This is a genomic window from Croceitalea sp. W27 (genome assembly GCF_055693185.1).
Genome location: NZ_CM146327.1, coordinates 1 through 57,281, shown reverse-complemented (window position 1 = coordinate 57,281; position 57,281 = coordinate 1). Strand labels below are relative to the sequence as shown.

The following is a 57,281-nucleotide window of genomic DNA, read 5'->3' as shown; positions in this document are numbered from 1 at the left end:
GGCGCCATCGTGTTCCTCGTAGTCCGTAGTCAAAACATGCAGAAACGTTTGAACAGAAAACTTAACCATAAAACAATCTTAATTCAAAAGCGAGAAATAGAACTAAATGAAATCAACAAAACCAAGAACAAACTCTTTTCGATTATTGGTCATGATTTAAGAGGTCCTATCGGAGCTTTACAAGAATTATTACGTATGTTCTCTAATGGGGATATTAAGAAGGAAGAACTGAACTCATTCATTCCTAAATTAAAGTCAGATGTAGACAATGTATTCTTCACCTTGAACAACTTATTGTCTTGGGGGCAGTCACAAATGAACGGTTCATTGACAAAACCCAAAAACTTCTCCATTACCAATCTTGTGGATAGAAACATAAAGTTATTATCTGAAATGGCCGAGAATAAATCTATCAAAATTATTAATCATATTAAAGACGCCCCAATTGCTTGGGCGGATCAAAATCAGATAGATATTGTAATTAGAAACCTCATTAGCAATTCTTTAAAATTCACCCCAGAAAATGGGTTAATTACTATTTCTACGGTTGACGATGGAAACCACTGGAAAGTTCAAGTAAAAGATACGGGGGTAGGAATGACTTTGGATATGCAAGAAAAAATATTATCCGATTATTCAAATGTTACCACCTATGGTACCAATAACGAAAAAGGAACCGGACTTGGTTTATCACTATGCCGAGAAATGGTTGAAAAAAATAATGGTAAAATATGGGTAGACAGTAAGGTTAACAAAGGGTCAATATTCTATTTCACCCTCCCTAAAGAAAGGTCTAAATACAAACAGGCAGGCTAAATTAAATCGCTTATACTATCAACGGCCAAATAACGCTCTACTGTAAAACCTTCGGCATACTCAACACCTATCAATCGCCCTAAATCTCGGGCCCGATAATTCACGCTGTCTATAAAATTCTTACTACTAATGGGTGTTTCAGGCTCATTACTGTTTGGGTCAAAGAACTGTGAGCTATAGGCAAGAATAGCTTTTGTTTTTTTATCGATAAAACCTGTAACATCTACTACAAAATCTGGAACCAAATCTTTCCACTGTATATAATGATAAACAACATTAGGTCTCCACTGCTCCTGAAGCCCTCCATTATCATCTTGCTCGGTGCTTATTTTTTTTAGTCCGCTTAAAAAACAGGCATCACTGACCAACTTACTACCTTTTCCATGATCGATATGACGGTCATCGATAGCATTGCATAAAACAATCTCTGGTCTATACTTACGAAGTATCTTAATTATTTCTAATTGGTGTGTTCTATCATTAACAAAAAAACCATCTGCAAAGCCTAGATTTTCGCGTACGGAGATACCTAAAACTTTTGCCGCTGCACTGGCCTCTGAATCCCTAATTTCAGCAGTGCCACGAGTACCTAACTCCCCTCGGGTCAAATCTATTATTCCAACTTTTTTACCTTTGGCCACCTCTTTTGCTATAGTTGCCCCTGCCCCTAGCTCAGCATCGTCTGGGTGCGCTCCAAAAACCAAAATATCTAACTTCATTATACCAAAACTTTTTTTGACTTTAGCTGCGCCAAGGCTTGCTCAATATCTGTTATCAAATCTTCTACTTCCTCTATTCCAACAGAAAAACGGATTAGTCCATCTTTGATACCCTGCTTGGCCCTATCCTCGGTCGACATCAATGAATGCGAAGTTAATACGGGTAAAAGTACCGTACTCTCCACTCCGGCCAAGCTCATAGAAGGTTTAATTAGTTGTAAATTTTTCATGAACTCCGATGCCTTTATGCCTTCTTTTAATTCAAAAGAAAGCATTCCGCCAAATCCGTTCATTTGTTTTTTTGCGATTTCATGGTCAGGATGACTTCCCAATCCTGGATAATAAACCGCATCAACATCTTGATGGTAAGCCAAAAACTCTGCCATTTTCTGGGCATTCTCATTTTGGGCCTTTACCCGTAACCCCATGGTCTTCAAACTACGTTCTAACAACCAAACAGTTTGGTCACTTAAACTTCCTCCAAAACAAATAGAGGATTCCCAAATCGTATGAATGTGTTCTTTAGATGCCGCAACCGCGCCGGCACAAATATCTGAATGTCCGCCCATATACTTTGTGGCACTGTGAAGGACGATATCAATACCAAAATCAATCGGATTCTGATTTACAGGACTAGCAAACGTATTATCAATCATAGAAATGAGCCCATGCTGTTTGGATAAATTTGCCACCGCTTCCATATCGGTAATCGTTAAAAGCGGATTTGAAGGCGTTTCTATATAAACTACTTTAGTATTCGGTTTTATTTTCTTTTCAAAATCTTCAACTGTCCAACCTTCAGTGAAAGAGTATTCAATACCATATTTTTCAAACTGGGTCACAGCAAAGTTATACGTGCCACCATATAAGGTTTGTTGCAATAAAATATGGTCGCCGGCTTTTAAAAATGCCATTAAGGCATGACTTATTGCTGCCATTCCGCTACCAAAAATAAGAGCACTCTCGGCATGCTCTAAAGCTGCAATTTTCTTGGACAATGCTTCTTGGTTAGGTGTATTAAAATATCTTGGATATCTTTTGACGTCAACTTCTTCAAAAGCATAGGAAGAGGACATATATATTGGGGAAACAGCACCTTTAAATTGTTCATCTTTTACTTCGCCAACATGCGTGCAAATCGTATTAATTCCTTTAAAACTTTTATTCATAAGGAAATCGTTTTTTGAATTTTTAAATTTAACGAAATCATTTGTAACAAACTTGCTATGAATTTGTGGAGGCCAAACAATTACTAGACTTGTATTGTTTTCCACCTTCCTTTCTTAAACCAAATCATAGAAAGTATGGCCAAAAATACTTGGGCAGCCGTAATAGCGATAAAAACGCCCATTGCCCCAAAATCAAAAGTTAAGGCCAAAAGATATGCCATTGGTAACTGAAACATCCAGAAGGCAATTAAATTTAGTCTTGTAGGTGTTCTTGTATCGCCCGAACCATTAAAAGCTTGGGTAACGACCATACCATAAGCATAAAATATATAGCCCAAGGCGATAATCTGTAAACAGAGGGCCCCATTTTTGACAACCACTGGATTTGTATTGAACCACCCTACAATTTGCTCGGCAAAAAGAAGATATGCAAGTGAAACAATACCCATAAAGATAGCATTGTACTTGCCGGTTTTCCAGACAGAGGTCTCCGCCCTTTCGGGTTGGTTTGCACCTAAATTCTGACCTACGAGAGTCGCAGCAGCATTACTCATACCCCAAGAGGGCATTAATGTAAATAGTATTACTCTAATCGCAATAGTGTACCCGGCCAATACTTCACTGCCAAATTCTGACATGATACGCATTAAAAACACCCAGCTCGATGTACCAATTAAAAATTGTGCAATACCACCAAGGGAAACTTTAATTAGGTTTAGCATTACACCAATATTTACTGAAATATCCTTTAGCACAAGTTTAATTTTGCCCCAACCAAAAAATAGAATTCCAAGCTGAAACAAAACAGCAGATCCACGGCCAATATTGGTAGCGACAGCTGCTCCCATAACGCCCAATTCTGGAAAAGGACCCCATCCGAATATAAAAAATGGATCTAAAATGATATTCAATCCGTTTGATAGAATAAGGGTCCACATAGCAATGGAAGCGTCACCTGCGCCACGAAAAATAGCATTGATCAAGAATAATAAAAGAATGGTAATATTACCTCCAAGGAGCCATTTGGTATACCCTGCCCCTTCGGCAATCAAATCGGGTTCTGCCCCCATAAGGGCAAGTATCTCTTTATGGTATGAAAAACCGATTATACCTACTACCAAGGCAATTAAAACCCCTAAAAATATTGCTTGTACTGCGGCATTTCGAGCTCCCTGAATATCTTTCTCTCCCACTCGGCGCGCTACGACAGCTGTAGCTGCAATACTTAACCCTATTGCTACGGCATACACCAAAGTTACAACGGACTCCGTTAACCCAATGGTGGCCACTGCGTTAACGCTCACTTGAGAAACATAGGCAATATCGACAATGGCGAAAATGGACTCCATCATCATTTCTAAAATCATAGGGATGGAAAGCATGAAAATTGCCTTACGAATACTACCAGAAGTGAACTCCGTTTCTTTACCTGTTACGGCACTTATAAAATAATGGAATAGTTTTTTTATTGATAAAGGTTGTCGTTGTGATGTCATTATGACTGAAATTATGTTAGTAAAAAGAAAATGATGCCTTAGCCGAAAAAGTGTTTCAGCTAATTAAATCGCCTTGCGACCGTGACATCTATCGAATACATAATTTCTATAACTTCATAATGGTACAAAGATGGCAAAAAAAATTAAAACTCCAATTTTCAGCTCTATTTTGAATAGTTGACCTTATACCTCCAAAGGCTAATTCCTCCTAAAACAAAAACCCCAAGAACCGTGTACCATATAAAATTTGGTGTTATAACCTGATCCCCACTCGCATAGCTATGCAATCCAGAGAGATAAAAATTTACCCCAAAATAAGTCATCATAATACTTGCATAAGCTACGATACTTGCAAAATTAAAAGTCCATCTGCCCCTTAAGCCTGGTACCAATCGCATGTGTAGGACAAAAGCATAAATCATTATTGAAATTAATGCCCAAGTTTCTTTTGGATCCCAGCCCCAATAGCGACCCCAACTTTCGTTGGCCCATTGTCCTCCAAGAAAATTTCCTATGGTCAGCATAACTAAACCAACTGTTAAAGCCAGTTCATTAATTGTGGTGAGCTCTTTAAGATTAATATCTATGCGTTTTTTATTCTTTTTGTTAGTAAGTGTAATCAGTAATAAAGATACTACCCCTAATATCATACCCACGGTTAAAGGGCCGTAGCTTCCTACAATTACCGCAACATGTATCATCAACCAATAACTATCTAATACCGGTTGTAGATTGGCAATTTCTGGATCGACCCAACTTTGATGCGCGACCCACAACAACAAGGCTGTTACAAAAGCACTTGCTGCAAGTGTCAAATCACTTTTTCGAATTCCAAGCAATAGACCCATGCCCATAGTAGCCCAAGAAACATACAAAATACTTTCATAAGCATCACTCCATGGTGCGTGACCAGAAATATACCAGCGCAAAACCAAGCCCGCTGTATGCCAAACAAATAACAAAATAATTAAGCCCTTAAAGAAGTATGTTGCTGCTTTCCATATTTCACGGTCCTTAAATATTCGAAAAATTAGAATGAAGAACAGCAGCCCCCCAACCATTACATAGTATTGGTATAAACGGTTAAAAATATCGAGCTTATTATAGATTATTTCGGTTTTAATCTTTTGGTCGCTAGGCAAAACCTCAGACCCATGATTTTTCTGATTTTGATGAAAGGCTTCCAACAACTTATCGGACTCTGTATAATCACCTGATACAATGGCATTTTTAACAGTATTTAAATAATACGGAATAGCATTATTCATAAAATTGGCGTACAAAGAGTCTTGAACCTGAAACTGCCCCGAACGATATTCGACAGCAGCAATCCACTTATTGTTTTCATCGTTCAGCAAGGGAAATATCTTCATCATCTTTCCGCTTAAAGCGACATCTAACAGGCTCAACCGTTCAGAGGCTTTCTTAAAGTCTTTTTGAAATTTATTAGGATTAGTCGTAGAAGTTGCCTCTCGAATATAAGGTTGTAACTTATAATTGCCCTTAGCATCAAAAAAGTCGGTGGCCTTAACAAACTTCTGCTTTTTCGCTACACCAACAATTTTTCTAATACTATCATTTCCTTTTTCCCCTAGAGAAATAAACTCAGTGTTATACCAAAGCACTGGGTTTAGCATCATCGAGATAAAGACTTGGTTTGAGTTTAAATCCTTATATGAATTTTTACCACTAATTCTACGGAGTAATTCAGAAGAAAAAGTATGAATAGGCTTCATACGCCCACCTTCGTCTTGAATAATTAAGGTTCCGAATTTATCGGCATGTTCCTTAGAGACTGTTGTTGCCTTTAAAACGGAGTCTATCTGAAATTGTGTAGGTAGGCCATTGTGGGCGTGAACATCATTTGCATTTTGGGCAATAGTACCAAGTGAACAGAATAAAAATACAATTAGGGATAAAGCCTCTTTTTTAGCCTTCAATTTATCCAACAATTTAGTCAAATCTTTGAAGCGCGTTTTACCAAAGAACATAATACCCATCAAGCCAATGTATAGCAAAAAATAACCGGCATAGGTAACCCAAGTGCCCCACCTATCATGATTTACTGATAAAATAGTCCCTTTTTCATCGGGCATAAAACTAGCTTGAAAAAAGCGATATCCTTTATGGTCAAGTACATGATTCATAAATATGTCGTAATCAAAAGAGCGCTCATCTTCAACGGTAATTTTACTCATAAAAGATTTATAACTACTCTCAGTACCTGGATACTTTTCAGCAATAAAATCATTCAACTTAACATTAAACGGTAACTCGTAAGCTTTGGAACCATATTTCAAAGAAAAATCCAGTTCACCTAGTGAAAATTTATCTGAAAAATCGGACATACCCTTTTCACCAGTTAATTTTTGAATGCTGGTTTTTCCATTGCTCGTTATCTCAAGAATCAAAGTATCCTTAACCCCATCTCTAGCTGTCGGAACTGTTGATGGCACTGCTATGTATTTACCTTTTGTTAATGGTTCTGGTATTACGAATTGAATTCCGGCCATGGTATATAGCGACCGTAATTGAAGTTGTTGCAGACTATCTTTGAAGACTTCACCTTTAAATTGGTCTGCCATTCGCATAAAACCTCCATCAAATGCAGCCTTGATAGTATAAACACTATCGGTAGTGAATATATTGATAGCGCCTTGAGTCTCTTTATTTAAGCTAAAAAGAATATTATGGATGTTGGCAATTTTTCCATCCTCTAAATAATGTTCATGGCGTTGCCCATCACCGGCCTCCACTATTTTTAGATAATTTCTTCCCGTTTCGTCCGCAACCCATTCTTTATTAGCGCCCCATTTAAAATCAACAAAATCTATTTGAAAAGGCTGTCCGTTAAAATCAGATTTCCAAGGTAGGCTCGACCGCTTTCCTTCAGGAGTAACCAAAATATCATCCTCAAGAACTCTTCGACGCGTTTCACCGTTAATCTCGCCATCTACAAAAACAGTTAAGTAGGTTTTATCTGAGTAGAACACCTTTTCGGCATTACCTTCGCGAATGGGCATCATACCCTCAAAACCCAAATATCGTGTTATTCCTGCCCCCACTATGATAAGAATCCAAGATAAGTGCAGCATTAAAACTGGCCATTTTTTCCACTGTAGTAGATTATATCTAAAAATATTGCCGGAAAAATTAATGACAAAAAACACCATGATTACCTCGAACCAAGTGGCATTATAAATATATATTCTTGCTGTTTCAGTGCTATACCAGGTTTCAATAAAAGTGCCAATACCCATAGCAATGGCGAAAGCCAAGAAGAGAACTGCCATTAAACGAGTGGAGAAAAGCGTTTTCTTGAGCAAGTCGAACATAAATCTGTCTTTGGCATGCAAAAGTACGGCGTTTTTGCTTTTTGAAAATGAACAAACCACACTAAATAGTTCAACAAAATTGTTAATTCTTTCTCAATATGTTCCTGTAATGAAATTTGTACTTTTGCACATGCTTTCAGTAGTACTTTTAGGCACTGGTAACGTGGCCCACCATCTATTTGATGCTTTCTACCCCAAAGAAGATATTCAGGTAATACAGGTTTTTGGACGAAACATCCGCTCACTATCTTCTTTTGAGGCTAAATGTGCAGTTACTTCTGTTCCTGAAAATATTATAGATGCCGATGTTTATATCATTGCCGTAAATGACGACGCCATTTTAGAAGTTTCTAAGCTATTGGCAAATAAAGAAGGTTTGGTCGTACATACCTCTGGTAGTGTTTCTAAAGATAATGTCGTAGCAGCCAGAAAAGGTGTTTTTTATCCCCTACAAACCTTTTCGCCTAAAAAAGGAGTTGACTTTAGTAGTACTCCTATATGCATCGAAGCCGATACTTTACAAGATTTGAAAATTTTAGAAGTACTTGCTCACAAAATTTCTGGAACGGTACATCTAGTATCATCGGCGCAGCGAGAGAAATTACATCTGGCAGCTGTTTTTGTAAATAACTTTACCAATCATATGTACGTTATAGGTCAAGAAATCTGTAGTAAAGAAGAACTTCCTTTTGACTTATTAAAACCTCTTATATCTGAAACTGCCAATAAATTACGATTTTTGAGTCCCGATAAAGCACAAACAGGTCCTGCGAAACGTAATGACATTTTAACCATGCAAAAACACCTAGACGCACTAGAAAATCCGATACAGAAGAAACTATATCAGCTGATAAGCGAATCTATTAAAGAGCAAAATGAAGAAAAATTATAAAGAATACCTCAACCAGATAACTACTTTTATTTTTGATGTTGACGGTGTTTTTACCGATGGTACCTTACTTATTACCACTAAAGGAGAAATGCTTCGGAAAATGAATGTCAAAGATGGGTATGCGCTAAAGACCGCGTTGCAAAAAGGTTACAATGTTTGTATTATCTCCGGAGGCAATAATGAAGGGGTTCGTAATAGATTTAAGGCCCTTGGTGTAACCGATATTTATTTAGGTGCCCATCATAAAGAAGAACCTTTAGATGAATACCTTGATATTAATTCCATAAAACCCGAAAACGTTCTATATATGGGTGATGATGTACCTGACATACCTCCTATGAAGATGGTGCAATTGGCGACATGTCCACAAAATGCAGTAGCCGAAGTAAAATCGATTTGCGATTATGTTTCCCATAAAAATGGCGGGGAAGGCTGTGTACGAGATATTATAGAACAGGTTTTAAAAGTACGTGGGGATTGGAATTCAAACTTTAGTGCCGCGAATGACTAAAAATCCTCTGGCAGAAAAGTTGAAGGATTACAAGCTAATTTTAGCTTCTGGTTCACCTCGAAGGAAAAAATTCTTTGAGGATTTAGGAGTAGAATTTGAGGTACAATTAAAACCGGTCGAAGAAGTATATCCGAAAGAACTTAAAGGAGAAGAAATAGCCTCTTATTTGGCTAAACTAAAATCATCTGTATTCATAGATAGATTGAAGACCAACGAAATTTTGGTTACTTCAGATACCGTTGTATGGCATCAGAATGAATCTCTGGCCAAAGCAGAAAGTGAAGTTGAAGCCAAAGAAATGCTCAAAAAATTATCAGGGCAATGGCATGAAGTTATTACCTCGGTATGCTTTACTGCCAAAACCCAACAAAAAGTAGTTAGCGCTACAACCAAAGTGAAACTTGCCGAATTGACCGTTGAAGAAATAGCATACTATATCGAGACCTTTAAACCCTATGATAAAGCTGGTGCATATGGAATTCAAGAATGGATCGGACTCATTGGTATCGAAGAAATTAGAGGTCTTTACACCAATGTAGTCGGTTTACCTACCCAATTAGTTTACAAAACGTTAATGGCTATTGTTGCCTAGGTATTGTTGGTTAATTTTGGCAAAAACCATTAGTTATGAAAAAGTGGATTCGATTTGAACTTCTCATAGTACTTTTCGCATTAACGATAGTCACATTTGAGGGCTGTAAAGAAAAATCTGGCTCAACTTCTAAGGAATTGGCTCTAAATACAGAAGAAACAAAAAAGGTTGAAAAAAAATTTCCAAAAAAACCGCTGTCCGAAGCATTTAAAAAGTATTGGTATGCTGGTAATGCTGAAATAACATCATACAAGTTGCAGCAAGCGAGGTATGGCGAACTAAGAGAAGGAACCGCTGTGCTTATTTATGTAACGGAACCTTTTCTACCGGAAGTTCAGGTGAAAGCGGATGGAAGTAATGCAAGCAATATTCCTGTTCTAAAACTAAATGCTACTAAAAAATATTTAACCGGTATTTACCCCTATTCTATAATGAGCAGCACGTTTTATCCCGTTCATGACAACCAACATGCGCTAAAAACCAGCTTGTCGGTTCAAGAGTGGTGTGGCCATGTCTATTCACAACTGAACAATAGGGAAGAATTTGAATTTACATCACATTCGTATTTTGAAGGAGAGGCAGACCAAAATTTAAAATTAAATAAAGCTATTCTTGAAAATGAAATATGGAACAAAATTAGAATTAACCCAGATAACCTTCCTATTGGGGAAATTGACATTGTACCATCCTTAGAGTTTTTTAGAACAAAGCACCAAGATATGCAAGCGCTAAAGGCCAAAGCTAGCTTAACAACGGCGAACGGAATGAGTTCTTATACCATCGACTATGGTGCCGACATTCGTAAACTGACCATTAATTTTACAACAGATTTTCCATATTCAATAGAAAGCTGGAAAGAAGAGTTCAAGAGCGGTTATGGCCCTAGTGCAAAAATCCTTTCTTCAACAGGAACGAAAATAAAAAGTATCAAAACACCCTATTGGAGGCAAAATTCAAATAAATTTATCGCCTTAAGAGATAGTTTAGGTCTATGATTGCATTAAAAAGCTTTGTTGAAGAATTTCAAAGTGAGTTGGCAGGTACTTTAATTGCGTTTGCTGTTTTTCTTTTTCTTCGTTTTTTACTGGTAAAAACGATTAGACGTATTGGTCGTAAAAGCGATATCAATCAGGTAAGAACGGTTTTGGTAGGCAGGTACCTAACCTTTGCCCTAATTACTTTAATACTTATTGCGTTGCTTTTCATTTGGAAAGTAGACTTTAAGGAGTTAGGTCTTATTCTATCATCTTTCTTTGCGGTTTTAGGTGTTGCCTTGTTCGCCAGCTGGTCTATTTTAAGCAATATTACTGCCGGTATTATCTTATTCTTTTATTTTCCTTTTAAAATTGGAGATAGAATTCGAATACTCGATAAAGACTTTCCTGAAGAAGCCATTATTATAGATATTCAAGCCTTTAATATCAATCTTAAAAAAGATGATGGCGAGCTACTCACCTATCCTAACAATTTGTTGTTGCAAAAAGGTGTGGTACTCATTCAAAAACAAGTAGCTACAGGTGAAGACCTCGAACAGCATTTTTAGGCTGTTAAAGAAGTTCTAAATCTAAACTTCTAGGTAGCTAATCTTTCTATATTTGGGGATAATTAAATAACCAACTATGCAATCTACAAGGGCTTTTGTTCTAGTCTATCTATTACTCTGTATAAGTATTACGGCCCAGACTCCAAAAAAGCTATCATCTAACGATATACATCACGAACTTGAAAAGCTTAACTTCTTGGGTACAGCACTCTATTTAGCTGCGCATCCAGATGATGAAAATACCCGACTAATATCTTATTTAGCAAACCACACCAAAGCGCGTACGGCATATTTATCGCTAACAAGAGGTGATGGCGGTCAGAATTTGATCGGTGCCGAGCTACGTGAATTGCTTGGCGTATTAAGAACACAAGAATTATTGGCCGCAAGAAGAGTTGATGGCGGTGAACAACGATTTACCCGCGCAAATGACTTCGGATACTCTAAACATCCTAATGAAACTTTGCAGATTTGGAACAAAGAGCAAGTTTTAGGAGACGTTATTTGGACAATTAGAAACTTGAAGCCAGATGTAATCATAAATCGATTTGACCATAGAAGAGCGGGCAGAACCCATGGACACCACACCTCTTCTGCCATATTAAGTATGGAGGCTTTTGATTTGGCAGCGAGTAAAGATGTATATCCAGAATATTTAAAAAGTACAGATGTTTGGCAACCTAAACGTCTTTTTTACAATACCTCATGGTGGCGTTATGGCAGTCAAGAAGCATTTGATAAAGTGGACAAGTCTAATATGTTGAAAATGGATGTTGGCGTTTACTACCCTGCATTTGGTAAATCAAATAATGAAATTGCTTCTTTGGCGAGCAGTCAACATCTTTGCCAAGGTTTTGGTCGCATATCAACAAGAGGTTCGCAAGATGAATACATAGAACTATTAAAAGGTGATTTACCAGAAAATAAAAACAATATTTTTGATGGTATTAATACGACTTGGTCCAGAGTGAAAGGCGGTGAGGCAGTTGGTGAAATTTTATATGAAGTTGAAAAGAATTTTGACTTTAAAAACCCTTCATCGCATATTCCTAAGTTACTAGAAGCCTATACATTACTCCAAAAGGTTGAAGATAAGCATTGGAGAGAACTTAAATCTGAGCATTTAAAGGATATTATTCTTGCATGTTCGGGGCTTTATCTAGAGGCAAATGCATCTAGCTCTTCAGCCACCAGAGGCGAGACCTTAAAAATTGTAGTTGAGGCTTTAAACCGAAGCGATTCTAAAATTAAACTGAATGCTGTGGTAATCGAAAACACAGGTGCTTCGATTCGGCAAACGGTAAATCTGGCTGCCAATAAGAAAGAAAGCTTAGAGCTCGATCTAACCATTGCAAAGAACGCGGCATTTACGACCCCATATTGGCTTAATACAAAAGGAAGTCTGGGCATGTATGAGGTAAGCGACAAATCTTTAATCGGTAAACCAGAAACTCCACCAGCATTTATGGTAAATTATGAGTTGGACTTTAACGGTAGCATTTTAAACTTTAAAAAACCAATAGTCTATCACTATTCAAAACCGGACAAAGGTGAAATTTATGAACCTTTTGTAGTGCTCCCAGAAGTAACATCCAGTTTTAAAGATGACGTTATTTTATTTGCCGATAACAGTGCAAAAGAGATTACGCTTTCAATCAGGGCAGGTAGAGATAAGGTTTCAGGCACGGTAGCTCTAAATCATCCTAAGGGTTGGTCTGTTAGTCCGTCCTCAATCGACTTTGAAATTGCTCAAAAAAATGATGTCCAAAATTTTCTTTTTAAGGTAAGCCCTCCAAAACAAGAAAGTGAAGGAAGTATTTTTCCAGTAATAAAGGTAAATGGAAACTCGTACACTAGAAAGTTGGTCGAAATTAATTACGACCATGTTCCTAAACAATCCATACTACTGCCTTCAGAAACAAAAGTTGTTCGTTTGAACATTCTAAAAAGTGGAAATAATATTGGATACGTCGTCGGCGCTGGCGATAAAGTTCCTGAAAGTCTAGAACAGATAGGATACAACGTAGAAACTATAGCGGTTAACAATATTCAAGAAGGTTCGCTAAGCAAATATGATGGTATTGTAGTAGGAATTAGGGCGTATAACGTGGTTGAAGAACTTAAATTTAAACAAGCTTTTTTACTAGATTATGTCAAAGAGGGCGGTAACCTAATTATTCAATACAACACCGCCGGGCGCTGGAGAGAGCAATTTAAAAATATAGCTCCCTACCCTATTACCATCTCTCGTGATAGGGTGACCAATGAAAATGCAGAAGTGGAAATATTGGCCAAGAACCATCCATTGATTAATTTTCCTAATACAATCACCCAAAATGATTTTGATGGATGGGTACAAGAACGTGGTTTATACTTTCCGAATGAGTGGAGTAAAGAATTTACACCTATCTTGTCTATGAACGATGAGGGCGAAAATCCAAAAACAGGAAGTTTATTGGTAGCACCTTACGGAAAAGGGAACTATATTTATACCGGTTTGAGCTTTTTCAGAGAGCTGCCCGCAGGTGTTCCCGGGGCTTATAAATTATTTGCAAATATGCTTTCCATAGGAAAAGAAAACCATCAAACAGAAAATGGAATCAAAGGAAAGTAGCGACAATACCGAATCATTTATTTGGAAAAAGGAATATACCATCGTGTTAGTCCTCAACATGCTTTATATTCTGGTTTTCTACTTTTTAATGAAAGGAAATTTATAGTTTATGGAGTTACTGGACTGGATCGTGCTTGTAGGAACTCTTTTGACGATAGTTGGATACGGAGTATGGAAAACTAAGGGAAGCAAAAGCGTTGAAGATTATGTAAAAGGAGGAAGCGATACCAAATGGTGGACTATAGGGCTGTCGGTAATGGCTACCCAGGCCAGTGCTATAACTTTTTTATCTACTCCCGGGCAAGCTTTTCACGATGGAATGGGCTTTGTTCAGTTCTATTTTGGTCTTCCTATCGCAATGATTGTTATTTGCGGCGTATTTATACCTATTTATCACAAGCTTAAGGTATATACGGCCTACGAACTTTTAGAAAAACGTTTTGATTTAAAAACCAGGACCCTAACAGCTATTCTCTTTCTCATACAACGTGGATTGGCAGCTGGGATAACCATATTTGCACCCTCCATAATTTTATCGGCAGTTTTAGGTTGGAACCTACTGACCTTAAATATTATAATTGGAGTTCTTGTAATCTTATATACCGTTTCTGGTGGCACAAAAGCGGTGAGCGTGACGCACAAGCAACAAATGTTCGTAATTATGACAGGGATGTTTTTTGTTTTCTTTTTTATTTTAGGTAGTCTTCCGTCCGACATTTCCTTTAGCGAAACTTTAAAACTTGCTGGTGCAAATGGCAAGCTGAATATTTTAAACTTCGATTTTGATCCAAAAAATAGATATACCTTTTGGAGCGGTATTACCGGTGGTTTCTTTTTAATGCTGGCCTATTTTGGCACCGATCAGAGCCAGGTACAGCGCTATCTATCCGGAAAATCGGTTAGGGAAAGTCAACTTGGCCTAATTTTCAACGGCATTCTTAAAATTCCCATGCAATTCTTTATTCTTTTGGTGGGTGTTATGGTATTTATCTTTTACCAGTATAATCCTTCTCCCCTAAATTTTAATCCAGCGGCTACCGAAGCGGTTTTAAACTCAGCGTATTCAGAAGACTATAAAGCATTACAAGAAGGTCATATCGAATTACAATTAGAAAAGAAAATGGCACAAAGCGAGTTTTCTTCGGCGCTCAAGCTTAAAGATTTAAATGCGATAGAACAGGCCAAAATAGATGTTATTGCGGTTAACAAATCAGAAATGGCTGGGCGAAACACGGCAAAAGATTTAATTAGTAAGGCAGATGAAAACGTGCAGACCAATGATAAAGATTATGTATTTATTCATTTCATTTTAAACAACTTGCCAATAGGCCTCGTAGGCCTGCTATTGGCGGTTATTTTATCTGCAGCAATGTCTTCAACTGCTTCTGAATTAAATGCACTTGGTACTATAACGGCCTTGGACTTGTATAAAAGAAATAAAAAGGGTGATTTTACCCAAAAGCATTACTTGAACGCTAGTAAATTTTTCACTTTAATTTGGGGTATTATCGCTATTCTTATTGCCTGTGTTGCTGACCTTTTTGATAACTTGATTCAGCTAGTGAATATTATTGGCTCAATATTTTATGGTAACGTTTTGGGCATATTTCTATTGGCGTTTTTCTTCAAATTTGTAAAAGGTAACGCGGTATTTGTCGCAGCAATTATCACCCAGATTATCATCTTTATCCTATACTTTGTTTTGATTGCGCCTTACGAAAGTGGACAAGAAAAACTAGGCTATCTATGGCTTAATGCCATTGGTTGCGGACTCGTTATCGCTGTTGCCGCCCTTATCGAAGCTTTTGACCGCACCTTGCGTAAACCGCCTATCGAAGTTTAATATTCTAAGAATGCACGATTAGCAAAATCCCTGAAAACAGGGTTTATGTGGGTTACCATCCCGACTACTTTAGCATAAAAAACCAGTTATGCATAAAATAGTCTCATTACTTTGTATTACAATTCTTGTTTCATGTAACTCCGTTGGCAAATCGGAATCTATAGCACAACAGGTGACCGTACCCAAACATTATGACAAGGTCGATGTTTTGCCAAATGCAGTACTCTATGAAACGGCCTTGGAACTAGATTTTATCAAAACTGCAAATGAAAGGGATGCAGAATTCATAGTTGCTGAAGTTATTATTACAAGTAAAAGATGGGCATTAACTTTTAACGAATACGGGCAAATAGTTGCGAGGTCTAGAAGCGCCTCAGTGATAGCAAATAAAGAAGATAAGTGCTATGTTCAGAACCTGGTTTTCGAACAAAAAGGTGATGGAGAAAGTTTCAACGAAACCGAAATTGTCAAAAAATCTAATTGGAAGACTTTGGACTGTACTATATTGGAAAGTAAAAACCCTGACAACAATTGCCAGGGTTCAATTCGAAAATTAAGTTTTAACTATAAAGCTCCCCACTCTTTCAGCGAGTCTTTATTCATCTTAACATAGTCCATATTGCCTGCTTCTTCGGCAGCGGCAAGTGATTTTTTCGCAGTCGCTATTGCGCCTTTTTTATCACCTGACTTTGCTAGAATTAGCGACTGTTGTCTTAGCTGCCAAAAAGCTGGTTTTTCAACCATGGCCATAGCCTTGTCCATCCATTCTTTAGCTTTTCCAATATCTTTGCCTTCATTGGCATAATATACAGCAGCTGCATAATAATCACCTGCTGAAGGTCCCGCCATTACTTTTTCGATACTCTTTACTACCTCGGCATCTGTTTTAACTCCGAAAGGAACTGCCACATAAGTGTTCTCCCAAATAATACCAAGATTAGCACCATTATTGGTAACATCATCAATAGTTATTGTGAATGTTTCTACGGGCATATCCATTTTATAAACTGGAACCGTAGTTTTTGCTACTACCTTTGCATCGTCCCAATTTCTTGGGGTTCCTCCACCTTGGATATCAGTGTAAAAGAATACTTCCCAATTCTCTTTTCCAGGCTTTGTGAAAATTGAGTATGTACCAGCTTTAACGTCTTGGTTTGCAATAGTGACATCCTTATCAAAACTAATTTTTGTGTAGGCATTCGCTCCTGTTCTCCACAGTTTACCGAAAGGTACAAGATCACCATAAATTGTTCTACCACGCATTGATGGTCTAGAATAATCAACAGTAACCTCTGTTAAACCTACCGTTTGCCAAATTTTTGAAGAGGTACTTGGTTGTGGCGTAGTTATCTGTGCACTCAAGGTACAAGTCAATAAGGCCACAAAAGAAAATAATACTAATTTTTTCATGATATCAGTGTTTAATCGATTAGAAAACAAAACTAGTTATAATGAAAAGCTAGATATGTTAACAAATGCTTAAATAACAAGCCATGTTAATTTGAAAAATGAGTAGGTCTTGCCAAGTCAACCTTTTTTTCTGAGCTGAAAAGTTTATTAATTTTTGTTTAACTTTTTTTATTTCAAATTAAACAAAATTACAATTATCTTTGTTAAAATTCTTTTATGAAACTTTACCAATTAAAAGCCAAACAGGCCTTACCAATTTCTAAGATAGAAGCTTGGATCTTTTTATCTGACCCCAAAAACTTAGCCGTAATAACACCAGACCACATGGGTTTTACAATTTTGGATGGGGCTGACAGGCCCATGTTTCAAGGGCAGATTATACAATATATAGTCAAACCTTTCGCAGGATATAGTACCAAATGGGTTACTGAAATTACCCATGTAAAAGAAGGCGAATATTTTGTAGATGAACAGCGTTTTGGCCCTTACGCCTTATGGCACCACAAGCACTTTATAAAAGAAATTGATGGTGGGGTAGAAATGGAAGACATTATTGATTATAAAATTCCTCTCGGGTTTTTGGGGCAATTGGCCTATCCTTTGGTGGTAAAAAAACAATTACAACAAATCTTCGAGTACCGCGAAACAAAGCTTAACGAGTTGTTCGGTAAGCTTGAAGGCAAAAAGAACAGTCTAGAATTAAAATCGATATAATATGCAAAAAAATATTCTACTCGTAGGTGGCTCACATGGTATAGGTTTTGAAATAGCTAAAGCACTTCAAGACCAATTTACAATATATGTTGCCTCAAGAACCAACGATGAACTTGGTAATTTAGAAGTTAATTACATTTCATTTGATGCTACCACGGATACCTTTGAAGACTCAGAACTACCAAATGAGCTACATGGGTTTGTGTATTGTCCGGGTAGTATTAATCTAAAGCCTTTTAAAATGTTGTCGATTGACACTTTTAAAGAAGATATGGAGCTTAACTTCTTTTCTTTGGTCAAGGTTGTGAAGACTGTTATGCCTAAAATGGCAGATGGCTCAAGTATGGTGTTCTTTAGCACAGTTGCAGTCGCTACAGGAATGCCTTTTCACACTAGTGTAGCAGCAGCAAAAGGCGCAATTGAAGGGTTTGCAAAGTCATTGGCCGCAGAGTATTCGCCAAAGGTTAGGGTAAATACGATAGCCCCTTCATTAGTAGATACGACCCTGGCAAAACGTCTATTAAATAATGACAGGAAAAGAGAACTTATGAACGAGCGTCACCCTTTAAAAAGAGTTGGTGAAGCAAAGGACATAGCCAACCTTGCCTGCTTTTTACTAAAAGAGGATAGTTCTTGGGTTACTGGGCAAAGTATTGGTATTGATGGTGGTATATCTACCTTAAATGTAAATTAATGGCGAAAAAGGCAAGTGTATTTTGGTATAGGCGCGACTTGCGTTTAGATGATAATGTGGGGCTATACCATGCTTTAAAAGGCGAATCTGCCGTAATACCAATTTTTATTTTTGATACTGAAATTTTAGAAAAACTACCTAAAACCGATGCGCGTGTTGGTTTTATACATCAACAACTGGTAAAAATCAGAAAAAAATTACGGTCAGACTTTAATAGCGACTTGGGCATTTATCATGGAAAACCTGTAGAGGTTTTTGACACCTTGTCTAAAGAATTTAGCATCGATACGGTATTTACCAACCACGATTATGAACCTTATGCGAAACAGCGTGATAAAGAAGTTGCAGAATTCTTGACGGACAAAGGCATCGGTTTTAAGACCTTTAAGGATCAAGTAATTTTTGAAAAAAGTGAGATTGTCAAAGGTGATGGCAAACCGTATGTTGTATATACCCCGTTTAAAAATAAATGGAAAGAACAATTTAATCCCTCAGTAGACTTGGTAGAATATCAACCAGATTTTGCTAACCTCTTACGAAATAAGCGCTTTCCAGATTGCAAATTAGAAGACCTAGGCTTTCAAGAATCAGACATTGAAGTGCCCGATTTTGTCGTAACAAAAGACCTGATTCAAAATTATGAGGATACGCGAAACTTTCCGGCCATTAAAAATGGCACATCTAGATTAGGTCCTCATTTAAGATTCGGAACAGTTTCTGCAAGAAAAATGGTGAAAAAGGCAATTGCTGAAGAAAACGAAGTTTTTTGGAGCGAACTGATTTGGCGAGAGTTTTTTATGCAAATTCTATGGCATTTTCCGCATACCCATAAAAAGGCCTTTAAACCCAAATATGACCGTATCGAATGGCGCAATAATGAAGCGGAATTCGAAAAATGGAAAAATGGCCTAACCGGCTATGCCTTGGTAGATGCCGGTATGCGCGAATTAAATGCTACAGGCTATATGCATAACCGCGTTCGAATGTTGGTCGCCAGCTTTTTATGCAAGCATTTATTGATAGATTGGCGCTGGGGAGAAGCCTATTTTGCCGAAAAGCTTTTAGACTATGATATGAGTGCCAACGTCGGTAACTGGCAATGGGCTGCGGGCAGTGGTGTTGATGCTGCCCCGTATTTTAGAATTTTTAACCCCATGACCCAAGTTGATAAGTTTGATAAGCAAAAAGATTATATCAACAAATGGATACCTGAACTTCAAGAGCTTAGCTACCCTGAAAAAATGGTAGATCATAAAATGGCGAGGGAAAGGTGTTTACAAGTTTATAAAGAAGCGGTTGGCTAATACTTTTTCATTACTTTAGAGATTCAGTTTTTTTAAAGTAACCAACACCTATAAAAATGAAAAAAATTATCCTATTTGTCGCTTTATTTACGTGTATTGGAAGCATAGGCCAAAAATTAAACCCCAACAAAAAAGCAATCATTGCCTCTATTGAAAAACACGAGGCCGAATTGATAAAGATCAGTGACTCTATATGGGCACTTGCAGAAACCGCTTTTAACGAAAGTGAATCTTCACGTATTCTAGCTGACTATGCTGAAAAAAACGGACTTAAAGTTACTCGGGGGGTCGCCGATATTCCTACGGCCTTTACGGCCACTTATGGTTCGGGCAAGCCAGTAATAAGTATTCTTGGCGAATTCGATGCCCTGCCAGGTATTTCGCAGAAAGCATCCCCGGTAAAAGAGCCTTTACAACCCGGAGCTGCTGGCCATGGCTGTGGCCACAATATGTTCGGTACTGCAAGCTTAGGTTCGGCAATAGCCATTAAAGAACTTATGGACCAAGGAAAAATAAAGGGTACTGTCAAATTTTCAGGAACTCCTGCAGAAGAAAAGTTCTTTGCCAAAGTTTGGATGGTAGAAGCTGGGCTTTGGAGCGATGTAGATGTTAATATTAGCTGGCACCCCTCCTCAGGCATAGAGGCCGATGTACAAAGTGGCTTGTCATTAATAGACTTTATTGTAGAATTCTATGGCCAAACCGCTCACGCCTCCGCAGATCCCTGGAACGGGCGTAGCGCCTCTGATGCCCTAGAGTTATATACAACTGGAATTAATTACTATAGAGAACATATTTTGCCCACTTCGCGAATCCACTATCATATTCAAGATGGTGGGCAAGTCGTAAATGTAGTGCCAGATTATGCAAAACTATGGGTGCGGGTACGTGATCCAAAGCGGAAAATTATGCTGCCTACCTACGAACGCGTTAAAAAAATGGCCGAGGGTGCCGCTATTATGGCCAATGTTGATTATAAAATCTCTTTGGTTTCCGGTATTTACGAAACCTTGGTAAATCGCTCCGGTGGTGAAATTATGCAGAAAAACCTTGAGCTTTTAGGCCCGATTACCTATACGGAAGAAGAAACGGCTTTTGGCAAAGCGATACAAAAAGCAACTGGCAAGCCAGAGATAGGTATGGATAGTAAAATTTATCCTTTAAAAGAAACCGAAAAGAATCCTGGTGGAGGTTCTACAGATGTAGGTGATGTAAGCTGGAACGTTCCTAATATAAATTTAGGCGTTACCGTTGCGCCAAAAGATACCCCTTGGCATTCTTGGGCAGTTGTAGCCTGCGGTGGAATGAGTATTGGCCATAAAGGTATGGTCTATGCCTCAAAAGCTATGGGTATGACCATGGTAGATTTATTTACAAATCCAAAACTCGTTGAAAAAGTAAAAGAAGAATACAAAACCCGAAAAGGAGATGAAGTCTATGAGGCTATGATAGACGGTCCCCCACCTATCGGAAAAGATTAAAACCAAAAATTGCTATGTTCGGATTATTTAAAAAGAAAACAGAATTAGAAAAATTACAAGAAAAGTATCAAAAGCTCATGAAAGAGGCCTTTGATCTTTCTAAAATCAATAGAAGTGAAAGCGATACCAAATATGCGGAGGCTGATAAAATTCAAAAACAAATTGAAGAACTTACATCGTAAAAGTTTATTCTTAGCAGTGACAGCATTGCTGCTAGTGCCGACTTTTATTACTGCCCAAGACAATCCTTTAAACGGATTTGAAAATTTAGTTGGTAAAACCTGGAAAGCAGAAGGCACTTGGGGCGATGGGTCGAAATTCAAACAAGAGATAGAATTTAGGTATTCTTTAGAGGGTAAGACCATTGTAGCAGAATCCAAGGGTTTTGTAAACAAAGAACAAACCGAATACGGCCATCGCAATCACGGTATTCGTAAATACGATGCAGAAAGCAACACCATTCGGTTCTGGGAATTTGATGTTTTTGGAGGGGTTACCAAGGGTACGGTGTCATTCAATGAAAAAGATATTTTATATAAATACACTTATGGCGATACCGAAGTAACCGATGCTTGGGAGTATGTTGATGATAACACCTATAATTTTAAAGTTGGCAGCTATGTAAATGGAGAATGGAAACAGACCTATTTAGAAACGCAATTTAAAGCTGACAACGGTTTTGATTTTCATTTTGACCATGAATCATTGGTGGTGACCAAACTGATCGAAACGGGTGATTTCTATCGTGATGTACTGCAATTAAAAGAGATTCCCCACCCCGATAAGGCCCAAGGTTTTCGCTGGTTTGAAATTAGAGGGAATTCGCAGTTGCACCTCATAAAAAAAGATGTTATCGTCTTTAAAAAAGATAAGAGCATACACCTGTGCTTATCAACACAAGACTTAGAAGGCTTTATAGCACATCTAATGGCTAAGAACATTGATTTTTATAATTGGCCAGGTGACAAAGGTTCGGTTACCGACCGCAGTGATGGGATAAAACAAATCTATTTGCAAGACCCTGATGGCTATTGGATCGAAATCAATACGGTAAAGCACTAATAAAGATCTACCATAGTTCAAGCGGAAGCTAAAATTGTTTAAAATAAGAAAGACTAAAATATGAACAACTCCGTAGTACAAACATTTCCCTTAGGCTTTCCATGGCAAACACAAGATCCCTTTTTGTTTTGTGTATACCACTTAGACCATTATCCTAAAGGAAATGGAGAATTGGGGCCAGACCCAAAATTGCTAGAAGGTAGAAGCCTTGGCAACGACTTTACGATAAAAGATGGTTGGCGTATGTATCATGGTACGACAATACCAGGTTTTCCGTACCACCCGCATAGAGGGTTTGAAACTATTACCATAGTCAACAAAGGCTATTGTGATCATTCCGACTCTTTAGGTGCCGCTGGGCGTTTTGGAGAGGGCGATGTGCAATGGATGACCGCAGGCCGTGGGGTACAACACTCCGAAATGTTTCCTTTACTGAATGACGATAAAGAAAATCCATTAGAGTTATTTCAAATCTGGTTGAATCTACCTAAAGCCGATAAGTTTGTAGACCCGCATTTTAAAATGTTATGGCATGAAGATATTCCCATTATCAAAGAAACCAATGCCACTGTAAAAGTGATAGCCGGTAATTACAGGGGAAACCAAGCCAATGACCCTGCCCCCAACTCTTGGGCGGCAAACAATGAAAATGAAGTTGCGGTCTGGAACATTCATATATATCCCGAGACCGAATTTATCTTACCCAAAGCAAGCACTGAGGTTTCTAGAACACTCTATTTTTATGAAGGCGATGAAATTGAAATAGACGGAAAAAAGATAAAGCCTAATTTTGGTTTGGTTTTAGATGGCGCCCAAGAAACTACCATAAAAGTGGGCAAAAAGCAAGCGCACTTTTTGATTTTACAAGGCAAACCTATTGGCGAACCAGTTGCAAAATACGGTCCTTTTGTAATGAACACCGATGCTGAAATACAGCAGGCCATGGACGAATACCGCACAACGCAATTTGGTGGCTGGCCTTGGCCCTACCCCGATAATGTGCATGAGAAAGAAAAAGGACGTTTTGCAAAATATCCAGATGGGGACTTGGTAGAAAAATAATAGTTAAACATATACATTTGGGATAACATTTTCGAAAGTATTTCAATATGTCATACAACATACATGATTCTTTTAAGTGATTAGCATATATCTGCTAACTTGAACTATTTCACGAACCATTTCGTGTGAGGGTGAGGTCCACTTCACATGATATCGTTTAAAGTATTTTGCTATATTTCCTCAGAATTAATAACCAATACCAAGACCTTAATGCTGTTTACACAGCCGTTGTACATAGCGCAACATTATATCAGTCATGAAAAAAGGACGCTACAATCTCCGTAAGATAGTTTCATGTAAAAAGCATTTAGATAATGGTGTAAGTCACATCATGTTATATGGTTTGGCGACCGCTAGCTTAATTCTTGGATTGAAATGGTTGCAATGGAATTTTATAATTAGGGAAAACGCAATCGATATTTATATTGGATTGATTGCCCTTATGTTCACCTTGTTGGGTGCCTGGATAGCTTCTCAATTAATAAAACCAAAAACACGAGCTGTTTTAGTGGACAAACAAAATATGATTCAGCAACCCAAAGAATTTAAATTAAATGAGGCTGGCTTAAAAAGGTTGAATTTAACAAACAGAGAATACCAAATTTTAAAGCTGATAGCTCAAGGGCATAGCAATTCTGAGATTGCGGATGAATTGTTTCTTTCACTTAGCATAATAAAAACCCATGTTTCTAACCTTTATACCAAAATGAACGTAAAAAGCAGGTTTAGGGCAATTGCGGTTGCCAAAGAAATTAAAATCGTCGAGTGAGGGAACTAGTACTTTGGTATAAAAGTGCTGAAGCTCAACAATTGGTACCAAAGTATGAAGTAAGTTATTGTTTAAAATAATAGTTTCGAGGCAAACTCTAAATCCAACAATTATGAAAAAAATCATTCTAATTTTCGGAGCAGTAATAGGCATATTATTAAGTGTCAATGCGATTATTCATATGAATATGATGATTTCAAATCCTGATTATAAAGGAAACGATATAATAGGGTATGCCACATTGGTCATTATGTTTTCTTTAATTTATTTTGGAGTACGCAATTACAGAAACAATTATCTCGATGGGAAAATCGGGTTTTCTAAAGCATTTAAAACAGGAGCACTAATTTGTTTTGTTGCCTCTACCTTTTATGTTGTGGTTGGTCTATTGTATTATTATTTTTTTGTACCCGATTTTATTGATGTTTATGCGGACTATTTAATAAAAAATGCTGCTCCGGATGAGGTTGAAGCTACAACCGCTCAAATGGCAAACTTTAAGGAAATGTATAAGAACCCCTTGTTTCCTATTTTAATTACCTACATGGAAGTTTTTCCCATAGGGATAATAGTGGCTTTATTTAGCGCCTTTATAGTCAAAAAAAAGTAACAAAATCATCTTCGCACTCTGCCAGATTGACGAATCTGTAGGATAATACAAAATACTATAACTATCTGTCCACTAGTGCGAACTACTTTGGCGAACAATATCATGTAAGGGTATGGAGGCCCAATTCAAATACCATCGTTAAAAGTATTTTGCTATATTTCTTTAAGATTAACAGCTAAGAATACAACTCGTGCAATGTTTTCGCAGCCTAGTATAAAGCGGGATGTTTGCGACAAATTAATTTAAATTAAAATGAAAGTAACAGCCGAAAAAAATGAACAAGTTGCCAACATGGTTTTTGCATCTATCTACCCTCATTACCTAAAGAGGATAGAAAAAAATGGAAGAACAAAAGAAGAACTTGGCCAAGTAATTCAATGGTTTACTGGTTTTGATCAAAATGCTTTACAAGAACTTATTGATCAAAAAGCAAGCTTTAGAACATTTTTTCAAAAGGCCAAAATACATTCAAACGCTCACTTGATCAAAGGGGTTGTCTGCGGTTATCGAATTGAAGAAATAGAAGATGAATTTTTAGTTTATAAACAATGTAGACGTATGGAAAAGCTGATTGATGAATTGGCAAAAGGTCGTAAAATGGAAAAAATTCTTCGAACAGAAAAATAATAATAGGTCTGTTATAAGTCAAAACTAAAGTTTGTAAATACCGACCTTAGGCAACCATTTTGTTTTAAATTACGTCTATTTAATAGTAGTAAATCTCAACTATCTAAATAGTCAAAACCATGGTCAAGCAAAAAGGAAATCTAAAGAAATCTAAAATTCTCATTTTAATGGCAGGTATTCTGCTAATTTTAATGGCCATTTTACACGGCAGTGGCTTTTTCTATGTGAGCAATGCTATTGAAGAATCTAATTCGAAAGAATTTCTTAAAGAAGTTGTTCCTGTTTTATTTGCGCATCCTGCGATTCATTTGGTTTGTTTGGCATTTTTTGGGTTCTTAGCGTTATTTCTTCAACAAGCGGCTAAAAAAATATTATTTCTGCTCTCATTTTTTGTCACTATAGATGCACTATTGGCGTTTTACTTAGGAGGTATCATTCCAGCTATTTTACTACTCGTCGCAGCTACCTGTTTTTTAATTGCTGGTTTAAAGATAAATCAAAATCAGATTAACCTTGACCCGCAATCAAATTTATAGCTGTGCTGATACATTCGCATTAGAAAAACAAGGCAAACATACCACTGAACTATTCTATAAAAATAGGATGAAACAAAAACTAACAAGCCCTGAGTTTTGATTAAATCCGTAGCAAAAATGAGCTTTTAACGAATTTTAAATTGCCCTAAAAGACTCGTTAGACCCTATCTATCTTAGCTCCAATAGCGCGTAGCCTCTCATCAATATTCTCATAGCCGCGGTCTATTTGCTCGATATTATGAATGGTAGACGTTCCTTTGGCAGACAGTGCCGCAATCAACAAAGAAACCCCAGCCCTGATATCTGGTGAGGTCATGGTAGTTGCTTTTAAAGTGGACTTAAAATTATGACCAATAATAGTCGCCCTATGTGGGTCGCATAAAATAATTTTTGCACCCATATCCAATAATTTATCCACAAAGAACAAACGGCTTTCAAACATTTTTTGATGGATGACCACTTCTCCCTTTGCCTGTATGGCTACAACCAATAAAATACTTAATAAATCTGGCGTTAGACCCGGCCAAGGCGCATCTGCAATAGTCAAAATAGAGCCGTCTATGTAATTCTGGACTTCATACCCGTCTTTATGGGCCGGAATATAAATATCATCATCACGTCGTTCTAATTGAATACCCAATTTCTGAAAAGCATTAGGTATCTGCCCAAGATCATCCCAACTTACATTTTTTATGGTAAGTTCGCTTTTTGTCATAGCGGCAAGTCCGATCCAACTTCCAATTTCAATCATGTCCGGAAGCATCGAGTGGTCTGTACCTCCTAAACGGTCTACGCCTTCAATATTCAAAAGATTAGAACCTATACCGGTGATTTTGGCTCCCATACGCACCAACATCTTACATAGTTGTTGCAGATAGGGCTCACAGGCAGCATTATAAATGGTAGTAGTACCTTCTGCTAAAACAGCGGCCATCACAATATTTGCGGTACCTGTTACAGAAGCTTCATCTAAAAGCATGTAGGTGCCTTTAAGTTTCTTTGCCTCTACTCCGTAAAAATATTCTTCTTTATTATATCTGAATTTTGCACCTAGTTTGATAAAACCCTCAAAATGGGTGTCTAATCTTCTGCGTCCTATTTTATCACCACCTGGTTTAGGAATATATCCTTTTCCGAATCTCCCCAAAAGAGGGCCAACGAGCATAATTGAACCTCTTAGACCACGACCATCTTGCTTAAACTGATCAGACTGTAGGTAATCTAGATTAATATCATCTGATTTAAAGGTATAAGAACCTTTGCCTTTCTTCTGAATTTTTACGCCTAAGTCTTCTAAAAGCGCAATTAGTTTATTGACATCTACGATATCAGGAATATTGTGTATAGTTACTTTTTCATCAGTAAGTAAAACCGCGCAAAGAATTTGAAGTGCCTCGTTTTTTGCGCCTTGAGGGGTAATCTCACCTTTAAGTTGGTGCCCCCCTTCTATTCTAAATGTCCCCATTTACTTGATTGAATGCTAATAATTAGTACCGCTTTTTATTACGGTTGTTATTGTTTCTTGAGTTCTTTTTGCTGTTGTTATAGCTTCTATTGGATTTTTGAACTCTATTCTTAAGAAATTGGTTGCTCTCGGTAAGACTTTCACCACTTGGAGCCAAATCGATCTCACCATTACTAAGCTCTTTTAAATGGGCAAAAATAGCTGCATCATCAACTGTATCCTTATTCCAGTTTAAATAACATTTTTTCATATGATTAGCGATCGCGTATTCTAAACCATCTCTTAAGTCGCCTTTTTCCCAACTTACGGCAACATCGACCATACGTTTTATATTATTGCCATAAAACCTGTATTTTGGATGGTTTTGTGGATACTCTAAAGGCTCAGGACGTTGTCTTAAAACCTCTTTTGATGTAATGGGAAATGGAGAATCGACATCCAATTTAAAATCGGACATAATAAACAACTGGTCCCAAAGTTTGTGTTGAAAATCTGGCACATCACGTAAATGAGGCTGTAAATTACCCATAACGCTTATAATAGCTTGAGCTACTTTATTTCGTTCTTCTTTATCTTCAATGGAAACCGCATGGTCTACCATTTTTTGAAAGTGTCGCCCATACTCAGGAATAATTAATTGAGGGCGCTCGGTATTGTATTCTAAATTTTCTACTAAATTCAAACTGGAAAGTTTATGATTATTACTAACAGGAAGTCTCCGTTATATCGCGCAAATTAAGAAATTTATTGCATTTATAGTGGATTTAGAGCGAAATTACGCCTTCCACTTTTGATACTTCTTTGTATTTCTCTATTACCGCATCCGGATTTTCTAAGGTAACGGTAATAGAAACACTGGTATAAGTACCTTTTTTAGATTGTTTAGACTCAATTACTGCGCCTATATTATCAAAGATACCTGTTATACGTTCTATCTTATTGGTATCGGTGGGAACAATAAACTTATAAAGGTATTTAGATGGCCAAGAACTATTTTCTAAAAGTTGTTCTTTAAGTCTATCGTAAAACTCTTGTGATTTCTCCGCGTCCATTCTTTTTTTTACAAATATAATCCGTTAAGTTTCTATTTTTTTTCCTTAAAGCGATTTCATTACTTTGTAACCTAAATACTTTTTTTTGAGCATTAAGAAAATAGTGGTTACCGGTGCCCCCGGAACTGGTAAAACAGTCGTAATAAACGGCCTTGAGGCTCATGGTTATCGCTGTTTTCATGAAATTATCAGAAGTATGACCGCCAAAGCCAAACTTGATGGAACAAAGAAAACTCCTGTATCAAACCCCTTGGCTTTTGTAGACGACCCTCTTAAATTTAATCAACTCTTATTGCAAGGTCGCTTAAGCCATTTCAAAGAGGCCCAAGATTTAGATACAGAAGTTAGTTTTTTTGACCGAGGTATGCCAGATGTATTGGCCTACATGGACTATTTTGCACAGTCATATGGGCAAGATTTTATAAATACCTGTGAAAATCATAAATATGATGCCGTTTTTATAATGCCCCCTTGGAAAGAAATCTATATTTCCGATAATGAGCGTCTAGAAACTTTTGACGAGGCTGAAAAATTGCATAAAAACTTAATGAATACCTATAAAGATTTTGGATACTCTCCTATTTCTGTTCCAAAAACTTCAGTTTCTCAACGTATTTCCTTTATCTTAAATGAACTAAAACGCATTTAGTGCAAGAAGGGCTACAAACTATTCTTAAAAAATATTGGGGGTTTGACTCCTTCAAAGGTTCTCAAGAAAGTGTAATTACCACAATTCTTGATAAAAAAGACGTACTCGCCTTAATGCCAACTGGGGGCGGAAAGTCTGTTTGTTATCAGCTACCAGCTATGCATTTAGAAGGTATCTGTATCGTTATCTCGCCACTGGTCGCTTTAATTCAAAATCAAGTTGATAGCCTAAAAGAAAAAGGTATAAAAGCCATTGCACTTACCGGAGGAATTTCTTTTGATGAACTAAACAATTTATTGGATAATTGTATTTACGGCAACTATAAATTTTTATACTTATCCCCAGAAAGACTTCAGCAATCATTAATACAAGACCGTATTCAACAAATGAACGTGAGCCTTATTGCAATTGATGAGGCCCATTGTATTTCGCAATGGGGTCATGATTTTAGACCGGCTTACCTAAAATGTGCTTTATTAAAGACTTTAGCGCCAAGGAAACCAATCGTAGCATTAACAGCAACTGCCACTACAAAAGTGAGCGCAGATATTATTCAAAATTTAGAACTAGAGAACCCCTTGATTACAAAGGATTCTTTTGAAAGAAAGAACCTTTCTTTTGAGGTAAAGATTTTTGAAGACAAACGCTATCAATTAGTTAGTCTTTTAAAGCCCTTAGGCCAAAGTGGCATCGTTTATGTGCGAACACGAAAAATGACCAAACAGATATCGGAGTTGCTTCAAAATAGAAATATCAGCGCTACTTTTTTTCATGGTGGTTTATCAAAAACGGAGAAAAAGAAAAAACTTACGGAGTGGCTAAATGGTAAAACAAAAGTTATGGTGGCCACAAACGCTTTTGGCATGGGCATCGATAATCCGAAGGTTAGAATTGTAATTCATTACCAACTACCCGATAGTATTGAAAACTATTTTCAAGAAGCCGGTAGGGCCGGTAGAGATGGTAAACCTGCGAAAGCTATTATTCTCAGTAATTTAGAAGATAAAAAATGGGCAAAACAACAATTTGTTCAGTCCTTACCAGATGTCACATTTGTTAAGTTACTGTATAAACGTTTAAACAGTCATTTTCAGATTGCTTATGGAGAAGGAAGCGGCGAGACTTTCAGCTTAAACTTCAATTCTTTTTGTAGTAAATACGAATTGAATCAGCTACTTACCTACAACGGTCTTAGAGTTTTAGATCAAAATTCGGTGTTGAGCCTTTCTGAGAACTTTCAGCAAAAGACCACCTTAAAGTTTACAACTAAAAAAGAGGCTCTTTTTGATTATTTACAAAGGCATTCTGATATTGCACCTATCATACAGTCCATAATAAGAACATATGGTGGTCTATTTGATTTTGAAACAAAAATCAATCCTTTCCTTATTGCCAAGAAAACCAATGTTCAGCAAGAAAAGGTTATGCAAGTATTGGAGAAATTGGAAAAGGATAACCTGGTTACCTACACAAGGACAAAAAACGATTTGGAACTTTCTTTTTCGGTACCAAGGGAAGACGATAAAACAATCAATGTATTTGCCAAAACCATAAAACTACTAAACGATACCAAAACCGAAAACCTCAATCAAATGTTGCACTACATTGAAAATAAAACAACCTGTAGAAGCACATTCTTATTAAATTACTTTGGCCAGCAAACAACTAACGCCTGTGGAAAATGTGATATTTGCAAAAAGAATAGCACTTCAAAAAGTATGGATTCGGTATTAAAGTCTGAAGTGTTAACACTCTTAAGCGCTCAAAAATTAAGCTCTAGAGCAATCATAGTAGAGTTAAATACTGAGGAAAGTCTAGTGTTGCAAACCATACAAGAATTATTGGAAGACGAATTGATACGAATAAACCATAAGAATGAATATGAAAGAATATAAGGAAAAGAGAAATCTACGGATTGTTTTTATGGGGACACCAGATTTTGCCGTAGCAGGTTTAAACGAACTTGTAACCGCGGGTTACCAGGTGGTTGGTGTAATTACCGCTCCGGATAGGCCTGCAGGTAGAGGGAGAAAATTAAAGCAATCGGCTGTTAAAGAATATGCAGTTTCTAAAGCAATTAAGGTATTACAACCTACTAATCTAAAGAATGAAGCCTTTTTAGAGGAATTAAAATCCTTAAATGCCAACCTTCAAGTAGTAGTTGCCTTTCGAATGCTGCCAAAAGTAGTTTGGCAAATGCCTGAATATGGCACTTTTAACCTTCATGCCTCATTATTACCACAATACCGAGGTGCCGCACCCATAAATTGGGCCATTATGAATGGAGAAACCAAAACAGGGGTTACAACATTCTTTATTGATGAAAAGATAGATACCGGGGAAATAATTTTGCAAGAAAGCATTGAAATCGGCCCTACCGAATCCGCCGGTGAGCTTCACGATAAGTTGATGGTTCTTGGGGCTTCCCTAATATTAAAGACGGTAGATAAAATAGAGCGAAACGAAATAGCACTTGAGAAACAGCCGGATTTTAAAGATTTGAAAACCGCACATAAAATACATAGAGAGACTTGCGAAATAAACTGGTCAAAATCTTTAATTGAAATTTTCAATCATATAAGAGGTCTTAGCCCTTACCCCACTGCATGGACTACTTTATATAATGAAGAAGAAGAAGAATTGCAACTAAAGGTCTTTAAAACAGAATTAGAGAAAGAAGACCATGACTACATCCCTGGTAAAATATTTGCCACTAAAAAGACCTTAAAGGTTGCTGCCAAAGGAGGGTATTTAGATCTATTGGAAATTCAACTACCTGGAAAGCGAAAAATGAAAACGCACGAGGTGCTAAATGGCCTTCAACTATCAAAAAATGCATATGTCGGCTAAAGCCCTACTACCACTAGGCTAAGGAAATTTGTAGAAAAACCTCACATTTATCAACAAACACCCCTAGTTATTAACAAAAACGCCATTTTCCCCTGATTTCACTTGCTTCCAATACAAATCCGTATAAATTTGTTTCAGCATTAAAGTTATTTTAACAACAATTAATTTAATTCAATTATGAACAAAACAGAATTAATCGATGCAATGGCAGCTGATGCTGGCATCACAAAAGCAGCAGCCAAAAAGGCATTGGAATCTTTCTTAGGAAACGTTGAAGGATCTCTTAAAAAAGGTGGTAGAGTTTCTTTAGTAGGTTTCGGATCTTGGTCTGTTTCTAGAAGAAATGCAAGAGAAGGTAGAAATCCACAAACTGGACAGACTATCAAAATTGCAGCTAAAAATGTTGTAAAGTTTAAAGCAGGAGCTGAGTTGGCAAAAGCTGTAAACTAAATCTATATTTTAAGATACTTTGAAAGCGCTTCTATAATAGAAGCGCTTTTATTGTTTTAGCCCTTTTTTGAAAATATAAATTAAAATACTACATTTAAGAAGCTAATGATTTTTAACAGTGAGCCCGAAACCTAAAAAAGGAAAACTTCTAATTGCCGAACCATCCATAACAGGCGATGTCTCTTTCAATCGTTCTGTGGTGCTTTTGGCCGAACATAACGACGAAGGTTCTGTAGGTTTTATTTTAAATAAACCTTTGGAATATGACATTAGTGATCTTATCAAAGAGATTACGATTCCTTTCAAAGTTTTTAATGGTGGCCCAGTTGAACAAGACAATCTTTATTTCATACACAAAGTGCCAGAATTAATCGAAGGGAGTATCGAAATTTCAGATGGTATCTATTGGGGCGGGAATTTTGAAAAAACCATTCAGCTTATAAACGACCGAATAATCACCGAAAACGATATTCGTTTTTTTCTGGGCTATTCCGGTTGGGACTCTTTGCAACTTAATCAAGAACTCTCTTCTAATTCTTGGGTAGTGGTTAAAAATGAGTATGAAAGTAACATCATTCAAAAATCGGCCAGCGCATTCTGGAAAGAGAAAATGGTTGAATTAGGAGGTGATTACCTGATATGGTCCAATGCACCTGAAAACCCTACTTTAAACTAGCTTAGACGCGCCAGGGCATTTAACCTACCCAATAAACTTCTTGCTACTGTAGTTTCGAATCGCTTTTTACGGTACTTAGTAATTGGCTGTATGCCTATGATGGTATTGGTAATAAAAAGCTCATCTGCTTTTTGTAGCTCAAAAGGAGAAATTGAAGCCTCTTCTAAATCAAAATCATCCCATTTCGAAATAATTTCAGTTAGTTTTTTTCGTAAGATTCCATCTAAACAGCCATCTTTTAAAGGAGGGGTTTTTATTTTCTTCCCTGAAACCAAAAAAACATTGCCGTTAATAGATTCAACAACTTGCTTGGCTCCATTTAGCAATAAACAGTTTTGATAACCATTCTCTTTAGCATAAACACTAGAAACGATATGTATTAACTTGTTTGTACTCTTTAGGTTTGAAAGCATATCGGCATTTACATAAAAGTCTTTATACAATTCAACTTCATACGAAGTATCGTCAATGGTGTAAAAAGGCACTTCTAATTCTTCTACCTCTAATACAAAAGAGCATTCATTGGTTTTCGGCGTATACCTGCCTCCATCATTTCTAAATACCGATAATCTGCCTCTTGCCGTTGAACCTAAAAGCTTATTTGCCTCCAAAGTCTTTATAAATTCAGCTTCTAAAAACTCCATGGTGAACTCCATCGGAATTTCCATGCGAAAAATTCGCATACTAGACATTAATCTAAAATAATGATCCTCCCAAAAAAGCAACTTTCCATTACTAATACGTACTGTTTCAAAAAGAGCATCGCCGTACTTAAAACCACGGTTTTCGTGATTTAAGAACTTCTCTTTAGAAGAAATAAGGTTTCCATTAAAATTGACCATAAAAAAAGCCTTGAAAAATCAAGGCCAAAGATACATTATCAAAAGTAGATTTTATTACTTAGACCCAAGTACATGTTTTAGGTCCGCAATTTGATTTTCCCAAAGCATTTTAGCCTCATCTTTCTCATCTTCTTCGGCAAAGTCAGAGATAAAAAGTGAAACATCTTTGGTTATTTCATCCACAATTATTCTCATTTCAAAAAAGCTGTCATCCTCATTTTCTTCCCAAGCAAACTTTACGAACTCATCGCTCTTCTTTTTCAATAGTTTTGCTACTTCCTCTGTTCCATCCCAAATAAATGTAAAAAGTTCTCCCCTAGAATTTACATTATCTGCAAACCACTCAGAAAGACCTGATGGAGTGGAAATATATTGGTAAAGCATTTGAGGTGAAGACTGAATCACAAACTCAATTTCAAATTTTACTTTATCACCCATGCTGTTTATTTATTTTCTTTAGATTGATTTATATGTGTGGTAATATAGAAAAATAAATTTCAAAATAATAAATTAATTCTGAATTTTGATTGCGCCAAAAATTACGTTTATATTTGCAGCCGCTAAAAAGCAATACGGCGAGGTAGCTCAGCTGGTTAGAGCGTCGGATTCATAACCCGGAGGCCGAGGGTTCAAGTCCCTCTCTCGCTACTAGTAAATACAGGGACTTCAATTTTTGAGGTCCCTTTTTCTTTTCTCAGGTACAACATAGGTACAACAAATTGATTTTTTTTAACATAGATTATTAATTAAATATATTTCATATCAAATGGTCGTAAACGATATTGAAACTATTTCTCCATATAATCCTGCCAAGTCACCAAAACATATTTTTCTTTGCCGCTTTCGTTCTTTGTCAAGAAACCGTATTCATATACGAATAGATAGACGTCACTTCTTTGGTTTTTCCAATAATGCGTAAAAAACTTCGGATTAAACCCTTCTTCTATCAGTTTGGATTTTCTGATGGTAGTATAACCCGATTTATTAAACCTCTTCAATATTTTTCTATTCGTTCTTAGTTGCTTTTCTACCATTAAATAAAAAGCCTCTGTTTCTTGACGCTTTTCATATTGGTCTATCGACTTGCATTTTGTGCTACAGAATATTTTATCTGTGCGCCCTATTACTACCGAACTACATATCGGACATTTGCGATCATCAAGCATATTACCAGTATATTATACTTATAATATACTACTTAATTCATAAAACCTAGTTAGAATTGTATTATGAATTCCATGAAATCAATTACGCTTTATCATTTGATGATTAAAAATCAAAAAATGATTGGTATTAAATTTTCTCCCGATCGGCTGATACAAAGTTTGATAAAGGGGCTTCCTAATCCCAAATGGAGCCAACGATATAACATGGCTTATATTGAAAATACCAAAGCGAACCTTGGTATTGTATTCAATACTTTTAAAGGCGTCGTTTGGATAAATTATAACAGGTTTTTGACAAATAGGCCAATTAGTTCCTCGAATGAAAAGGTTGATGTGGAGTGGTTCAGGAGACGAAAGCCTATTTCGGGTTACCGAACTTGCCCCGAAGCTTATCTGTTAAAGCTTGAACTCAAGCGATATGCCAATAGTACTGTAAAAACCTATGTCACTTTTTTTGAGCTTTTCATAAATCACTTTGATGATAAAGAGTTGAACGAACTAGATGAGGGTGATGTTCGAGCCTTTCTTCAAAGTCTCATACAACAGAATCGCTCAAATTCATATGTAAACCAAGCCATCAACGCCATCAAATTCTATTATGAAGCGGTTTTAGGAATGCCCAATCGTTTCTATGAAATTGAAAGACCAAGAAAGGAATCTAAACTACCCAAGGTAATTTCAAAAAATGAGGTGCTTTCGATAATCGAGCATACCAATAATATCAAACATCGATGTGTTGTGGAATTGTTATATGGTTCAGGTTTACGCCGTAGTGAGTTATTGAATTTAAGGCTTACCGATGTTGACAGTCAGCGTATGCTAATTCGTGTCGAAGGTTCAAAAGGGAACAAAGACCGGCAAACCTTATTGTCGAAAACAGCCCTTAACGACCTCAGAGCCTATTTTAAGGAATATCGGCCTAAAACTTATCTTTTCGAAGGTAAAAGTGGAAAAAAATATAGTGCTCAAAGCGTTTTAAAAATAGTCACCGAAGCTGCGGAAAAAGCAAAAATCCCTTTGCGAGTAACACCCCATATGCTGAGGCACAGCTTTGCCACGCACTTATTAGAGTCAGGCACCGATTTAAGACAAATTCAAGTGCTTTTGGGCCACAGTTCTACAAAAACAACAGAAATTTATACCCACGTGGCGATTAATACTTTTGAAACAATTAAAAATCCATTAGATTAGTGTGCCTATAAGAAGAATAAACACACTAGTGTGTTTATCGTATTGTTAGGTAGCATTAAAACAAAAAAATGAAATATGGCAGAACATATAATTCACGAATATGATAAGCAGGCATTTAATTGTCCTAGATGTGGAGCATTCGCCAATCAAGAATGGTATTTAGCAAATGCTATTGACAAATTCAAAGCTGAATATCACGGCTCAACGGTTGGAAAAGGGAGTATCGATGAGTTTGCATTCTCAAAGTGTATCCATTGTCATCAAGTTTCAGTTTGGGATAAGAAGAAGAAGACAATGATATTTCCAAAAAATAATAACCGAACTTTTGATTTAACAGAAATACCTAAAGATTTAGCGGAGGACTATACAGAAGCGTGTTTAGTAATCGGTGACAGTCCAAAAGCTAGTGCTGCCTTAAGTCGTAGATGTTTACAAGCAGTTTTGAGAGAACAGGGATTCTCGGACAAAAGTCTTTATAAAGAAATTCAATTGGCAATTGACAGCGGAAAATTACCTAGTCATATTTCAGAAAGTTTAGATGCCATAAGAAACATAGGAAATTTTGCAGCACATCCTTTGAAAGATACCAATTCTGGAGAAGTTGTGCCTGTCGAGCCAGGAGAAGCTGAATGGAATTTGGAAACACTGGAATTCCTATTTGATTTTTTTTATGTCCAACCCGCTAGAACAAGAAAAAGGAAAGAAGCTTTGAATGAGAAATTAAAAAATGCAGGGAAACCCGAAATGAAATAAAAAACGCTACCTAACAAAGAACTGAGTTAAAAAACAAGTTCTTTTAAGTTAATCTGGACACATAATTTTCATCATAGGGCATCCCTGATTTTGCAATGGCAAATGCTTGTTTTAAAAGTTTGTTGGACACTGCTATCAATGCCAGTTTCTTGCTCTTCCCCTTTGCTGTTATCCGTTCATAGATTTCCCTGCATCCCTTATTGTGCTTACAGGCCGAAAAAGCACATAAAAACAATAGGTTTCTTAATTTTCTATTGCCCACCTTACTAATTCTGCTCTTTCCCCTGACGCTGCTTCCGGAACGTCGTGTTGTTGGGGTGATACCGGCATAATTACATAGTTGGCCCGCATTATCGAACTTGGTAAAGCCTTCGGTCAGAACAATCAATAATGCAACGGTCTTATCTCCCAACCCAGGTATGCTCTTTAAATTGGTAAGTTGTTGCTGTTGGGTCTCTTTGACCAAGCAGAGCAATCGCTCATTAAGCGAACACAGCTCTCGGTCCAAAACCTTTAACGTACGTTTCAATGAACCGTACACCGCTTTTGAAGGTACCCCCAGCACCTTTTCACCGTGAAGCTTGTTCTTGACCTGGGTACGCTGTTTTAGGTAGATGTCCATTAAGGCCAATAACTGAAGGCTCTCCGCTTGCTCCTTTCCCTTGCCATCATAGAGCGGAACTTCATTGACAAGCCCATAATCCCGTATGGCCATGGCATCACTCTTATCGGTCTTTACCTTGGCCAGTTTCATTTGTCTAAACCGCTTTACCGACAAAGGGTTTACAACGGACACTTTGATACCTGAACCATGAAGAAACTGTGCCAATAAATAGTGGTAATATCCTGTAGCTTCCATAATCACCAAATCTTCTTCCCCCAATAACTTAAGGTATTGCTTAAAACCCTTGGGGCCATTAATGAACTGATGGTGCCGACCATTGGGGTCCATGACATCAAATACATCCTTACTGATATCCACTCCGTGGATTTTGCTATCTTTATTCATATCGAAATGTTTTGGAAAGGACGACCCATCTAAGCTTCAACAACTTAAAATCGAGATCTCGGTCTCACAGAACTGAACGAATTCTTGGATGGAAAAGAGAGGGGGCCATCAATGTTGACGGAATCATTACTTCCTATGGCTATATTGGCCTTGATCCTCTCTTTTGTTCTTTCTGATTTATAAATACAATCTAATCAAAAACAAACTTAAGATGGCTATAGTTAATACGGGGTTTAGGGCTTAGCCCAAAGGTTGGGTGTATTTATAAAATCCGCAAAATCTGTTGGATTTTGCTTTAACAACAAAAAAGAAAAAACAAAACAAACAGTTTTTGCTAAGTGCGTGGCAGAAAGGAAATCGCTAATTTGCTCCCGTACAAACCATAGGTACTGTGTCAAAAAACAAGTTTTTTCTTTAAAATATTAGGAAACAAGTTGAGTAATCAATTTGTTATCCCGCGCAGCAAGGGCTTCATGCTTTTGCTGCTTTTTTATTTCAAACTCGGCATCATAAACTTCTTCGTTCTTCCATAGGGTGTACATCAATATCAATAGCTTTCTCTGAACCGCTACCAAGGCCACTAATGGCTTCGCTTTTTTAGGCTTCAGTCTATTATAGAATTGTTTCAGTGTTGGGTTACAGCGCACACAGGTCATCGATGGCATATGTAGCGCTGCTCTGATATGACTGTTCCCCTTTTTACTGATTCTTGTTTTTCCTTTGAAATTACCGGACTCTCGCAATACAACATCATAACCGGCATAGCCGGCCAGTTGTTTTGCGTTGGTTATCGATTCAAAACCTAAGGTCTCTCCAACGACCGTAGCAGCCGATATGAAGGAAATACCCGGTATACTCATCATAAAACCAATCTTCCTTTCCAACTCTTCGTTTTGTGAAATAAGCCCTTTCATCTCCGATTCTATCATTTCTATCTGTGCGTTGAGAAGTTTTAATCTGTTCTTGTGTCTCTTTAAAGCTTTGGCATTGCTATAAACACTAGATGCAATGGCTCCCTGGCGATTATTCTCTATCGTCCTGTCCTTTAACAAAGAGCTACGTTCCCTGCTCAATGCCTTTAATGCTTGAAGTGCCTTACTTGGTGGGTTCCAAAGACGAATAGACCTTTCCAGACCAAGCATACTGAGCATCCTACTATCCAGGGCATCGGTCTTAGAGCGTTGATCCAAACTCTGAGCATAACGCTTTACACGACCGGACTGCATCACACAAACATTATAACCATTATCATACAGATAATGGGCTATACCTTGGTGATAGACCCCAGTAGCTTCCATGACGACCAATAGTTCCACGCTAGGGTCAACCGAACCCTTTAGCCAGTTCAAAAGCTCTTTATAACCCAATATATCATTGGGTACATCTGGATGGGAATTGAATTCCTTGACCAGCTTATCCGTTAGAAATCCAAGGGACAATGATAAGTTCAATTTTGAAACATCGATTCCCAAACTTTGTTTTAACCGCTTTTCCATTTTATCATTTTTAAAGCTAAAATCCCCTGTATCATCTTTGCTCGCATTTGATTCGACCTCTATAAATAGGATCTAGGTACTGTTCAGATTCCAAGAAGATTATAGAAGGGCCGAAAACCTATGAAACGATATCATTCAATGTATCTAGCCGAGACCTCGATGTCCCTCCTATTTAAGCTTGTTAATTGCTTTCTAAGCTAAAGCTTTAGCTTAGAAAATATTTTGATAATTATAGTATCTTCATCATCAATAACAAACATACGAGCCGAGACGTTGCCATTAATTTGAATCATTGAAGAACTTTGTAATCTTAGTACTAATTTTGACGTTTTCGTCTTGCCAAAAACGTGAAGAAATACCTAAAGAACTAATTTATTCTTTTGAGTATTTGAACGAAAATTGGGAGAAAAAGGAGATTGATAAATTCAAGAGTATATCAGAAAATGATACCACCCCTAGGGATTATCATTTCGGAATCGGACTGCATATTAGAAATAATCTTCTTAGACACAATCCAAAATCGGACTCAATTGTAAAATTTTTTAATGATTTGAAAATACATCATTTTGACTATATGTCAGGTATAATTTTGACATCATATCATAGACATCTCAACGAAAAGGACGTAAATCTTAAAGAACAAGTAAACAGAATTATTGAAATGCTTAAGCCTACCGTGGACTGCCAAAACCGTCGAAAGAAAAAAGCTAAAGAATTGTATAACAGTTTTAAAGTTAATGATACAATTTCCGTTCAAATGCCTGTAAGTACATTCTCGAATAATAAGAGCGTTGTAAGTTATAATTGCCCAAACAATAATTGGCAATTTGACAACGCGAAAGACTTATTGATTGACGGAATAATTACGGAAAAATATATTAGAAAGGACTCGTTTTCGGACAACCCTAATGAAATTTATGAAGAGTACAATTTTAAATTGAAAATTCTAAAAATGAATAATCCGGACATCCATTATTTTACAAGACAGGTAACGACGGGAGATGAAATTGAACTTCCATTGGATTATTCATACAATGTGGAATAAAAACTAATGGCAACAATGGCTATAGCAAATAGGGCGTAAAGTCCCATTCCCATTGGCCCGGGCGTACTTGCTAACACCGCCGAATCTTTTGGATTCGGCATTTGTAATGAATAAGATAAATACGAACGCAAAAGATTCGGCTAAGGGCTTGGCGGAATGGCCGGTGCCGTCCGACCGCCCTACTTGCCATAGGTACTGTGTCAAAAAACAAGTTTTTTCTTTAAAATATTAGGAAACAAGTTGAGTAATCAATTTGTTATCCCGCGCAGCAAGGGCTTCATGCTTTTGCTGCTTTTTTATTTCAAACTCGGCATCATAAACTTCTTCGTTCTTCCATAGGGTGTACATCAATATCAATAGCTTTCTCTGAACCGCTACCAAGGCCACTAATGGCTTCGCTTTTTTAGGCTTCAGTCTATTATAGAATTGTTTCAGTGTTGGGTTACAGCGCACACAGGTCATCGATGGCATATGTAGCGCTGCTCTGATATGACTGTTCCCCTTTTTACTGATTCTTGTTTTTCCTTTGAAATTACCGGACTCTCGCAATACAACATCATAACCGGCATAGCCGGCCAGTTGTTTTGCGTTGGTTATCGATTCAAAACCTAAGGTCTCTCCAACGACCGTAGCAGCCGATATGAAGGAAATACCCGGTATACTCATCATAAAACCAATCTTCCTTTCCAACTCTTCGTTTTGTGAAATAAGCCCTTTCATCTCCGATTCTATCATTTCTATCTGTGCGTTGAGAAGTTTTAATCTGTTCTTGTGTCTCTTTAAAGCTTTGGCATTGCTATAAACACTAGATGCAATGGCTCCCTGGCGATTATTCTCTATCGTCCTGTCCTTTAACAAAGAGCTACGTTCCCTGCTCAATGCCTTTAATGCTTGAAGTGCCTTACTTGGTGGGTTCCAAAGACGAATAGACCTTTCCAGACCAAGCATACTGAGCATCCTACTATCCAGGGCATCGGTCTTAGAGCGTTGATCCAAACTCTGAGCATAACGCTTTACACGACCGGACTGCATCACACAAACATTATAACCATTATCATACAGATAATGGGCTATACCTTGGTGATAGACCCCAGTAGCTTCCATGACGACCAATAGTTCCACGCTAGGGTCAACCGAACCCTTTAGCCAGTTCAAAAGCTCTTTATAACCCAATATATCATTGGGTACATCTGGATGGGAATTGAATTCCTTGACCAGCTTATCCGTTAGAAATCCAAGGGACAATGATAAGTTCAATTTTGAAACATCGATTCCCAAACTTTGTTTTAACCGCTTTTCCATTTTATCATTTTTAAAGCTAAAATCCCCTGTATCATCTTTGCTCGCATTTGATTCGACCTCTATAAATAGGATCTAGGTACTGTTCAGATTCCAAGAAGATTATAGAAGGGCCGAAAACCTATGAAACGATATCATTCAATGTATCTAGCCGAGACCTCGATGTCCCTCCTATTTAAGCTTGTTAATTGCTTTCTAAGCTAAAGCTTTAGCTTAGAAAATATTTTGATAATTATAGTATCTTCATCATCAATAACAAACATACGAGCCGAACCGTTAGCGAACATATTGCATTAAAGTATAATGTGCTTCGTACTTCTCCTGAATATTTTTAAAAATTAAGACTAAGATTTGGGTAAAGACGCATTTTTAAAATGGTTTCTTTGGGTCAGTTCTTACCAAAGTTCTGGTGGTCTTTTATGCTAACAGGCTTGCCAATGTTTGGCGCTTGGACGGATTTCACTCAAACGCAACGGTTGCGCAATCGTTACGCAGACGGACAAGAGACCATTTTAAAAGAGTTAAGGCAAAAATGAATGGTTTGGGCTTTGGCTAAGGTTGGCGCTCCAACACGCTCGCTAACAAAACCTCCTATGAAAAGCCCTAGTCCAGTTCTCTAAAGTTAATCAATATTTTTTTTGCCTTAAACCACCTTGTTGTTTTTGATATAACTTGCTCCCACTCCTATGTGTGATACACCTGTGTTTAGGGTTCACCAGCATCTCTATGATTATAAATTATAATAGAACCGGTCACTTGCTAAAAATGTGATCCACGCTATGGCGTGGTCACGGGTTTTGTTTTGTGATACGGTCCTTACTACTGTTTTAGAGCTTTGTTATTGTTTTTTGATTATGTTTTATTCAACTACACCTACAGTATAGGGAACTTCGGTCTTGATTACGGCCAATGTCCTACTAAGGAGCTTTCTAGCGACTTTGATAATGATACGCTTCACGTTTTTACCTTGATGCTTACGATAGTAGGCCTGCATGACAGGATCTGCGCGGATAGCTTGCCATGAAGCCTCAACAAAATAACTCCGTAATAAACGATTTGCCCTTGGGGTCATGCCCATCGTTCTTTGATGATCTCCACTTTGATGTACACTTGGTGCCAAACCTACATAACCCGCCAACTGCTTTACGCTGTTGAAACGTCTCAAGTCACCCAGTTCACAAAGAATGGCGCAGGCTACTATTCCCCCAATGCCGGGTATGCTCCTAAGTAATAGATAATCTTTCTTGTAATGCACCTTACAGTACCTTCTCAGTTGTGTCGAAACATCGCGAAGCTCCTGGTCTACGAAACGAAAGAAACGCATCCTACTATCAAGGGCAGCCTTCGCAGTCGGATGTACAAAGACCATATCGTCCAACCACTTGCGGTACCTGTGGCTCCAATGGTCGTTGTCGAACTCCTCGGGTTCTTTTATACCGAAATACAATAACTGCATCTTAATGTAACTCTTGATCCTTCTGAAATCCTTGACCAAATCGTTCCGACGGCGGAAAAGACTTCGAAGCTCTTCTCTTTCGATATCAGGGACCATAATACTTTCCAATCGACCATCCTTAAGCTCACGTGCTATCAACTGAGCATCGATCTTATCGGTCTTGGTGTGCTTCTCCTTACCTTTTCTATGAATGTCAGCAGGATTCACGACCAAACTTCGCCAACCATAACCCTCGAAACAACGGTGGGCATGATAACCGAAGCAGCCCGCCTCGTAGGCCGTCGTAACTTCATGGCCGGGGAAATGCCTTGTAACGTATTTAAACAATTGTTCGGGATCAGGGGACATACTAAAAGATTTACCCGAGAAAAGATCCGTCGCACAATGTACCTTCCAACTTCGCTTGTGAATGTCGATACCAATGAATAGCTTTGGTAGAGCAGTTTGTTGTGTGTTCATATCTTTTGATTTTCGTGAATCTTAAAGATACTCGACAGGCTGCTTTTTCATCGATGCTATAATTAATCGCTACATATTTTCCTCACGGAAAATCTTTAGCAATTATACTTAACTTAGCTACAACGCTGGAAATATATTGCGGACAATTCCGCAACTAATCATAGCTCAGGCGTTGTAGCACATTTGAGAAAACCTTGAAAATAGTTGAGAAAAACATAGAAGATTGGATTAAACCCTATGCAACAATAGTAGGAGATAAATTAAATGTTGATGAAAGTCTAAGAGAGACCAACCCTTCTGAATTTTATCTGAGGTTGACCTTGCCAAGTCAATTTGAGAGTTATGCAATCGCCTTACATTCATTTTGGATTAACCATAAGATTCCTATTGAAAAAGTCTTTACGAACGAGAATTCAAATGAGGAATTTCCCGAAGAAGATTATTCACGAATTAATTGGAAAGAATTTTGCCTAAGAAAAGGGCGTGAATTTGACCTGAATAGAGAACTAAATTCAAGAATCAAACATACTGACAGTTATGACAAACAACTTAATAACGAATTATATCCTGGCGAGGGACTTATGGATAACGAACACTTATTGAGTCTAATAGAAATTGTTAATGAGTTGTACGGAAATCAAGTTATCGATGCATTTTACACTTTTCTATCAACCAAAAACTGGGAAAAAGATTTGATTTATTCAGGTAAAATATCTGAAATGCCAAAATTGTTTGACATTGAGAACCTAAGATTAACACCAAGCCTTATTTATCCAATTGAGCGGAATTGGGTTGTGAATACGGACTATGATTTACCTTTTTCAACGATTGGTGGAGAAACAGAATTTATATCGGAACTCTCTAAAAGAAATCCGAACGAAATAATAATTATTAACCGATAAAAAACGTGCTACAACATTGGCTATAAACAATTGCTATTACAGGCTTATCCTGAAAATCCTCGTGGATTTTCAGTTTGGTGTGTACTTGCAAAGTTAAGTGCTAAACCACTCAACTACTCATAGGTACTGTGTCAAAAAACAAGTTTTTTCTTTAAAATATTAGGAAACAAGTTGAGTAATCAATTTGTTATCCCGCGCAGCAAGGGCTTCATGCTTTTGCTGCTTTTTTATTTCAAACTCGGCATCATAAACTTCTTCGTTCTTCCATAGGGTGTACATCAATATCAATAGCTTTCTCTGAACCGCTACCAAGGCCACTAATGGCTTCGCTTTTTTAGGCTTCAGTCTATTATAGAATTGTTTCAGTGTTGGGTTACAGCGCACACAGGTCATCGATGGCATATGTAGCGCTGCTCTGATATGACTGTTCCCCTTTTTACTGATTCTTGTTTTTCCTTTGAAATTACCGGACTCTCGCAATACAACATCATAACCGGCATAGCCGGCCAGTTGTTTTGCGTTGGTTATCGATTCAAAACCTAAGGTCTCTCCAACGACCGTAGCAGCCGATATGAAGGAAATACCCGGTATACTCATCATAAAACCAATCTTCCTTTCCAACTCTTCGTTTTGTGAAATAAGCCCTTTCATCTCCGATTCTATCATTTCTATCTGTGCGTTGAGAAGTTTTAATCTGTTCTTGTGTCTCTTTAAAGCTTTGGCATTGCTATAAACACTAGATGCAATGGCTCCCTGGCGATTATTCTCTATCGTCCTGTCCTTTAACAAAGAGCTACGTTCCCTGCTCAATGCCTTTAATGCTTGAAGTGCCTTACTTGGTGGGTTCCAAAGACGAATAGACCTTTCCAGACCAAGCATACTGAGCATCCTACTATCCAGGGCATCGGTCTTAGAGCGTTGATCCAAACTCTGAGCATAACGCTTTACACGACCGGACTGCATCACACAAACATTATAACCATTATCATACAGATAATGGGCTATACCTTGGTGATAGACCCCAGTAGCTTCCATGACGACCAATAGTTCCACGCTAGGGTCAACCGAACCCTTTAGCCAGTTCAAAAGCTCTTTATAACCCAATATATCATTGGGTACATCTGGATGGGAATTGAATTCCTTGACCAGCTTATCCGTTAGAAATCCAAGGGACAATGATAAGTTCAATTTTGAAACATCGATTCCCAAACTTTGTTTTAACCGCTTTTCCATTTTATCATTTTTAAAGCTAAAATCCCCTGTATCATCTTTGCTCGCATTTGATTCGACCTCTATAAATAGGATCTAGGTACTGTTCAGATTCCAAGAAGATTATAGAAGGGCCGAAAACCTATGAAACGATATCATTCAATGTATCTAGCCGAGACCTCGATGTCCCTCCTATTTAAGCTTGTTAATTGCTTTCTAAGCTAAAGCTTTAGCTTAGAAAATATTTTGATAATTATAGTATCTTCATCATCAATAACAAACATACGAGCCGGAGCCGTTGCCAACCATTAGACAAAAATTGAGAATGAAAGAGTATTTCCAACTTCAATTTAAAATGATTAACAGAAAAATGATTGATTTCGGAATTCCACTTTTGATTGGATATACACTTTTGCCATTTGTTTTTATTTTGCTGTCTAATTACCTATTTGAAAAAACAGAATTTGCACATTATGTTTATGGATTATTTGCTTTAAGTTTCGTTTCAAAATTAAGTGAACCTAAAAGAAATGATTTTTTAAAATCTATATTTAATAAAGGCAAATACACAAATTTAAGAGTAATAGAAAACCTTACTTATTGTTTTCCTTTCACTCTTTTTTTGATTTATAAAAATCTATTCGCCTTTACTGTAATATTAAACTTATTTGTAATTTTAATCACGATATTTAATTTCAGCACAAATATAAATGTAACAATTCCAACGCCATTCGGTAAAAAACCTTTCGAATTTACCGTTGGTTTTAGAAAGACATTTTATGTTTTTCCGATAGCTTATTTCTTAACTTACATTTCAGTATCAGTTGGAAATTTTAACCTTGGTGTTTTCTCTATGTTATTAATTGGATTCACCTGCTTTTCATATTATTCAAAAATAGAAAACGAATATTTTGTTTGGAATTTCAATTTGTCAGCAAAAGAATTCTTAATAGAAAAAACGAAAACGTGCTTAATCTTTTTTACACTTTTAAGCTTACCAATCATAACAGCTTTAAGTATTTCATTTTTTAAAGAAATAGATATTTTGATTGTATTTCTTCTTTTGTGCTATGCTTATCTCACAACAATAATTTTCGCTAAATATTCGTCTTTTCCGAACGAAATGAATATGTCTCAAGGAATTTTAATTGCAATTAGTTTTTTGTTTCCACCAATACTTCTAATATTTATTCCTCTTTTTTATTCAAAATCTATTACAAAATTAAATACCATTTTAAATGATTAAAATTGAAAATTTATCAAAGTTTTATGGTAAAAAACAAGTTCTAAATTCAATAAATTTAGAATTTAAGAAAGGTAAAATATATGGGATTGTTGGAGAAAATGGAGCTGGAAAAACAACTTTATTTAGGTGTATTTCTGGACTTGAAAACTATAAAGGTAATATCTTTTCTGATTATACTAAATTAAAAGACCATTTAGGACTTTTATTAACAGAACAGTTCTTTTTCTCTAAAATTACAGGAAAAGAATATATACAACTGCTTGCCAACGCAAGACAAAAAGAACTAACCAATATTGAGGACAAAAACATATTTGATTTACCATTAAATCAATATGCTTCAACCTACTCAACTGGAATGAAAAAGAAATTGGCTTTAACTGCTATTCTATTGCAGAAAAATAATGTATTCATTCTGGACGAACCTTTCAATGGTGTTGATATACAAAGTAATTTAATCATAACTGAAATCATAAAAAGATTTAGAAAATTAGAGAAAACAGTAATTATTTCATCTCATATATTTTCAACTTTAGCGAATACTTGTGATGAAATTTATTTAATGAAAAACGGAGAAATTATAAAGAAAGTAGAACAAGTAGATTTTAATAAACTTGAAAATGAAATGAAAGAATTTACAATCGGAAATAGAATTAACAAACTTGAATTGAAATAAATAACGGTTGGCAACAAAGAACTGAGGTAAAAAACAAGTTTTTCCTTCTTTAATTTGAGACATTATTATTCTAGGCTCATAGATTCCCTAACTTGATTCTTTGAGATTTTTTTATTCAAATAGCTTTCTATTTATCTAGGCAATATCGAAACGTAAGTTTCATCATATGGCCTGCCAGATTTTGCAATGGCAAAACACTGTTTAAGTAACTTATTAGCTACTGCTATCAAAGCAAGCTTCTTGCTTTTTCCTTTATTTACGATTCGCTCATAAACCGCCTTACATGCCTTGTTATGCTTACAAGCATTAAAAGAGCATAGAAACAATAGATTACGTAGTTTTCTATTACCAACCTTACTTATTCGTGACCGACCTCTAACGCTGCTCCCTGACTCCCTTATCGTTGGAGTTATACCAACGTAACTACAAAGCTGTGATGCAGTCTCAAACTTGGAAAAACCATCGGTCACAATTATTAAGAACAATGCTGTCTTTTGACCTATGCCCGGTATGGAAGTCAACAAGGTTAGTTGCTCCTGTTGGTCCTCTTTTACCAATGCCAGAATCTTTGATTCGATAGTTGCTACTTCTTTATCCAACTGTTTCTTGTTACGTAGTAAGGAGCGATACACAAACTTTGAGGGAACGCCCAGAACAGCTTCGCCATGTATCTTGTTCTTGACCTGGGTACGCTGCTTTAAATAGGTGTCCAACAATCTGAACAACTGTAAACATTCACTCTGGGTGTCCGTCAAAGCATTGTAAAGAGGAACTTCATTTATCAAAGCATATTCACAAATAGCATTCGCATCGCTCTTATCAGTTTTTACTTTGGCCAGTTTCATTTGAATGAAACGTTTTATCGATAAAGGATTTACTACCGATACTACTACCCCATTTTTGTAAAGAAACTGGGCAAGTCTGTAATGGTAATAGCCAGTAGCCTCCATAACCACCAGTGAACCCTTTGGTAGTTCTTTAAGGAACTTCTTAAAACCAGATGCATCGTTCTTGTATTGGTTATGGCCTAATAAACTACCATGCACATCAAAGACATCTTTGCTAATGTCGACTCCATAAGTTTCTTTATATTTATTCATATAAACGATTTGTGAAAGAGCATACTACCTTACTCACAACAACTTGAAAACGAGATCAAGGTCTCACAGAACTGAACGTGATCTGAGTAGTAAAAGAGAGAGGATTATCAATGTTGTCGAAGTCTTAAGCTTCACCGTGTATACTAACCTTAATTCTCTCTTTTGTTCTTTCTGATTATTACATCAATTTATAGAGAATCAAACTTAAGCCGTGTATAATTCATTGCTAGTTATAGCTTACTTACGAAAGTCCTAGCGGACTTTCTATCTGTGATTTATTTGCTAACTTTATTGCTTAACCACGCAACGAAATCATACACAAACACGTTAGCGAACATATTGCATTAAAGTATAATGTGCTTCGTACTTCTCCTGAATATTTTTAAAAATTAAGACTAAGATTTGGGTAAAGACGCATTTTTAAAATGGTTTCTTTGGGTCAGTTCTTACCAAAGTTCTGGTGGTCTTTTATGCTAACAGGCTTGCCAATGTTTGGCGCTTGGACGGATTTCACTCAAACGCAACGGTTGCGCAATCGTTACGCAGACGGACAAGAGACCATTTTAAAAGAGTTAAGGCAAAAATGAATGGTTTGGGCTTTGGCTAAGGTTGGCGCTCCAACACGCTCGCTAACAAAACCTATAATTAATCGCTACATATTTTCCTCACGGAAAATCTTTAGCAATTATACTTAACTTAGCTACAACGCTGGAAATATATTGCGGACAATTCCGCAACTAATCATAGCTCAGGCGTTGGCATTAATTTTAATCAAATGAACAAACTGACTGTCCCAACCCTTTTGGGGCTCTTAATCCTAAGTTGTGGAGATAATAATCGAACGGAAAAACTAGAGGCGGAAATACTTAGTTTAAAATTTCGCAATGATTCCTTAGAAAATATAGTTAGCGGAATAAAGGACAAATATGTGTTCGACAGCATAACGGTGAGACAAATTCCTCATTATGCTAACACCAATAAGTTAAACTCTATTTACAAAGAAGAATTTGTCTTCATAGGATATAATACAGGCGATAAAACTTCAGTAGTTATTGGAGATAGTATTATCTACGACAATGGAATGGAGGTAGTGAATGGCAATGTCTTAAGTTCAAAAAAAGGCGCTTTTCAACATGAAATAAAACTCACGCAAGATAGAAACTTCTATCACGGAGTTATGAAAACGAAAAACGATTACGGAAAAAATTATGAAATTCAAGTTAGTTCTGGAATCGCTACTATGAAAAACTAATGCCAACAATGGCTCCTATGAAAAGCCATAGTCCAGTGTCTCAAAGATAGTTAATATGTAATTTTTATCTTAAACCACTTTTTTCTTTTTAGTATAACTTGCTCAGCATCCTATATGTGATCGTCTTTAAAGTCGTCACCAGCATCTGTATGATTATAAGCTATAATACGTTCAATCACTTGCTAACCGATGTGATGACCTGAATACGGGCCCCACCTACATTGTTCTGTGCTTTGAACGTTTGCCTTTAAATGAGCTTGGCTATCATTGTTTTTATTCTACTACCCCTATTTCATAGGGCGTCCTTGTTTTGATAACGGCCAATGTCCGGCTCAATAGCTTTCTGGCCACTTTAACGATTACTTTTTTAACGTTCTTTCCTTGGTGTTTCCTGTAATACCGCTGCATAATGGGGTCGGTACGTATCGCCTGCCATGATGCCTCGATGAAATAACTGCGCACCAAACGGTGCGCACGCATGGCCATTCCCGTATGTTTTAGAGTGTCCCCGCTTTGGTAAATGCCAGGGGAGAGACCAACATAGCCCGCCAGTTGTTTGATGTTCCTGAACCTTCGCAGGTCCCCCAGCTCGCTCAAGATGCCACTGGCAACTATGGGGCCGATCCCCGGGATACTCCGCAGGAGCATATAATCCTCTTTGTAATGTTTCTTGGTCCATTTGCGCAGTTGTGTGGAAACGTCCCTGAACTCCCGGTCGATGAACCTAAAGCTCCGCATGCGGCTCTCCAATGACTCCTTGCCCGTTTGGAACTCAAAGTCCAGGGCATCCAACCAATGCCTGAAACCATGGCTCCAATGGTCGTTGTCGTACTGTTCGGGCACCTTGATACCGTAATAGAGCAACTGCATCTTGATGTAGCTCTTTATCTGGCGCATGTCCTTCACAAGGTCGTTCCTCCTTCGGAACAGGCTGCGAAGCTGCTCACGCTTGGGATCCGGTACCTCGATACCGGCCAACCTGCCGTCCTTGAGCTCCCTTGCCAATAGTTGCGCATCTATGCTATCGGTCTTGGTATGGCGCTCCTTGCCACGGCGGAAAACATCCGCTGGGTTCACTACCATTGAATCCCAACCATAGGACTCAAAACAACGGTGGGCGGAATAACCGCAGCAGCCCGCCTCATAGACAGTGCTGACATGGTGGCCACCATAGTACTTGTTCACGTAGTTCTCCAATTGAGCGGCATCTGGAACCATGGAAAAGGTCTTGCCCATTCCGATATCAGTGGCACAATGTACCTTCCAGCTCCGTTTGTGGATGTCAATGCCAATGTATAACTTAGGCGTTGCAGTAATTTGAGTGTCCATATCTTAAGTTTTTTGCTGACCTTTAAGATACTCGACTTACTGCTTTTTCATAGATGCTATAAGTAATGCGGACTTGAAGGCCTAAACCAATGGGCTGTGTATATTTATGAAGTCGCTAAATCTTATGGATTTAGCTTTGGACAAGAAAAATAAAAACTAAACCAAAAGCTTTAGCTTCGTGCGTAGAAGGAAACGAAAAGTTTCCTTACTACCGCACTACGCTTAGCCCAACCGTTGTGCAACATTTGACTTAACCGAAATATGAAAAGAATAATATTTACAATAATTTTAATTTCTTCATTTTTATTTGGCTTTTCCCAAAATGATTCAACTCTTTATAAAAAAGGAGTTTATAAGACATTCTCTGATTTCAAAAATAAAATCCCAAATGAATCAGTTGAATTTACAACTCATCAATTAAAAAACAACTTGTCAATTGGAATTCAATTACGAGATGAAAATTACAAGCGGATTAAAAAAGCATTTGCAGTTTCGGATGGAGAAACCGTTTTTGTAAAAGTTAAAGAAGTTCAAAAATTAGTGCGAAAAAACCAAAAAGTAGGAACACCTCTTGACTCTGGCTGGGACTTTATGCCATCGCTTTTAAAATCAAAAGATATAATTTATTTCGAAAATTATTATGTTGGTCTAGGAACTCAAATATTTGGAGGAAAATCATATTTGACTGGAATTATTTATAATTTAAAAACAGAAAAATTTACAGTCTTCAACTCTAATGATAAAATAAATGAGTTTATAACTGAATTTGATTCAGATTTATCTAATAAATACAATTTTTCAGGAAAAAGAGTTGACTTAAATAAAGTTAGGGAACTAATTAATGAAATTACAACTGAATTATAAAAACGTTGCACAACAATGCTCCTATGAAAAGCCATAGTCCAGTGTCCCAAAGATAGTTAATATGTAATTTTTATCTTAAACCACTTTTTTCTTTTTAGTATAACTTGCTCAGCATCCTATATGTGATCGTCTTTAAAGTCGTCACCAGCATCTGTATGATTATAAGCTATAATACGTTCAATCACTTGCTAACCGATGTGATGACCTGAATACGGGCCTCACCTACATTGTTATGTGCTTTGAACGTTTGCCTTTAAATGAGCTTGGCTATCATTGTTTTTATTCTACTACCCCTATTTCATAGGGCGTCCTTGTTTTGATAACGGCCAATGTCCGGCTCAATAGCTTTCTGGCCACTTTAACGATTACTTTTTTAACGTTCTTTCCTTGGTGTTTCCTGTAATACCGCTGCATAATGGGGTCGGCACGTATCGCCTGCCATGATGCCTCAATGAAATAACTGCGCACCAAACGGTGCGCACGCATGGCCATTCCCGTATGTTTTAGAGTGTCCCCGCTTTGGTAAATGCCAGGGGAGAGACCAACATAGCCCGCCAGCTGTTTGATGTTCCTGAACCTTCGCAGGTCCCCCAGCTCGCTCAAGATGCCACTGGCAACTATGGGGCCGATCCCCGGGATACTGCGCAGGAGCATATAATCCTCTTTGTAATGTTTCTTGGTCCATTTGCGCAGTTGTGTGGAAACGTCCCTGAACTCCCGGTCGATGAACCTAAAGCTCCGCATGCGGCTCTCCAATGACTCCTTGCCCGTTTGGAACTCAAAGTCCAGGGCATCCAACCAATGCCTGAAACCATGGCTCCAGTGGTCGTTGTCGTACTGTTCGGGCACCTTGATACCATAATAGAGCAACTGCATCTTGATGTAGCTCTTTATCTGGCGCATGTCCTTCACAAGGTCGTTCCTCCTTCGGAACAGGCTGCGAAGCTGCTCACGCTTGGAATCCGGTACCTCGATACCGGCCAACCTGCCGTCCTTGAGCTCCCTTGCCAATAGTTGCGCATCTATGCTATCGGTCTTGGTATGGCGCTCCTTGCCACGGCGGAAAACATCCGCCGGGTTCACTACCATTGAATCCCAACCATAGGACTCAAAACAACGGTGGGCGGAATAACCGCAGCAGCCCGCCTCATAGACAGTGCTGACATGGTGGCCACCATAGTACTTGTTCACGTAGCTCTCCAATTGATAAGCGTCCGGAACCATGGAAAAGGTCTTGCCCATTCCGATATCAGTGGCACAATGTACCTTCCAGCTCCGTTTGTGGATGTCAATGCCAATGTATAACTTAGGTGTTGCAGTAATTTGAGTGTCCATATCTTAAGTTTTTTGCTAACCTTTAAGATACTCGACTTACTGCTTTTTCATAGATGCTAACCGCAATTACGGCGGATTCGACTACGTCCGAATCCACTCGGAATTGCTAAAGCCTGTGCCAAACCGAATATTAACGCATATTAACCCGTAACTGACGGTTATACGAGACCGTTGTGCTTCATTATAACCAACCGCTAACCAATGATAAAATTCTTTAGAAAAATTAGACAAAAATTACTCTCTGAAAACAAATTTAGTAAGTATCTGATTTATGCAATTGGAGAGATAATACTTGTTGTAATCGGAATTCTAATCGCATTACAAATTAATAATTGGAATGAGAATAGAAAAATAAACAACTTAAAACAAACCTATTACAAGCAACTGTTGTCCGACCTTGAAGCTGACAAGAACTATGCAGACGCTACAATCGAAACATTGAATTCTCAAATAAAAAAGTATGAGGACTATAAGAGTGCATTTGAAGAGCCAAACCTCACCATTCAAAGTGCTATTAACAAATCGTTAGAATCCGCTGGCCCCACACTCAGTATCAAGTTTAAAACCAGTACAATCAATTCTCTAATAAATACTGGAGAGATAAATTTATTGGACATAGAAATGAGGGATAAGTTGGCCAAGTATGATGCTAATATGAATCAGGTGGAAACACTTCATGCATATAACAGTTCTATTGCAGGTGGGATGGCCCAAAAAGTATTGATGACTGCAGGTGCGCCAGACTTGTTAATGAGACTTCGAAATCAAAAAATTCTAAGCGGATTTTTGGTCCATGCTATTAAACAAGAGGATACATTTTTGATTCTTGAGGGTTATTTATGGCAAAGAAGTACAGGAAATAGCACTACCATAAATGGTCTAAATAAATTAAAGGAAAATGCCGATGAAATAATTGCTATTCTTAATTATAAAATTAAAAAATAACGAAAGCACAACAAAGAACTGAGTTAAAAAACAAGTTCTTTTAAGTTAATCTGGACACATAATTTTCATCATAGGGCATCCCTGATTTTGCAATGGCAAATGCTTGTTTTAAAAGTTTGTTGGACACTGCTATCAATGCCAGTTTCTTGCTCTTCCCCTTTGCTGTTATCCGTTCATAGATTTCCCTGCATCCCTTATTGTGCTTACAGGCCGAAAAAGCACATAAAAACAATAGGTTTCTTAATTTTCTATTGCCCACCTTACTAATTCTGCTCTTTCCCCTGACGCTGCTTCCGGAACGTCGTGTTGTTGGGGTGATACCGGCATAATTACATAGTTGGCCCGCATTATCGAACTTGGTAAAGCCTTCGGTCAGAACAATCAATAATGCAACGGTCTTATCTCCCAACCCAGGTATGCTCTTTAAATTGGTAAGTTGTTGCTGTTGGGTCTCTTTGACCAAGCAGAGCAATCGCTCATTAAGCGAACACAGCTCTCGGTCCAAAACCTTTAACGTACGTTTCAATGAACCGTACACCGCTTTTGAAGGTACCCCCAGCACCTTTTCACCGTGAAGCTTGTTCTTGACCTGGGTACGCTGTTTTAGGTAGATGTCCATTAAGGCCAATAACTGAAGGCTCTCCGCTTGCTCCTTTCCCTTGCCATCATAGAGCGGAACTTCATTGACAAGCCCATAATCCCGTATGGCCATGGCATCACTCTTATCGGTCTTTACCTTGGCCAGTTTCATTTGTCTAAACCGCTTTACCGACAAAGGGTTTACAACGGACACTTTGATACCTGAACCATGAAGAAACTGTGCCAATAAATAGTGGTAATATCCTGTAGCTTCCATAATCACCAAATCTTCTTCCCCCAATAACTTAAGGTATTGCTTAAAACCCTTGGGGCCATTAATGAACTGATGGTGCCGACCATTGGGGTCCATGACATCAAATACATCCTTACTGATATCCACTCCGTGGATTTTGCTATCTTTATTCATATCGAAATGTTTTGGAAAGGACGACCCATCTAAGCTTCAACAACTTAAAATCGAGATCTCGGTCTCACAGAACTGAACGAATTCTTGGATGGAAAAGAGAGGGGGCCATCAATGTTGACGGAATCATTACTTCCTATGGCTATATTGGCCTTGATCCTCTCTTTTGTTCTTTCTGATTTATAAATACAATCTAATCAAAAACAAACTTAAGATGGCTATAGTTAATACGGGGTTTAGGGCTTAGCCCAAAGGTTGGGTGTATTTATAAAATCCGCAAAATCTGTTGGATTTTGCTTTAACAACAAAAAAGAAAAAACAAAACAAACAGTTTTTGCTAAGTGCGTGGCAGAAAGGAAATCGCTAATTTGCTCCCGTACAAACCATAGGTACTGTGTCAAAAAACAAGTTTTTTCTTTAAAATATTAGGAAACAAGTTGAGTAATCAATTTGTTATCCCGCGCAGCAAGGGCTTCATGCTTTTGCTGCTTTTTTATTTCAAACTCGGCATCATAAACTTCTTCGTTCTTCCATAGGGTGTACATCAATATCAATAGCTTTCTCTGAACCGCTACCAAGGCCACTAATGGCTTCGCTTTTTTAGGCTTCAGTCTATTATAGAATTGTTTCAGTGTTGGGTTACAGCGCACACAGGTCATCGATGGCATATGTAGCGCTGCTCTGATATGACTGTTCCCCTTTTTACTGATTCTTGTTTTTCCTTTGAAATTACCGGACTCTCGCAATACAACATCATAACCGGCATAGCCGGCCAGTTGTTTTGCGTTGGTTATCGATTCAAAACCTAAGGTCTCTCCAACGACCGTAGCAGCCGATATGAAGGAAATACCCGGTATACTCATCATAAAACCAATCTTCCTTTCCAACTCTTCGTTTTGTGAAATAAGCCCTTTCATCTCCGATTCTATCATTTCTATCTGTGCGTTGAGAAGTTTTAATCTGTTCTTGTGTCTCTTTAAAGCTTTGGCATTGCTATAAACACTAGATGCAATGGCTCCCTGGCGATTATTCTCTATCGTCCTGTCCTTTAACAAAGAGCTACGTTCCCTGCTCAATGCCTTTAATGCTTGAAGTGCCTTACTTGGTGGGTTCCAAAGACGAATAGACCTTTCCAGACCAAGCATACTGAGCATCCTACTATCCAGGGCATCGGTCTTAGAGCGTTGATCCAAACTCTGAGCATAACGCTTTACACGACCGGACTGCATCACACAAACATTATAACCATTATCATACAGATAATGGGCTATACCTTGGTGATAGACCCCAGTAGCTTCCATGACGACCAATAGTTCCACGCTAGGGTCAACCGAACCCTTTAGCCAGTTCAAAAGCTCTTTATAACCCAATATATCATTGGGTACATCTGGATGGGAATTGAATTCCTTGACCAGCTTATCCGTTAGAAATCCAAGGGACAATGATAAGTTCAATTTTGAAACATCGATTCCCAAACTTTGTTTTAACCGCTTTTCCATTTTATCATTTTTAAAGCTAAAATCCCCTGTATCATCTTTGCTCGCATTTGATTCGACCTCTATAAATAGGATCTAGGTACTGTTCAGATTCCAAGAAGATTATAGAAGGGCCGAAAACCTATGAAACGATATCATTCAATGCATCTAGCCGAGACCTCGATGTCCCTCCTATTTAAGCTTGTTAATTGCTTTCTAAGCTAAAGCTTTAGCTTAGAAAATATTTTGATAATTATAGTATCTTCATCATCAATAACAAACATACGAGCC

Annotated in this window: 57 protein-coding genes and 1 tRNA gene (1 of these 58 running past the window's edge); 37 read left to right on the top strand and 21 right to left on the bottom strand. The window is 37.5% G+C overall.

The window, feature by feature from the left end; genetic code table 11:
• Positions 1–816, top strand: the end of a protein-coding gene (locus ACZ1GR_RS00290) for a tetratricopeptide repeat-containing sensor histidine kinase (protein WP_472610289.1). The gene continues 1,269 nt to the left of window position 1, outside the view; the window shows 816 of its 2,085 coding nt (coding positions 1,270–2,085); the start codon falls outside the window, past its left edge; the stop codon is at positions 814–816.
• On the opposite strand, the gene bshB1 is transcribed toward ACZ1GR_RS00290, so the two are convergent.
• The 4 genes from bshB1 to ACZ1GR_RS00270 form a co-directional block, all read right to left on the bottom strand.
• Complete coding sequence (bshB1, locus tag ACZ1GR_RS00285) at positions 813–1,535, bottom strand: bacillithiol biosynthesis deacetylase BshB1 (RefSeq protein ID WP_472610288.1); 723 nt, start codon at positions 1,533–1,535, stop codon at positions 813–815. The two genes, ACZ1GR_RS00290 and bshB1, sit on opposite strands and share 4 nt — an antisense overlap.
• Positions 1,535–2,704, bottom strand: coding sequence for a trans-sulfuration enzyme family protein (locus tag ACZ1GR_RS00280; RefSeq protein WP_472610287.1), 1,170 nt, complete (start codon positions 2,702–2,704; stop codon positions 1,535–1,537). The genes bshB1 and ACZ1GR_RS00280 overlap by 1 nt, the downstream gene beginning before the upstream one ends.
• A gap of 83 nt (positions 2,705–2,787) precedes the next feature.
• Positions 2,788–4,200, bottom strand: a complete 1,413-nt coding sequence (locus ACZ1GR_RS00275) for an MATE family efflux transporter (RefSeq protein WP_472610286.1) — start codon at positions 4,198–4,200, stop codon at positions 2,788–2,790.
• 164 nt (positions 4,201–4,364) lie between these two features.
• Positions 4,365–7,535, bottom strand: a complete 3,171-nt coding sequence (locus ACZ1GR_RS00270; RefSeq protein WP_472610285.1) for a cytochrome c biogenesis protein — start codon at positions 7,533–7,535, stop codon at positions 4,365–4,367.
• Between ACZ1GR_RS00270 and ACZ1GR_RS00265 the strand changes: the two genes are divergently transcribed.
• The 8 genes from ACZ1GR_RS00265 (at position 7,465) to ACZ1GR_RS00230 (ending at position 16,143) form a co-directional block, all read left to right on the top strand.
• The gene (locus tag ACZ1GR_RS00265) at positions 7,465–8,427 is read left to right on the top strand and encodes a Rossmann-like and DUF2520 domain-containing protein (RefSeq protein WP_472610284.1); all 963 of its coding nucleotides are present in this window, start codon (positions 7,465–7,467) and stop codon (positions 8,425–8,427) included. The two genes, ACZ1GR_RS00270 and ACZ1GR_RS00265, sit on opposite strands and share 71 nt — an antisense overlap.
• Positions 8,411–8,938 carry a KdsC family phosphatase gene (locus tag ACZ1GR_RS00260; protein WP_472610283.1) on the top strand — a complete coding sequence of 176 codons (528 nt, stop codon included), beginning with the start codon at positions 8,411–8,413 and terminating at the stop codon, positions 8,936–8,938. Before ACZ1GR_RS00265 ends, ACZ1GR_RS00260 begins: the two co-directional genes overlap by 17 nt.
• Entirely contained in the window at positions 8,931–9,530 is a 600-nt protein-coding gene (locus ACZ1GR_RS00255; protein WP_472610282.1) for a Maf family nucleotide pyrophosphatase, read from the top strand. Before ACZ1GR_RS00260 ends, ACZ1GR_RS00255 begins: the two co-directional genes overlap by 8 nt.
• 35 nt (positions 9,531–9,565) lie before the next feature.
• Positions 9,566–10,525 (top strand): septum formation inhibitor Maf, encoded by a 960-nt coding sequence (locus ACZ1GR_RS00250; RefSeq protein WP_472610281.1) that lies wholly within the window; start codon positions 9,566–9,568, stop codon positions 10,523–10,525.
• Positions 10,522–11,073, top strand: a complete 552-nt coding sequence (locus ACZ1GR_RS00245; RefSeq protein WP_472610280.1) for a mechanosensitive ion channel domain-containing protein — start codon at positions 10,522–10,524, stop codon at positions 11,071–11,073. Before ACZ1GR_RS00250 ends, ACZ1GR_RS00245 begins: the two co-directional genes overlap by 4 nt.
• Positions 11,074–11,149: 76 nt before the next feature.
• Positions 11,150–13,687 (top strand): PIG-L family deacetylase, encoded by a 2,538-nt coding sequence (locus ACZ1GR_RS00240; protein ID WP_472610279.1) that lies wholly within the window; start codon positions 11,150–11,152, stop codon positions 13,685–13,687.
• Positions 13,688–13,796: 109 nt separating this feature from the next.
• On the top strand, positions 13,797–15,530 hold the full coding sequence (locus ACZ1GR_RS00235) for a sodium:solute symporter family protein (protein ID WP_377766689.1): 1,734 nt from the start codon (positions 13,797–13,799) through the stop codon (positions 15,528–15,530).
• A gap of 88 nt (positions 15,531–15,618) precedes the next feature.
• A complete protein-coding gene (locus ACZ1GR_RS00230) occupies positions 15,619–16,143 on the top strand; it encodes a hypothetical protein (protein WP_472610278.1) in 525 nt (174 codons plus the stop codon).
• Here the strand turns inward: ACZ1GR_RS00230 and ACZ1GR_RS00225 are convergent.
• On the bottom strand, positions 16,095–16,940 hold the full coding sequence (locus tag ACZ1GR_RS00225) for a DUF2911 domain-containing protein (RefSeq protein WP_472610277.1): 846 nt from the start codon (positions 16,938–16,940) through the stop codon (positions 16,095–16,097). The two genes, ACZ1GR_RS00230 and ACZ1GR_RS00225, sit on opposite strands and share 49 nt — an antisense overlap.
• 216 nt (positions 16,941–17,156) lie before the next feature.
• Here ACZ1GR_RS00225 and ACZ1GR_RS00220 point away from each other — a divergent pair, with 216 nt between their 5' ends.
• The 11 genes from ACZ1GR_RS00220 (at position 17,157) to ACZ1GR_RS00170 (ending at position 25,799) form a co-directional block, all read left to right on the top strand.
• The gene (locus ACZ1GR_RS00220) at positions 17,157–17,654 is read left to right on the top strand and encodes an SRPBCC family protein (RefSeq protein ID WP_472610276.1); all 498 of its coding nucleotides are present in this window, start codon (positions 17,157–17,159) and stop codon (positions 17,652–17,654) included.
• Between the two features lies 1 nt (position 17,655).
• Positions 17,656–18,348 (top strand): SDR family NAD(P)-dependent oxidoreductase, encoded by a 693-nt coding sequence (locus ACZ1GR_RS00215; RefSeq protein ID WP_377766685.1) that lies wholly within the window; start codon positions 17,656–17,658, stop codon positions 18,346–18,348.
• Positions 18,348–19,652 (top strand): cryptochrome/photolyase family protein, encoded by a 1,305-nt coding sequence (locus ACZ1GR_RS00210; RefSeq protein ID WP_472610275.1) that lies wholly within the window; start codon positions 18,348–18,350, stop codon positions 19,650–19,652. The genes ACZ1GR_RS00215 and ACZ1GR_RS00210 overlap by 1 nt, the downstream gene beginning before the upstream one ends.
• A 56-nt stretch (positions 19,653–19,708) precedes the next feature.
• Positions 19,709–21,133, top strand: coding sequence for an amidohydrolase (locus ACZ1GR_RS00205; protein WP_472610274.1), 1,425 nt, complete (start codon positions 19,709–19,711; stop codon positions 21,131–21,133).
• Between the two features lie 14 nt (positions 21,134–21,147).
• The gene (locus ACZ1GR_RS00200) at positions 21,148–21,315 is read left to right on the top strand and encodes a Lacal_2735 family protein (RefSeq protein WP_377766682.1); all 168 of its coding nucleotides are present in this window, start codon (positions 21,148–21,150) and stop codon (positions 21,313–21,315) included.
• Positions 21,296–22,195 carry a VOC family protein gene (locus tag ACZ1GR_RS00195; RefSeq protein WP_472610273.1) on the top strand — a complete coding sequence of 300 codons (900 nt, stop codon included), beginning with the start codon at positions 21,296–21,298 and terminating at the stop codon, positions 22,193–22,195. Before ACZ1GR_RS00200 ends, ACZ1GR_RS00195 begins: the two co-directional genes overlap by 20 nt.
• A gap of 60 nt (positions 22,196–22,255) precedes the next feature.
• On the top strand, positions 22,256–23,257 hold the full coding sequence (locus ACZ1GR_RS00190) for a pirin family protein (protein ID WP_472610272.1): 1,002 nt from the start codon (positions 22,256–22,258) through the stop codon (positions 23,255–23,257).
• A gap of 256 nt (positions 23,258–23,513) precedes the next feature.
• Positions 23,514–24,026, top strand: coding sequence for a response regulator transcription factor (locus ACZ1GR_RS00185; RefSeq protein ID WP_472610271.1), 513 nt, complete (start codon positions 23,514–23,516; stop codon positions 24,024–24,026).
• Positions 24,027–24,138: 112 nt separating this feature from the next.
• Entirely contained in the window at positions 24,139–24,636 is a 498-nt protein-coding gene (locus ACZ1GR_RS00180) for a DUF4199 domain-containing protein (RefSeq protein ID WP_472610270.1), read from the top strand.
• Positions 24,637–24,888: 252 nt separating this feature from the next.
• The gene (locus ACZ1GR_RS00175) at positions 24,889–25,263 is read left to right on the top strand and encodes a DUF2200 domain-containing protein (RefSeq protein ID WP_472610269.1); all 375 of its coding nucleotides are present in this window, start codon (positions 24,889–24,891) and stop codon (positions 25,261–25,263) included.
• 119 nt (positions 25,264–25,382) lie between these two features.
• The gene (locus tag ACZ1GR_RS00170; protein ID WP_472610268.1) at positions 25,383–25,799 is read left to right on the top strand and encodes a hypothetical protein; all 417 of its coding nucleotides are present in this window, start codon (positions 25,383–25,385) and stop codon (positions 25,797–25,799) included.
• Positions 25,800–25,956: 157 nt separating this feature from the next.
• Here ACZ1GR_RS00170 and murA read toward each other — a convergent pair whose 3' ends face one another.
• The 3 genes from murA to ACZ1GR_RS00155 form a co-directional block, all read right to left on the bottom strand.
• Complete coding sequence (murA, locus tag ACZ1GR_RS00165; RefSeq protein WP_377766676.1) at positions 25,957–27,264, bottom strand: UDP-N-acetylglucosamine 1-carboxyvinyltransferase; 1,308 nt, start codon at positions 27,262–27,264, stop codon at positions 25,957–25,959.
• 22 nt (positions 27,265–27,286) lie between these two features.
• Complete coding sequence (locus tag ACZ1GR_RS00160) at positions 27,287–27,946, bottom strand: DUF4290 domain-containing protein (RefSeq protein WP_377766675.1); 660 nt, start codon at positions 27,944–27,946, stop codon at positions 27,287–27,289.
• 82 nt (positions 27,947–28,028) lie between these two features.
• A complete protein-coding gene (locus tag ACZ1GR_RS00155) occupies positions 28,029–28,316 on the bottom strand; it encodes a DUF493 family protein (RefSeq protein ID WP_472610267.1) in 288 nt (95 codons plus the stop codon).
• Between the two features lie 85 nt (positions 28,317–28,401).
• On the opposite strand from ACZ1GR_RS00155, the gene ACZ1GR_RS00150 reads away from it, so the two are divergent.
• From ACZ1GR_RS00150 to ACZ1GR_RS00130, 5 genes are all read left to right on the top strand, one after another.
• Positions 28,402–28,965: an AAA family ATPase gene (locus ACZ1GR_RS00150; RefSeq protein ID WP_472610266.1), complete on the top strand. Its 564-nt coding sequence runs from the start codon at positions 28,402–28,404 to the stop codon at positions 28,963–28,965.
• Positions 28,965–30,860, top strand: coding sequence for a RecQ family ATP-dependent DNA helicase (locus ACZ1GR_RS00145; RefSeq protein WP_472610265.1), 1,896 nt, complete (start codon positions 28,965–28,967; stop codon positions 30,858–30,860). The genes ACZ1GR_RS00150 and ACZ1GR_RS00145 overlap by 1 nt, the downstream gene beginning before the upstream one ends.
• On the top strand, positions 30,847–31,815 hold the full coding sequence (gene fmt, locus ACZ1GR_RS00140) for a methionyl-tRNA formyltransferase (RefSeq protein WP_472610264.1): 969 nt from the start codon (positions 30,847–30,849) through the stop codon (positions 31,813–31,815). The genes ACZ1GR_RS00145 and fmt overlap by 14 nt, the downstream gene beginning before the upstream one ends.
• A 177-nt stretch (positions 31,816–31,992) precedes the next feature.
• Positions 31,993–32,265 carry an HU family DNA-binding protein gene (locus tag ACZ1GR_RS00135; protein ID WP_377766670.1) on the top strand — a complete coding sequence of 91 codons (273 nt, stop codon included), beginning with the start codon at positions 31,993–31,995 and terminating at the stop codon, positions 32,263–32,265.
• A gap of 118 nt (positions 32,266–32,383) precedes the next feature.
• On the top strand, positions 32,384–32,941 hold the full coding sequence (locus ACZ1GR_RS00130; RefSeq protein WP_472610263.1) for a YqgE/AlgH family protein: 558 nt from the start codon (positions 32,384–32,386) through the stop codon (positions 32,939–32,941).
• Here ACZ1GR_RS00130 and ACZ1GR_RS00125 read toward each other — a convergent pair.
• Both ACZ1GR_RS00125 and ACZ1GR_RS00120 read right to left on the bottom strand, forming a co-directional pair.
• Positions 32,938–33,783 carry an aminotransferase class IV gene (locus ACZ1GR_RS00125; RefSeq protein WP_472610262.1) on the bottom strand — a complete coding sequence of 282 codons (846 nt, stop codon included), beginning with the start codon at positions 33,781–33,783 and terminating at the stop codon, positions 32,938–32,940. The genes ACZ1GR_RS00130 and ACZ1GR_RS00125 overlap by 4 nt on opposite strands.
• 54 nt (positions 33,784–33,837) lie before the next feature.
• Positions 33,838–34,221: an START-like domain-containing protein gene (locus ACZ1GR_RS00120; protein ID WP_377766667.1), complete on the bottom strand. Its 384-nt coding sequence runs from the start codon at positions 34,219–34,221 to the stop codon at positions 33,838–33,840.
• Between the two features lie 136 nt (positions 34,222–34,357).
• Between ACZ1GR_RS00120 and ACZ1GR_RS00115 the strand changes: the two genes are divergently transcribed.
• Positions 34,358–34,431, top strand: a tRNA-Met gene (locus ACZ1GR_RS00115).
• A 140-nt stretch (positions 34,432–34,571) separates the two neighbouring features.
• On the opposite strand, the gene ACZ1GR_RS00110 is transcribed toward ACZ1GR_RS00115, so the two are convergent.
• The gene (locus tag ACZ1GR_RS00110) at positions 34,572–34,949 is read right to left on the bottom strand and encodes a hypothetical protein (protein ID WP_472610261.1); all 378 of its coding nucleotides are present in this window, start codon (positions 34,947–34,949) and stop codon (positions 34,572–34,574) included.
• Positions 34,950–35,066: 117 nt separating this feature from the next.
• Between ACZ1GR_RS00110 and xerA the strand changes: the two genes are divergently transcribed.
• Both xerA and ACZ1GR_RS00100 read left to right on the top strand, forming a co-directional pair.
• Positions 35,067–36,140, top strand: a complete 1,074-nt coding sequence (xerA, locus tag ACZ1GR_RS00105) for a site-specific tyrosine recombinase/integron integrase (RefSeq protein WP_472610260.1) — start codon at positions 35,067–35,069, stop codon at positions 36,138–36,140.
• 75 nt (positions 36,141–36,215) lie between these two features.
• Positions 36,216–36,893 (top strand): DUF4145 domain-containing protein, encoded by a 678-nt coding sequence (locus tag ACZ1GR_RS00100; protein WP_472610259.1) that lies wholly within the window; start codon positions 36,216–36,218, stop codon positions 36,891–36,893.
• Positions 36,894–36,936: 43 nt separating this feature from the next.
• Here ACZ1GR_RS00100 and ACZ1GR_RS00095 read toward each other — a convergent pair whose 3' ends face one another.
• The gene (locus tag ACZ1GR_RS00095; protein WP_472610248.1) at positions 36,937–37,902 is read right to left on the bottom strand and encodes an IS110 family RNA-guided transposase; all 966 of its coding nucleotides are present in this window, start codon (positions 37,900–37,902) and stop codon (positions 36,937–36,939) included.
• A 422-nt stretch (positions 37,903–38,324) separates the two neighbouring features.
• Positions 38,325–39,398, bottom strand: coding sequence for an IS110 family RNA-guided transposase (locus tag ACZ1GR_RS00090; RefSeq protein ID WP_472609463.1), 1,074 nt, complete (start codon positions 39,396–39,398; stop codon positions 38,325–38,327).
• Positions 39,399–39,690: 292 nt separating this feature from the next.
• On the opposite strand from ACZ1GR_RS00090, the gene ACZ1GR_RS00085 reads away from it, so the two are divergent.
• Entirely contained in the window at positions 39,691–40,443 is a 753-nt protein-coding gene (locus ACZ1GR_RS00085; RefSeq protein WP_138853753.1) for a DUF6794 domain-containing protein, read from the top strand.
• A 228-nt stretch (positions 40,444–40,671) separates the two neighbouring features.
• Here ACZ1GR_RS00085 and ACZ1GR_RS00080 read toward each other — a convergent pair whose 3' ends face one another.
• Positions 40,672–41,745 (bottom strand): IS110 family RNA-guided transposase, encoded by a 1,074-nt coding sequence (locus ACZ1GR_RS00080; RefSeq protein ID WP_472609463.1) that lies wholly within the window; start codon positions 41,743–41,745, stop codon positions 40,672–40,674.
• 380 nt (positions 41,746–42,125) lie between these two features.
• Between ACZ1GR_RS00080 and ACZ1GR_RS00075 the strand changes: the two genes are divergently transcribed.
• Entirely contained in the window at positions 42,126–42,278 is a 153-nt protein-coding gene (locus tag ACZ1GR_RS00075) for a hypothetical protein (RefSeq protein ID WP_472610253.1), read from the top strand.
• A gap of 323 nt (positions 42,279–42,601) precedes the next feature.
• On the opposite strand, the gene ACZ1GR_RS00070 is transcribed toward ACZ1GR_RS00075, so the two are convergent.
• The gene (locus ACZ1GR_RS00070; RefSeq protein ID WP_472610258.1) at positions 42,602–43,657 is read right to left on the bottom strand and encodes an IS110 family RNA-guided transposase; all 1,056 of its coding nucleotides are present in this window, start codon (positions 43,655–43,657) and stop codon (positions 42,602–42,604) included.
• A 194-nt stretch (positions 43,658–43,851) separates the two neighbouring features.
• Here ACZ1GR_RS00070 and ACZ1GR_RS00065 point away from each other — a divergent pair, with 194 nt between their 5' ends.
• Positions 43,852–44,559: a hypothetical protein gene (locus ACZ1GR_RS00065; protein WP_472610257.1), complete on the top strand. Its 708-nt coding sequence runs from the start codon at positions 43,852–43,854 to the stop codon at positions 44,557–44,559.
• A gap of 159 nt (positions 44,560–44,718) precedes the next feature.
• Here the strand turns inward: ACZ1GR_RS00065 and ACZ1GR_RS00060 are convergent, their stop codons facing one another.
• On the bottom strand, positions 44,719–45,792 hold the full coding sequence (locus ACZ1GR_RS00060; protein ID WP_472609463.1) for an IS110 family RNA-guided transposase: 1,074 nt from the start codon (positions 45,790–45,792) through the stop codon (positions 44,719–44,721).
• A 301-nt stretch (positions 45,793–46,093) separates the two neighbouring features.
• Here ACZ1GR_RS00060 and ACZ1GR_RS00055 point away from each other — a divergent pair, with 301 nt between their 5' ends.
• Positions 46,094–47,014, top strand: coding sequence for an ABC transporter permease (locus tag ACZ1GR_RS00055; RefSeq protein ID WP_472610256.1), 921 nt, complete (start codon positions 46,094–46,096; stop codon positions 47,012–47,014).
• Positions 47,007–47,687 (top strand): ABC transporter ATP-binding protein, encoded by a 681-nt coding sequence (locus ACZ1GR_RS00050; protein WP_472610255.1) that lies wholly within the window; start codon positions 47,007–47,009, stop codon positions 47,685–47,687. The genes ACZ1GR_RS00055 and ACZ1GR_RS00050 overlap by 8 nt, the downstream gene beginning before the upstream one ends.
• Positions 47,688–47,818: 131 nt before the next feature.
• Here the strand turns inward: ACZ1GR_RS00050 and ACZ1GR_RS00045 are convergent, their stop codons facing one another.
• The gene (locus ACZ1GR_RS00045) at positions 47,819–48,787 is read right to left on the bottom strand and encodes an IS110 family RNA-guided transposase (protein ID WP_472610254.1); all 969 of its coding nucleotides are present in this window, start codon (positions 48,785–48,787) and stop codon (positions 47,819–47,821) included.
• A gap of 434 nt (positions 48,788–49,221) precedes the next feature.
• On the opposite strand from ACZ1GR_RS00045, the gene ACZ1GR_RS00040 reads away from it, so the two are divergent.
• Both ACZ1GR_RS00040 and ACZ1GR_RS00035 read left to right on the top strand, forming a co-directional pair.
• Positions 49,222–49,374: a hypothetical protein gene (locus ACZ1GR_RS00040; RefSeq protein ID WP_472610253.1), complete on the top strand. Its 153-nt coding sequence runs from the start codon at positions 49,222–49,224 to the stop codon at positions 49,372–49,374.
• 188 nt (positions 49,375–49,562) lie between these two features.
• Entirely contained in the window at positions 49,563–50,039 is a 477-nt protein-coding gene (locus tag ACZ1GR_RS00035) for a hypothetical protein (RefSeq protein WP_472610252.1), read from the top strand.
• A gap of 273 nt (positions 50,040–50,312) precedes the next feature.
• On the opposite strand, the gene ACZ1GR_RS00030 is transcribed toward ACZ1GR_RS00035, so the two are convergent.
• Complete coding sequence (locus ACZ1GR_RS00030) at positions 50,313–51,275, bottom strand: IS110 family RNA-guided transposase (RefSeq protein ID WP_472611837.1); 963 nt, start codon at positions 51,273–51,275, stop codon at positions 50,313–50,315.
• Between the two features lie 354 nt (positions 51,276–51,629).
• Here ACZ1GR_RS00030 and ACZ1GR_RS00025 point away from each other — a divergent pair, with 354 nt between their 5' ends.
• Entirely contained in the window at positions 51,630–52,232 is a 603-nt protein-coding gene (locus tag ACZ1GR_RS00025; protein WP_472610251.1) for a hypothetical protein, read from the top strand.
• Positions 52,233–52,511: 279 nt separating this feature from the next.
• On the opposite strand, the gene ACZ1GR_RS00020 is transcribed toward ACZ1GR_RS00025, so the two are convergent.
• Positions 52,512–53,567, bottom strand: a complete 1,056-nt coding sequence (locus ACZ1GR_RS00020; protein ID WP_472610250.1) for an IS110 family RNA-guided transposase — start codon at positions 53,565–53,567, stop codon at positions 52,512–52,514.
• 201 nt (positions 53,568–53,768) lie between these two features.
• Between ACZ1GR_RS00020 and ACZ1GR_RS00015 the strand changes: the two genes are divergently transcribed.
• Positions 53,769–54,512: a DUF6090 family protein gene (locus tag ACZ1GR_RS00015; RefSeq protein WP_472610249.1), complete on the top strand. Its 744-nt coding sequence runs from the start codon at positions 53,769–53,771 to the stop codon at positions 54,510–54,512.
• A 40-nt stretch (positions 54,513–54,552) separates the two neighbouring features.
• On the opposite strand, the gene ACZ1GR_RS00010 is transcribed toward ACZ1GR_RS00015, so the two are convergent.
• Positions 54,553–55,518 (bottom strand): IS110 family RNA-guided transposase, encoded by a 966-nt coding sequence (locus ACZ1GR_RS00010; protein WP_472610248.1) that lies wholly within the window; start codon positions 55,516–55,518, stop codon positions 54,553–54,555.
• A gap of 422 nt (positions 55,519–55,940) precedes the next feature.
• Complete coding sequence (locus ACZ1GR_RS00005; protein WP_472609463.1) at positions 55,941–57,014, bottom strand: IS110 family RNA-guided transposase; 1,074 nt, start codon at positions 57,012–57,014, stop codon at positions 55,941–55,943.
• Positions 57,015–57,281: the final 267 nt, after the last annotated feature.

What these genes read in the sequence shown, in the direction of transcription:
- ACZ1GR_RS00005 (WP_472609463.1), bottom strand. Translation starts at nt 57,014, where the DNA reads ATGGAAAAGCGGTTAAAACAAAGTTTGGGAATCGATGTTTCAAAATTG.
- ACZ1GR_RS00110 (WP_472610261.1), bottom strand. Translation starts at nt 34,949, where the DNA reads ATGCTTGATGATCGCAAATGTCCGATATGTAGTTCGGTAGTAATAGGG.
- ACZ1GR_RS00060 (WP_472609463.1), bottom strand. Translation starts at nt 45,792, where the DNA reads ATGGAAAAGCGGTTAAAACAAAGTTTGGGAATCGATGTTTCAAAATTG.
- ACZ1GR_RS00035 (WP_472610252.1), top strand. Translation starts at nt 49,563, where the DNA reads ATGAACAAACTGACTGTCCCAACCCTTTTGGGGCTCTTAATCCTAAGT.
- fmt (WP_472610264.1), top strand. Translation starts at nt 30,847, where the DNA reads ATGAAAGAATATAAGGAAAAGAGAAATCTACGGATTGTTTTTATGGGG.
- ACZ1GR_RS00055 (WP_472610256.1), top strand. Translation starts at nt 46,094, where the DNA reads ATGAAAGAGTATTTCCAACTTCAATTTAAAATGATTAACAGAAAAATG.
- murA (WP_377766676.1), bottom strand. Translation starts at nt 27,264, where the DNA reads ATGGGGACATTTAGAATAGAAGGGGGGCACCAACTTAAAGGTGAGATT.
- ACZ1GR_RS00275 (WP_472610286.1), bottom strand. Translation starts at nt 4,200, where the DNA reads ATGACATCACAACGACAACCTTTATCAATAAAAAAACTATTCCATTAT.
- ACZ1GR_RS00235 (WP_377766689.1), top strand. Translation starts at nt 13,797, where the DNA reads ATGGAGTTACTGGACTGGATCGTGCTTGTAGGAACTCTTTTGACGATA.
- ACZ1GR_RS00050 (WP_472610255.1), top strand. Translation starts at nt 47,007, where the DNA reads ATGATTAAAATTGAAAATTTATCAAAGTTTTATGGTAAAAAACAAGTT.
- ACZ1GR_RS00175 (WP_472610269.1), top strand. Translation starts at nt 24,889, where the DNA reads ATGAAAGTAACAGCCGAAAAAAATGAACAAGTTGCCAACATGGTTTTT.
- ACZ1GR_RS00100 (WP_472610259.1), top strand. Translation starts at nt 36,216, where the DNA reads ATGGCAGAACATATAATTCACGAATATGATAAGCAGGCATTTAATTGT.
- ACZ1GR_RS00280 (WP_472610287.1), bottom strand. Translation starts at nt 2,704, where the DNA reads ATGAATAAAAGTTTTAAAGGAATTAATACGATTTGCACGCATGTTGGC.
- ACZ1GR_RS00070 (WP_472610258.1), bottom strand. Translation starts at nt 43,657, where the DNA reads ATGAACACACAACAAACTGCTCTACCAAAGCTATTCATTGGTATCGAC.
- ACZ1GR_RS00210 (WP_472610275.1), top strand. Translation starts at nt 18,348, where the DNA reads ATGGCGAAAAAGGCAAGTGTATTTTGGTATAGGCGCGACTTGCGTTTA.
- ACZ1GR_RS00080 (WP_472609463.1), bottom strand. Translation starts at nt 41,745, where the DNA reads ATGGAAAAGCGGTTAAAACAAAGTTTGGGAATCGATGTTTCAAAATTG.
- ACZ1GR_RS00090 (WP_472609463.1), bottom strand. Translation starts at nt 39,398, where the DNA reads ATGGAAAAGCGGTTAAAACAAAGTTTGGGAATCGATGTTTCAAAATTG.
- ACZ1GR_RS00095 (WP_472610248.1), bottom strand. Translation starts at nt 37,902, where the DNA reads ATGAATAAAGATAGCAAAATCCACGGAGTGGATATCAGTAAGGATGTA.
- ACZ1GR_RS00180 (WP_472610270.1), top strand. Translation starts at nt 24,139, where the DNA reads ATGAAAAAAATCATTCTAATTTTCGGAGCAGTAATAGGCATATTATTA.
- ACZ1GR_RS00030 (WP_472611837.1), bottom strand. Translation starts at nt 51,275, where the DNA reads ATGGGCAAGACCTTTTCCATGGTTCCAGATGCCGCTCAATTGGAGAAC.
- ACZ1GR_RS00270 (WP_472610285.1), bottom strand. Translation starts at nt 7,535, where the DNA reads ATGTTCGACTTGCTCAAGAAAACGCTTTTCTCCACTCGTTTAATGGCA.
- ACZ1GR_RS00120 (WP_377766667.1), bottom strand. Translation starts at nt 34,221, where the DNA reads ATGGGTGATAAAGTAAAATTTGAAATTGAGTTTGTGATTCAGTCTTCA.
- ACZ1GR_RS00225 (WP_472610277.1), bottom strand. Translation starts at nt 16,940, where the DNA reads ATGAAAAAATTAGTATTATTTTCTTTTGTGGCCTTATTGACTTGTACC.
- ACZ1GR_RS00125 (WP_472610262.1), bottom strand. Translation starts at nt 33,783, where the DNA reads ATGGTCAATTTTAATGGAAACCTTATTTCTTCTAAAGAGAAGTTCTTA.
- ACZ1GR_RS00245 (WP_472610280.1), top strand. Translation starts at nt 10,522, where the DNA reads ATGATTGCATTAAAAAGCTTTGTTGAAGAATTTCAAAGTGAGTTGGCA.
- ACZ1GR_RS00155 (WP_472610267.1), bottom strand. Translation starts at nt 28,316, where the DNA reads ATGGACGCGGAGAAATCACAAGAGTTTTACGATAGACTTAAAGAACAA.
- ACZ1GR_RS00185 (WP_472610271.1), top strand. Translation starts at nt 23,514, where the DNA reads ATGAAAAAAGGACGCTACAATCTCCGTAAGATAGTTTCATGTAAAAAG.
- bshB1 (WP_472610288.1), bottom strand. Translation starts at nt 1,535, where the DNA reads ATGAAGTTAGATATTTTGGTTTTTGGAGCGCACCCAGACGATGCTGAG.
- ACZ1GR_RS00240 (WP_472610279.1), top strand. Translation starts at nt 11,150, where the DNA reads ATGCAATCTACAAGGGCTTTTGTTCTAGTCTATCTATTACTCTGTATA.
- ACZ1GR_RS00220 (WP_472610276.1), top strand. Translation starts at nt 17,157, where the DNA reads ATGAAACTTTACCAATTAAAAGCCAAACAGGCCTTACCAATTTCTAAG.
- xerA (WP_472610260.1), top strand. Translation starts at nt 35,067, where the DNA reads ATGATTGGTATTAAATTTTCTCCCGATCGGCTGATACAAAGTTTGATA.
- ACZ1GR_RS00215 (WP_377766685.1), top strand. Translation starts at nt 17,656, where the DNA reads ATGCAAAAAAATATTCTACTCGTAGGTGGCTCACATGGTATAGGTTTT.
- ACZ1GR_RS00250 (WP_472610281.1), top strand. Translation starts at nt 9,566, where the DNA reads ATGAAAAAGTGGATTCGATTTGAACTTCTCATAGTACTTTTCGCATTA.
- ACZ1GR_RS00020 (WP_472610250.1), bottom strand. Translation starts at nt 53,567, where the DNA reads ATGGACACTCAAATTACTGCAACACCTAAGTTATACATTGGCATTGAC.
- ACZ1GR_RS00015 (WP_472610249.1), top strand. Translation starts at nt 53,769, where the DNA reads ATGATAAAATTCTTTAGAAAAATTAGACAAAAATTACTCTCTGAAAAC.
- ACZ1GR_RS00255 (WP_472610282.1), top strand. Translation starts at nt 8,931, where the DNA reads ATGACTAAAAATCCTCTGGCAGAAAAGTTGAAGGATTACAAGCTAATT.
- ACZ1GR_RS00135 (WP_377766670.1), top strand. Translation starts at nt 31,993, where the DNA reads ATGAACAAAACAGAATTAATCGATGCAATGGCAGCTGATGCTGGCATC.
- ACZ1GR_RS00230 (WP_472610278.1), top strand. Translation starts at nt 15,619, where the DNA reads ATGCATAAAATAGTCTCATTACTTTGTATTACAATTCTTGTTTCATGT.
- ACZ1GR_RS00200 (WP_377766682.1), top strand. Translation starts at nt 21,148, where the DNA reads ATGTTCGGATTATTTAAAAAGAAAACAGAATTAGAAAAATTACAAGAA.
- ACZ1GR_RS00260 (WP_472610283.1), top strand. Translation starts at nt 8,411, where the DNA reads ATGAAGAAAAATTATAAAGAATACCTCAACCAGATAACTACTTTTATT.
- ACZ1GR_RS00045 (WP_472610254.1), bottom strand. Translation starts at nt 48,787, where the DNA reads ATGAATAAATATAAAGAAACTTATGGAGTCGACATTAGCAAAGATGTC.
- ACZ1GR_RS00190 (WP_472610272.1), top strand. Translation starts at nt 22,256, where the DNA reads ATGAACAACTCCGTAGTACAAACATTTCCCTTAGGCTTTCCATGGCAA.
- ACZ1GR_RS00170 (WP_472610268.1), top strand. Translation starts at nt 25,383, where the DNA reads ATGGTCAAGCAAAAAGGAAATCTAAAGAAATCTAAAATTCTCATTTTA.
- ACZ1GR_RS00025 (WP_472610251.1), top strand. Translation starts at nt 51,630, where the DNA reads ATGAAAAGAATAATATTTACAATAATTTTAATTTCTTCATTTTTATTT.
- ACZ1GR_RS00205 (WP_472610274.1), top strand. Translation starts at nt 19,709, where the DNA reads ATGAAAAAAATTATCCTATTTGTCGCTTTATTTACGTGTATTGGAAGC.
- ACZ1GR_RS00265 (WP_472610284.1), top strand. Translation starts at nt 7,465, where the DNA reads ATGGCGAAAGCCAAGAAGAGAACTGCCATTAAACGAGTGGAGAAAAGC.
- ACZ1GR_RS00010 (WP_472610248.1), bottom strand. Translation starts at nt 55,518, where the DNA reads ATGAATAAAGATAGCAAAATCCACGGAGTGGATATCAGTAAGGATGTA.